Source organism: Shewanella sp. BJSY2023SW005 (assembly GCF_047314585.1).
Classification (GTDB): Bacteria; Pseudomonadota; Gammaproteobacteria; order Enterobacterales; family Shewanellaceae; genus Shewanella; species Shewanella algae.
Genome location: NZ_JBKORJ010000066.1, coordinates 1 through 51,839 on the forward strand (window position 1 = coordinate 1; position 51,839 = coordinate 51,839).

Sequence of the window (51,839 nt, forward strand, 5' to 3'; positions counted from 1 at the left end):
GGGTAGCTGTGGGGGCTCAGGCTCAGTTTGTCCAGTGCATCGCACAGCACCAGGGTGTGTTTGTCGCTGCTGTGCTCGAAGTAGTAGAACAGTCCCGCTTCGCGGGTCAGGCGCTCGAAGAAGTCAAAGTCGCTCTCGCCATACTGCACGCAGTATTCCCGTTTGCGGCTTTCATGGCGCGGGTCACAGCGAAAGGCGTAGTCGGTAATGCCCATTTCGCCGAACAGCACCGCGATGATGTCGGTCAGGCTCTTTTCCTGGAAAATGCGGCTGTTGCGCCGCAGCTGCAGGCGGCTCAGGGCCGGCTCCAGTCTCAGCCGGTAGCGGGTCTGTCTATGGCCGCTGTCGCCGCGGCCAAAGCGGCTTACTATGCCGTGCAATTCTCGTTGGCATTCGCCGTCCTGCCACCAACTCAGTACCCCGCTCTGGTCCACCAAGTCGCTCGCCTTGATATCGTCCCGGCGACTCAGCAACTCAAGCTCTACCACATAAGGACTCGACAGCGATTCTTTCAGCTTGAACGACAGCACCGACAGGCTATCCTCTGCCAAACTGCCCGCCTTGAATCCAAAACGCATGCCGCTCCCTTGATGACTCATCTTCGCTGTCCTTATTGTCCCTGTCCTTTCGCGGTACTCTTGCTGTCTGAGCTCTTGCTGTCTGAGCTCTTGCTGTCTGAGCCCCGGCTTCTATCCCTGCTTTAGGGGAAGGCGTTGAGCTCCGCTCGCCGAGTGCCGTTTTGCTCTTGGTTTAAATGCGATTGACTCGAATGTCTGTTGAATGTCCGTTTAGCCGAATTGCACCAAAAGCCATTGGCCTGCTCTCTGGCTCTCAATCAACCGGTTACACTGTCAGTTGACGTCCTCGCCAGAAAACACCCCAATGGCAAACAGCCACCGCAAGGCGGTGGCTGACACACACTATCAGGCTTCGATGGGCTTGCGCCAGTCATCCGCACCTGAAGTACCGGCACTCACGTGGTCCCAGTCTATCTTGCGATAGGCCATTGACACCTCAACCAATTGAGTGAAATCCGCCTTGTTCGGGTCCTGGCAGTGTGGCATGTGGCAGTTGATGTCCACTATCGTCGCACCTTCAAGCTTGGTGGTGAAGAAGTGCTCCTGCTTGCCCTCGATAGAGGTGCGGTACCACTTCAGCTCAACCTTGTTCAGCTTCTCACCGGATGACAGCGAGTTGTACATCAAAGGCACCGCCTTGTTCAGCGCCACGGTGAACTTGAACGGCTTGTGCACCCGTTGACCCGAAGGCATACCTGACTGTGGGTCGGTCGGCACTGTCACCACATGGTTGAATTCCTGAACCAGCATCTCGTCTTCATGACCTTCCACAAAGATGTCGCCCACTGACTCGGCCGTAAACGCGCCTGCGGTGATGTTGCCCTGGGTTTGACCTTCGATGGAGATATAGCATGGTGTTGGCATGGTTAATTCCTTTTACTGTTGAATGAGTGATAAAACCTCATCACCCAATGCCAGAAGCATGCCAAATCGTAACCCACTGTTTTACAACAACATCCAAACCCACTCCCACTCACCGGGCAATTTCTTGCCCGAACCCGGGCAATTTTTTGCTCGCCGGGCAACTTCTTGCCCGAAGAGAGTTGCCTGAAAGAGTTGCCCGAAAGGGATGCTCGAAAAGAGTGGCCCAAGGAATAAGCGGAAGTCGATTGGATTTTGTGTACCAATAACGCGTAATTCGATAAGAAAATGAATGGATAAAAAAACAGCAAGCCTTAGCTTGCTGTCTCAATTATCTATCTCTATGAATCGCTTGAATGAGAGTCGCTTAAACGGAATTTCAAGCGGCGCAGGCGATACCGGGATCGGAAAGCAACATAACGGCGCTGCGTCCCAGGAGATCGTTGATCATCTGCTCGCCCTTTTCCCCCAGCTCTATCTGGGCATTTTCCCTGGCCATGGCCACGGCGCGAAACAGGGTAATCTCAGGATTGTTGTGTCCGCAGAGACTAAAGAAGAGTCTCAATACTGCCCTGTGCTCTGCTTGTTGCAGCGCTTGCATCCAGGATTTTTCGAGTGCTTCAACACTGGAAAAATCCAAAGCGGCCAAAAACAGCCGACCAATGCGCACATCCAACCTGGCAAGAAAATCGATTTTGCGCGGAAAATGGTGACTGATCCCCGTGCGGCTAATCCCCGTTGCTTCTGAAAGAGTTGTGTAAGACATAGCCTCAAAACCAATAGTTAAGATTTGTTTGAGAGCTTCGTCCATAATCTGATTGATAGTCAGCTCAGTCTGAGCCTTTGAACGCTTGGCCATTCTTGTCTGCCTCTTATCCCCGTTGTTTTTATTGCCAACGAGCTTATCAAAGGCATAGAGAGAATACTGCCAAAAAGAGGGGTGTTAACAGCGTTTTTCACTTTTGTTCAGCAAGGGTTCAGCTAGGACAGCTGAAAAAAAGCCTTATTCGTCACATTATTGCAACATTTTTTCTTTAACCAACCAACGATTGGCCATTTCAGTTCCCACCAACTGTTTCAGAGTGGGTTGTAGCACTTTGCCCAGTTGCTCACGACGCCAAAACATATAGCCAGGAAGGGTTTGCCGACCAGCCCGGTTAAAGAGATACTGCAGCAAGCTGGAAAACTCTGCCACTTCACCTGGAGAATAATGGCGGACCTCTGGATAAAAACTGAGCACAAATGTAGCAAAATCAGCAAATTCCGCGATTTGCTTCAGATCATACTTATTTAACACTTGTATCAGATAAAGTGGGCTCCAATGTGACAAATTGCCGATATCAGAAAATACTGCCAGGTTACGACGGTGGTATTGTTGCCACACAAGTTCCAGACTGTTCCATTCTTTAGCACAACGCCAAGCGAGATAAGTATCAGCCAACCACTCGTGGTCCAATTCAGACAACTCAGTAGGCAGAATGTTTCCCTGCAAGCGCTTTACTTCCAGATGCCCCAATTCATGCCACAGGGTTAGTTGCGGCTGATGCTGTAACAAGAGTTCATGGTTTTGGCCATTCCAGATAGCAGTTTGACTTTGTGGGAGATAGTGCGGCGCCCAGAGAACGATACCGGCAACGCTTTCATCTTCGACGGGCAGAGACATGGCGCCTCTCATTCCCAGTGCATCGAAGAAAGCCTTTTGAGACAGGGGCAGTTGTTGTTTGACTCTATCGGGGAGTTGTTGCAGACACAGTGACAGTTCCGATGGCGGGCATATCAAGGCTTGTTTTGGACCTACATCAGCCCAAAACAAGCTTCCCGATAGCAACACCGCCATCAACATCAGGGCTTGGCCATAATATTCTGAATAATGGCGGTAGTGGAGATACCATCTTCGAACCCCAGCACCTTGACACTGCCACCGGCGGCGATCACCTCTTCACCTCCGGCTATCTCCTCCACCCGGTAGTCGCCCCCCTTGACCAGGAGATCGGGCAGCAATCTAGAGATCACTCGCTGCGGTGTATCTTCACTGAAAGGCACCACCCAATCGACAGCGGCCAGCCCCGCCAGTACTGCCATTCGCCGCTCAAGACTATTGACCGGACGCCCCTCGCCCTTGAGCCGTTTAACCGAAGCGTCATCATTGACCGCCACAATCAATCTATCGCCCAAGGCACGGGCTTCTTTGAGGTAACTGACGTGCCCGGCATGGAGTATGTCAAAGCAACCATTGGTCATCACCACCCGCTCACCTCTGAGCTTGGCTTGCTGCATGGCGTACAGCAGTTGATCTTCGCTGACCACACCAAAGCCTGATTCTCCCTGATGTTGAGCCAGGGCCTCGATGAGTTCAATGCGGCTGACTGTGGAAGTGCCCAGTTTGCCAACCACCACACCGGCGGCGGTATTGGCAATGGCACAGGCTTGCGGCAGGTCGCTGCCGGCCGCCAAAGCTGTGGCGAGTGCCGAGATCACAGTATCTCCGGCGCCGGTCACATCATAGACTTCCCGTGCCACTGTAGGGATATGCAGCTCATCCCCTTCGCTGGTGATCAGTGTCATACCCTTTTCAGAGCGGGTAACCAGAATCGCTCCCAGTTGATGCTTGCTAATCAAAGCCTGGGCCTTGGCCACTAGATCGGCCTCAGAGCTGACAGTACCCACCACAGCCTCAAACTCACTCATGTTGGGAGTAATTAAACTGGCACCGGCATAACGGCCGAAATCGCTGCCCTTGGGGTCCACCAAGACACTGATCCCCTTGGCTCTAGCCTTGGCGATAAAGGCCTGAGGCTCAAAGATGGCACCCTTGGCATAGTCAGACAGCACCAGCACCTTGCAATCGTCCAGTAGAGCTTCGCTCTGCGCCAATAGCGCCTGGCTCTGCTCCTGGGCAAAGGTCTCTTCGAAATCCAAGCGAATAAGCTGTTGGTTACGACTCAGTACCCGCAGTTTGGTGATTGTGGGTTTATCTTCAACCGTCAGCCACTTAGGCTCCACTCCTAGAGTACTGACACCTGTATTCAGGGCCGATGCGGCTTCATCGGCTCCGACAATACCGGCCAGTTGCACCGAGCCGCCCAGCGCCGCGATATTCAGCGCCACGTTGGCTGCTCCGCCGGGCCTATCCTCTATCTGATTGATACGCACCACAGGTACAGGCGCCTCGGGTGAAATACGGCCGGTTGGGCCAACCCAGTAACGGTCGAGCATCACATCACCAACCACCAGAACCTTGGCTTTTTCAAATGGGGGCAGAGTTACCTTCATAACGGACTTGTCTTATTAGGCAAAATAAACCCCGATTGTACCTAATTTTCACACTGAATTGGGTTAGAATATGCGGTAATTTTTCCTGTAAACGGGTTTATCGTTTTGGTAGAGAAAGCACAATTTTCCGCTCACTTGTATCACCCTAAATTCTGGTTGCTGTGGCTGGCTGTCGGTCTGGCCAGGCTGACCCTCCTGCTGCCTCTCAAGTGGCAGATGAAGCTTGGCAGTGGCATAGGTCTGCTGGCAATGAAGCTGGCCGGAAGCCGGGTTAACACCGCCAAACGCAACCTGGAGTTGTGTTTTCCACAAATGAGTGAGGCCGAGCGAGAGACGCTGCTCAGACGTAATTTCCAGGAAACCGGCAAAGCAATTTTCGATACCATCAATGCCTGGTGGTGGAGCAACGACAAAGTGCAGAAGCACATGCAGATAAAGGGCCAGGAGCATGTGGAGCAGACACTGGCCGCCGGTCAGGGGGTTATTCTGTTTGCGGTTCACTGCTTGCCGCTGGAAATGGGTGCAAGAATATTTGGCCAATTTCAGCCCGGGGTTGGTGTGTACCGCCCCCACAACAACCCTGTAATGGAATATCTGCAGGTGAAGGGCCGTTTGCGTTCAAACAAGGCGCTGGTTCCCAAGCGGGATCTCAGGCAGATGGTGCGTTGCCTGCGTAACCCTGATGTCATTTGGTACACAGCAGATCAGGACTTTGGCCGCTCCAGCGCCATCTTTATCCCCTTCTTCGCCGTTCCCGATGCTGCCACCATTACCGGCGGCACCACCTTGGCCAAGCTGGGTAAAGCCAAAGTGCTGCCCTTCTTTGTTGAGCGCAACGCCGACGATACGGGTTACAACATAGAGATCCAGGCGCCGCTGGATAACTTCCCCGGCGAAAATGAGGTGGAAGACGCCAAACGCGGTAACGGCATTGTCGAGCAGTTGATCAGCCGTAACCCGGCGCAGTACATGTGGCTGCACCGCAGATTCAAGACCCGCCCCAATGAGAGCGATCCCTCGCTCTATTGAGAAAGTAGCCGTAAAAATGCCGACTCAAGGTCGGCAGTTCTTCGTTCTTCGCTTTTTTCAGTCTTCAGAGGGCAATCTCAAACCAACCCGGCTGACTGTCCCTTCCTGCACCTCGGCGACTATCCAGTCCAGCCCTTGCCAGAGGAATTGATCCCCCACTACAGGGTGACTACCGAGTTGCTGTAGCAGTAAGTCGGCAACCCGCATCTGCTCATATTCGGGTTCCAGCTGCATGCCGTAAATCGGTGCCATATCGGCCAGCATCACATCCACTGAAATAAAGAAGTCACCAAAGAAGCGGGGCGCCTCGCGTTTTTCTGGCGCCTCACTGAACAGCTGACTCAGAGGCTCTAAATCGTCCTCTTGCCCCAGCACACAAAGAATGTCATCGGCCATCAGCCTGGTACTCCCCGAAGGGTGCAACAGTTCGTTATTGCGAAATACGGCGGCAATCCGGGTTCCCGCCGGCATGGCAAGACGCCTCAGAGGCTCACCGATACACCATTTGTTTTCACTGAGGCGATAGACAAATATCTCCCATTCACTGGTGGGATAAATTTCCACCCCGGCGCGGGAAATAGGTGCCGGTTTGGGTGGCAACTCCACCTTGGCCAGCTGCGCCGCCTTGGACAAGGTACTGCCCTGCAGCAGCAAGGAAACCATCACCACGAAGAAGGCCAGGTTGAAGTAAAGCTGCGCTTGTGGCAGCCCCGCCATCATGGGAAATACCGCCAGAATAATGGGCACAGCGCCGCGCAGCCCGACCCAGGAGATAAACCATCTGTCTCTGTCATGGAAACTGCGAAACGGTAGCAAACTGAGCCAAACCGCAATCGGCCGCGCCAGAAAGATCATCCCGAACGCCAGTGCCAAACCCGGTAAGGCGATATCTTTCAGATCCGATGGCGTCAGCAAGAGTCCCAGTACCAGGAACATGCCTATTTGACTGAGCCAGGTCATACCATCGAGCACATTGAGAATCGAGTGTTTGCCACGGGTCGCCTTGTTACCGAGAAATAGACCCACCAGATAAATAGACAGAATACCACTGCCTCCCAGGGCATTGGAGATGGCGAAGATCATCAGTCCGCCACTCAGCACCAAAATGGAGTAGAGGCCTTCCGGCAATTGATTGCGATTGATGACCTGCCACAACAGCCAACCGCCGCCGACACCGAGGATCCCGCCCAGGCCAAACTGTTTGATAAAGCTCAGTGCCAGATAGCTGCCCGAGAGTTCATCGCCACTGCTGCCGAGAATGGCAATCAGAGTCACGGTCAAAAACACAGCCATGGGGTCGTTACAACCGGATTCGATTTCCAGTGTCGAACCGACACGCTCATTCACGTTTTTGCCTTTAAGCAGGCTAAATACCGCCGCGGCATCGGTCGAACCGACAATGGCTCCCACCAACATGCCCTGGAGTAAGTTGAGATCGAATAACCAGGCAGCCAACAAACCTGTCAGTGTGGTGGTTAACGCCACCCCAAAAGTGGCCAATGACAAGGCCGGCCACAATGCCACCCTGAAACTGGCAACCCGGGTACGCATGCCACCATCGAGCAGAATAACCGCCAGAGCCAGGTTACTGACCAGATAAGCAACTGAATAGTCATTGAATACTATGCCGCCTGGGCCATCTTCACCGGCAAAGATACCCACAGCCAGAAATACCACCAAAATAGGAATACCGAGTCGCGAAGACAATGGGCTGAGCAGCACGCTGACTGCAATAAGCAAGGCCCCGACAAGGAAAAAGCTGTTGATGATATCTGCGTTCAAATGACCCTCCAGTTGAAAATGCGGGGAAGCTAATAAAAGAGAAACCTGGCTCTAACGAGACTCCGGAAAACACGTGGGTTACAGACGGGATTATATCATTAATTCGGGTTATTTTTCAGTAGAAACAGTTGACTTATTTTTACTTCCAGCGAAAAAGACTAGTAAAAGAAGCCAGGTAAACCCTTAAAAAATGGAAAATTTACCTAGAAAACATCAAATCTTGACCCAAAGAAACATAAACTCAAATTAATGAAAAAAACTTTATTTTTTCAAATAACTAAAGAATTTGAAATCCAAGAATTCTCGTCAAGATATCAGCTATAGCTTTCTGGCAAACAGTCAGTGTCACAATGACAACCAACAATGTTAAAAAGACACTCTAAATGCAATCAAAATGACACCATCAAAAACACACAAACAAATAATGCACTGATTAAACACAAGAATAAAAGTTGGCACGTTCGCTGCTCTATGTAGGAAAACCTATCAAATAGACTTTGTCAGAGGGATGCCAATGAGCAGACAAAAATTCACCCTGATCGCACTGTTACTTGTGTTGGTCGCTTCTTTCACTGTACTTATCAGTATCGGCAGTGAAATCTATCGGGAAAAACCACCGATTGCCGATGTCTATAGCGACAGCCAGGGCCAAGTGGTTTTCAGCGGCAAGGACATAGAACAAGGGCAGCTGGTTTGGCGCTCCATGGGCGGACATCAACTTGGCTCAGTCTGGGGCCATGGCGCCTATGTGGCTCCGGATTGGACCGCAGACTGGCTACACCGTGAGGCCGAAGCCTGGCTGGATATTCGAGCCAAGGAGACATACAACAAGCCTTTCAATAGCCTGGACAAGAGTGCTCAGGCCGCATTGGAGCAAGCTTTAAGGGACGATTTGCGCCATAACACTGTCATTACAGACGAGAGAGGTCACACCCGGGTGGTGCTTTCCGACACCCGTATCGCCGCCATGGCGCAAGTGAGTCAGCACTATCAATCCTTGTTTGGTGACGATCCCGCGCTGAATGAGCTGCGGGAAGCCTATGCGATGAAAACCAATACCATAGGATCTGCCGAGCGCCGTCAGCAGCTCAATGCCTTCCTGTTTTGGGGCGCTTGGGCCGCAGTGACCGAGCGCCCAGATGCCAATTACAGCTACACCAATAATTGGCCCTACGATCCACAACTGGGTAACACACCGACATCAGACAATATCGTCTGGTCGATTCTGAGCATAGTGACTCTGCTGGCCGGTATCGGAGCCCTGGTTTGGTATCATGCCGCCGGCAAACATGAAGCCCTGCCGGCTCCCGCCACTGAAGATCCCCTGTTCAGACACAAACCCACCCCTTCACAAAAGGCCACGGGTAAATACTTCATTACCGCTATCGGCCTATTTCTGCTGCAAATACTGCTCGGTGGCGTCACGGCGCACTATGCGGTTGAAGGCCAGGAGTTTTACGGTATTCCCTTGAGTGAGGTCCTGCCTTATTCAGTGACCCGCACCTGGCATACTCAACTGGCAGTATTCTGGATAGCGACGGCCTGGCTCGGTACCGGGCTCTATATCGCACCGGCGCTTTCCGGCCACGAGCCCAAATATCAACGCTTCGGTGTCAACCTATTGTGGGTCGCTCTGCTGGTCGTGGTGCTGGGCTCCATGGCCGGTGAATGGCTGGGGGTACAACAATACTTCTCACTGGACAACAACTTCCTCTTCGGTCACCAGGGTTATGAATACATAGATCTCGGCCGGGTGTGGCAACTGCTGCTGTTGGCCGGATTGATGATCTGGCTGGCGCTGGTGAGCCGCGCCATGTTGCCCGCCCTGAAACAGGAGTCTGAGCTAAAGCCTGTGCTCTGGGTACTCTACGCCTCCTGTGTTGCTATCGGCCTCTTCTATGGTGCCGGGCTATTTATGGGTAAACACACTAACCTTGCCATCGCCGAATACTGGCGTTGGTGGGTAGTACATCTGTGGGTTGAAGGCTTCTTTGAAACCTTTGCTACCTCGGTTATCGCCCTGATGTTTGTGCGTCTTGGCCTTATCCGTGCCCGCAGTGCCAATGGTGCGGTACTCTTCTCTACCCTGATCTTCCTGACCGGAGGCCTGATAGGCACACTGCATCACCTCTATTTCACCGGCACACCCACTTCCGTCATCGCCTGGGGCGCTATCTTCTCGGCGCTGGAAGTGGTGCCTCTGGCCCTTATCGGTTTTGAAGCGGTGGAAAGCTATCGCCTGCGCCGGGCCGCTCCCTGGATGCAACGCTATCACTGGGCCATCATGTTCTTTGTTGCCACCGCTTTCTGGAATCTGGTGGGCGCCGGTGTACTGGGCTTCCTGATCAATCCACCGATTGCCCTCTATTACATTCAAGGGCTGAATACCACGGCCACCCACGCCCACGGCGCCTTTATGGGAGTCTACGGCATGTTGGGGATAGGCCTGATGTTGTTCTGCCTGTCAGGACTTGCCGGTAAACTGCGCTGGGAAGACAAGTGGCTCAAGGGGGCATTCTGGAGCCTGAATCTGGGGCTGGCCGCCATGCTATTCCTGTCATTGCTGCCGGTGGGCATAGTGCAGTTCTTTGCCGTGCTGGATCATGGCTACTGGTTTGCCCGCTCGGCAGAGGTGATCCACAGCCCGCTGGTAGAACGCCTGGTATGGATGCGGATGTTCGGTGACATCATCTTCTCCGTCGGTGGTTTATTGCTGGGCGCCTTCCTGCTGGGATTGTTGCGACAGGCGGTCAAGGCCAAACGCTTGGCCATTGCTACCAGTCACTAGCCACTCACACTGAAAAATAATGTCAAAATGACATTCCACTGTCCCTGGGGTAGACTCACCCCAGGGATTTTATTCAGGTCAGCTTATGCCACTCAGCCATTCCGATCTCACCCGTATCGCGCTGGATATCACCTCAGGTTTGCCAAACAGCGACAGATTCAGCCGTCTGCTGGCAACGGTACGGGACAATCTCCATTGTGATGCCGCCGCTCTGCTGCGATTTCAGGGCAATCGCTTTATCCCACTGGCAATCGACGGCCTCAGGGCCGATGTACTCGGTCGCAGCTTCAACATCACAGAGCACCCGAGACTGGAGGCCATCGCCCGCGCCGGCGATCTGGTGCGCTTTCCGGCAGACAGCCAATTGCCGGATCCCTACGATGGCCTGATAGCCGCCCACACAGATAAGCTCAAGGTGCATGCCTGTATCGGCCTGCCGCTGCTGGACAAGGAACAACTGATAGGCGCCTTGACCATAGATGGTCTGGACCCTTGCCAGTTCGATGATTTCAGCGATGAAGAGTTGCGAAGCCTGAGCGCCATCGCCGCCGCCTCCCTCGGCAATGCCCTGCTGCTGGATAAGTTGGAAAGCCTGTCGCTACAGAGCCAGAGTCAACCATTGCCGGAAACCGGCCACAGTGAACTTCTGGGGGAAAGCCCGCAGATGTTGGCGCTGAAGCGGGAAATTGCCGTGGTCGCTCCCAGCGACCTGAACGTGTTGATCCTCGGTGAAACCGGCACGGGTAAGGAGCTAGTTGCCAAGGCAGTACACGCCGCCTCGCCCAGAGGCAACAAGGCTCTGGTGTACCTCAACTGCGCCGCCCTGCCCGAGTCGGTCGCCGAGAGTGAACTCTTCGGTCATGTCAAAGGCGCCTTTACCGGCGCCATCAGCAATCGCGCCGGTAAGTTTGAATTGGCCGACAAGGGGACTTTGTTTCTCGACGAGATAGGCGAACTCAGCCTGCCGCTGCAGGCCAAGTTACTCAGGGTGCTGCAATACGGCGATCTGCAACGGGTTGGCGAAGATAGAAGCCTGACAGTAGATGTGCGGGTTATCGCCGCCACCAATAAGGATCTCAAAACCGAGGTGGTTGAAGGCCGCTTTCGCGCCGATCTCTACCACAGGCTGAGTGTTTTCCCGCTACTTGTACCGCCACTGAGAGAAAGGGGCCGCGACATACTGCTGCTTGCCGGGCATTTTCTTGAACGTTGCCGCAGCAAGCTGGGGCTGGAACGCCTGAGTCTGTCCGCCGAATCGGAAGCCTGGCTGCTGGCCAACGACTGGCCCGGCAACGTCAGGGAACTGGAACACCTGTTGCACCGCGCCAGCGTGTTGGCGCGCGCCGCCAGTGACCATAACCAATGCCAGTTGCAACTGGGTGAGTTGCAGTCAAAGAGCCCCTCTCCAAGTGCGCTGCCGCGCCAGTTGGACACAACAGTGCCTGCAGAAGTCATCACGCTCAAGCAAGCCACAGCGGAGTTCCAAAGACAGCTGCTGCGCAGTGTGCTGGAGCGGCATCAATACAACTGGGCCGCCAGTGCCCGCGAGTTGGGCGTCGACCCTGGCAACCTGCATCGACTGGCGAAACGCCTGCAACTGAAATAGTTTTTTTGCCGCAATCTGTTGAAATCTGCGCCGGAAAAGGTAAGGATGCCTGCTCGACTCTGATGCCTGAAACCATGGCGACTGACAGCGTTTAATGAAGAATAATATCCTATGACAAGAATTCCCCGCCTCGCCCTGTTACTGGGCCTGTTGCTTCCCGCCTGCCTGTCGCAGGCCGTTGAATATCCTCTGCCGCCAGAGGGCAGCAGTATCGTCGGTGACAACCAGTATTATGTGGTGCCCGATGACAAGCGCACACTTGAGAGTGTTGCCGACGAATATCAACTTGGGCTGACCAACATGACCGAGGCCAACCCAGGGGTCGACCCTTTTCTTCCCAAGCCCCGCAGCACATTGCTGATCCCTCACAAGCTGATCCTGCCGGATGCCCCCCGTAAGGGGATAGTGATCAACGTGGCCGAAATGCGCCTCTACTACTATCCCAAAGACAGCAATACGGTACAGGTCTTACCCATAGGCATAGGCCAGATAGGTCGGGATACCCCGGAAAACTGGGTGACCAAGGTTTATCGCAAACGCGCCAACCCCACCTGGACCCCAACGGCCAGGATCCGCAAGGAATATGCCGCCAACGGTATCACCCTGCCCAAGGTCTGGCCCGCAGGCCCGGATAACCCCATGGGCTTGTATGCACTTTATATCGGTAACCTGTATGCCATTCACGGCACCAATGCCAGCTTCGGTATAGGCCTGCGTGTCAGCCAGGGGTGTGTCCGCCTGCGTAATCAGGATATCGAGCATCTGTTCAATACTGTGCCCAACGGCACCCGGGTACAGTTTGTCAATCAGCCGATAAAGGCCAGCCTGGAGCCGGATGGCGGTCGCTATCTGGAAGTGCATCAGCCGCTGTCGCGCACCGAGGCCGAGTTTGAATCCACCGCACCTGTGGTATTGAAGATGACCCCGGCCATCAGCCGCTTTATCGCCCATGCCGACACCGACTCCACCGTGCTCAAACGCCTGTTGGATGACAGAAGCGGTATTCCTACCCGCCTCAATCCCTGAAAGCCTTTCAAAAGCAAGACCCCAGCCTAGGCTGGGGTCTTAGTTTTGAGCGGTATCGCTTTTGGCTGTTACCCCTTGATGGGAGCCAACTGCTGCTGCACAAAGGCGTGCATCACGGCGCTGTTGGCCAGAATTCGCTGATCCAGATTCTGGGTTGCCGGCGTTTCACTGCAAACACCCACCTTGGCACCGGTGCGAACCAGCCAGGCCTCGAACGAAGTATCAAAGTGGTTGAAGATGACCCCGTCTTGCACCGGACAGCCATCGATATCGCCATCGGCGGCAATATCAAAGAAACGCCCCAGAGTATCACGCAGCTGCAAACTGAACTGGCCGGGTGATTGTCTGGGCTCAAAAGAATAGATATAGGTGTGCTGCTGCAACACATCTTCATGACAGGTCAATATGCCTTCGCGGCTGGCGCCCTGCAGCAGTTGGCCATATTCCAGCAGCAGCTTGCCTTCAACCGAAGGTGAACTGGCTTCGCCCTCTTTGGGCTGTAAAAACCCCCGGTTGGGGTTTTCACCGAACTTATTGAATCTGTGCCCCTTGGCAAAGCCAGTGGGGTTGACCAAAGGTAACAAGCTTAGATTAATTCGCTCGAAAATATCCTGTTGCAGTTCACTGAGGAAATGCAGCATACCCCAAGGGCCTGCAGCCTCTTCACCGTGGAATCCGGCACTGATCAACACAGAAGGCAGCTCCGCCGTCGCTGAGGGCGACTGATACAGTTCCAGTGGATAATCACCTATTTCGCCCAACTTCTTGCGCCCCAGCTGCAGACGCTCAACTTCCTGTTGCAGTTGGGCATAGAAATGTTCGATATCCGTACTGTCGCAGGCAAAAATGTCTGAATGCCATTGAAAAGATGCGAAGGGGGAACGGCTCATAGTGCTTTTATGACTCAGATGAATGAAGGGCAAAGCTATAATATCAGCTTTATATAAAAACAAAATCCATCTGAGCCAATAGCGCTCAAAAGCCCTGGACTCAATCGTCGCGGGTCAGGACTTCCAGCAGTTCAATTTCAAATTCAAGATCCGAATTCGGCTTGATCAGCGCCCCAACCTGGCGTTCGCCATAAGCCAGATGTGCCGGAACCTTGAGTCGGCGTTTGCCACCGACCTTCATTCCCATCAAGCCCAGATCCCAGCCCTTGATCACCCGCCCTGTGCCAATGACACACTGAAAGGGACGCCCCTTATCCCAGGAAGAATCAAATTGAGTACCGTCACTCAACCAACCTCGGTAGTGAGCCGTGATAAGCGCTCCTTTCACCGCGGCTTTGCCCTGACCTTCCTCAATATCTATGATTGCCAATTCTGCCGTCATGGCTTGTTCCTCAACCTATGGCTCAAAAGGCGCATCTTATCCGTAAAAGGAACTGAACACTATTCCATGAATAGATGAAGCGGCATGGCAGGCACTTTTCCTTCAGGCTCAAGCCCTTGCTATACTGGCCGCCCGCGGCACTTATATGGCACTTAAATAACAGTCACAGGATGAGACGTCCAGAATGAAGCACACAATTTCACCCTCTGAACGCTATGCCCAAGGCCCTTGGCAGCAAGACCCCGCCCAGTTGCCTGCGCTGGCAGCGCTTGATAAGCGTTTTCAGGCGCTCGGTCAGGGAAACAAAGTCCCCGGGCTCTACCTGTGGGGGGATGTCGGCCGCGGCAAGACCATGTTGATGGATCTCTTTTTCAATGCCGTCGAGGGGCAGCCCAAGCTCAGACTGCATTTTCATCACTTTATGGCCAGGGTTCACAGAGATCTGAACCGCATCAGCGGCACCCGTGAGCCTTTGGATCAGATTGCCGCCACACTGGCCAAAGAATGCCGCCTGCTGTGCTTCGATGAGTTTTTCGTCTCGGATATCGGCGATGCCATTATTCTCGGACGTTTACTCGAAGGCCTGTTTAACCGTGGCGTTATGCTGGTCAGCACTTCCAATACGCCAATCGAGCGCCTCTATGAAAACGGCCTGCAGCGAGAGCGCTTTTTGCCGACTATCGACTTGTTGCAACAGAAGATGGAATCGCTGCACCTCAATGGCGAACAGGACCATCGCCTCACCAAAGGCGCGCCCCATGCCCAGGCGGCACTTCCCCTGCTGCAGCTTGGCAATGAACCTGACTTCAGCCAGTGGTTTTCAAAAAACGCCTCGGGTCCAGGGCAACTCTGCATCATGGGCAGACCGCTTTTTTTCCAAGCTATGGAAGCTACACAATCCCTGGCCTGGTTTCGCTTCGATCAGCTCTGCGAAGGGCCGAGATCCACTCTGGATTATATGGAGCTGGCCGAAACACTGGATACTCTGCTGCTGAGCCATGTACCCAGGCTTGGCGGTGAGCGCCGCGGCTGGATCCGCGCCCGCGGCACCGAAGATGCTGCCGAAGCCGTCAGCACAGGCGATAGAAAACTCAGTTATGCGCCGGAGGATGATGCCGCCCGGCGCTTTATCGCCCTGATAGATGAGTTTTATGACAGGGGTAAACAACTGGTGCTGCATGCCCAAGTACCACTGGAGCAGCTTTATCAGGGCGGCGCCCTCAGCTTCGAGTTTCGCCGCACCTATAGCCGCTTAACCGAGATGCTGGGCAGCTCAGAGCTGGCGCCTGGCGTTATCCAATAGCCGCACTGACTCGGCCGCCTCGGTACGCATAGCGTCCAGCGCTTTGCTATCAAACAAGGTACCGCGATAGAAGAGCCCTCTTATCGATTGAGTGGCACCTATGTCCTGCAGCGGATTGTCCTGCAGCCATAGCAGTTCTGCCTTTTTGCCGACTTCAATGCTGCCATAGTCCTTGCTCTGGCCCATGAAGCGGGCGCCATTAATGGTAGCCGAGCGCAGAATATCGGCATTGTTCACCCCGGCCTGTTGCCAGAGTTGCAGCTCAGTGTGCAGCCCTTCGGCGGGGTAAACATAAGTGTTGAGCGCAGCAGAATCGCTGCCCGCCAGCAGGGTAACCCCGGCCTGCAACAGTTTTGGCAACTCGGCAGCCAGCGCCTGATAATGCTGCTTACGTGTCTGCCACTGCTGAGGTGTTTGCGCTCCCATACGCTCAATTCGCCAACGATATTTATCGGTAAAAGCTTGGGTCAGAAACGCCATGAAAGGATCTTGGTTGTGATCTTGAGTATCGAGCCAGGCCAACTGGTGGCCGCCAATCAAGGTTGGCGTCACGGCAACGCCTTTGGCTGCCAACATGCGGTAACCCAGCTGCGCCTGCTCCGGGTCGAACCCATCACGATACGCTTGGCTCGCCTGCTTAGTGCTCATGCGTCCGGCCGCAACCGCAGCAGCAATTTGAGGCTCTTGGGCATTTCCCAGCCTAAGTACATATGAAGCATGTTCTATGCTGGACAGCCCGCTCTTGGCGGCTTCGAAAATGCTGACCCCATAGGGAATATGGCTGGATACCAGATGTCCACGGGCACGGGCCTCTTTGAGTGTTTCCAGATAGAGAGCCGCCGGCATGGTATTTTCAGTGATCTTGATAAAGTCGACCGCCATACTCTCAAGCTTGTCCATGCCTTGACGTATTTCGGCGCCATCAGCCACTTCCAGATCGCCATTCCAGACAGAGTCCGGACCTTCAAACTTCTGCCCGGCACTGAAAATTCTCGGCCCCAAACGGTTACCGGACTCAATCTGTTTACGCCATAACAGCACTTCCGGCGCCAGATCGCTGGCCGCTTCACGCACCGCGGTAATGCCGTAACTTAAGTAAAGCGGCAGTAACAGGGCATTGTCCTCCACCAGTTCCCGGCCTTCGAAGTGCACATGCATGTCCCACAAAGATGGCATCAAAATGCCGCCCTGAAGATCCACAGTGCGCTCAGCCGTTAACTTGGCAGAGCTGTCTTCAATGGCGCTGATCCGCCCCTCATCGATCGCCAGTTGTTTACCTGATAGCAAACGCCCCTGCTCCACATCCAGCAAACTGAAATTGGTCAGCAGCCACTCATGGGGTTTGGCCTGCAGCGGCGAGGGAAATGATGTGGCCAAGAGACATAACAGCGACAGTTTTTTCAATGACATTCCGGCTTCCTTAATTATTATTTTAGGTCTAATAAACAAATTGTTATCAACAGTTCCAGGTCTCTGGAGAGTCACAATACCAACCTCTCCCGCCGAGGAATGATTTCGGCCTTATTGAGCATGAACCTTGGAGACTCCTTGCTGCTCATCTGTCACCCGGTGCGCAGGCAAACCTGATGGACCAAAACCAAAACAAAGCACGGTCACCACCAAGACAAACAACCAATGCAACAACCACAGTGGAGCAAAATCGGTACTGCTCTGCATCACAGGCGCTGCGCCATCAAGCAACAAGGGCGGTAAGATCAAGGGAGGCAGCGCCGCCAGCAGGAAGCCGCCGCCCTGCACCATGGCACTGAGGCCGACCGTCTGCTCGGCGCCGCGGTATTCTTCATGCACCAGGACCAAGGTAAGTGAAAAGCTGCCGCCAAGCCCCACGCCAAGCAGAAGACTCCAAAGCACAGGGGCGCCCTGAGGCCACAAAGCCAAGGCCATAAAGCCTACTAATTGCGCGATAAGAGCCAACCATAACCAGGGACGGCGGTCGGCTTTTGCTTGCTTGCCGGCGAAACGACCTGCCAGCAGCGGCAACGTCAGGGCTGAAAACATCTGTGCCAGCGCCATCAGGGCCACCAGCCGCCCACTTGCAAGCTGAGACATGCCCAGTTTCTGATAGCTAAGCGGTAACCAAGCCACCAGGCTGGCATAGCCTCCATTGATAAGCCCGAAACTCAGCAACAAATACCAGGCCTTTGCCCGGCGCCATGGCAAGCTTGGTTTAGCGGGCGCGGGATTATCCTCCTCTGATGTACTCACAATAGAGCCTTCAGTCAGAGGTGCGACTCTGGAAACAGCCGGTTGAGAGTCACGCCTGGCCAACCAAAGTGCGAGTAACAACACAGGTATGCAAGGCAGCGCCCATAATGCCAACACCGAAGCCCCCTCTGAAAACAGCGTTATCAACCAAGGAGTGACTCCAGCGCCCAGAGCGCCGCCGCCCATCAACAGCGCCGAGTATCCCCCCATTAATACCGGCAAGTGTCCGGCGAAATGCTGTTTGATAAGCCCTGGTAACTGCAGTTGCATCCAAGCTACGGCAAGCCCGGCCAGCAAGGTGGAGAGCCAAAGCAGTGGCATAGTAACTCTTGCTCTGAGTACTAGCGCCAAAGTCAGCAAGCCGAGGCTAAGAGCCACACCGGGCAAGCTGGAGAGCCTTTTAGGTAACCAAGGGGCAGTCAGTGCTCCAACCCCCATCAGCAACATTGGCATTGAGGTCAGCCATCCCAGAGCCTGCACCTCAATACCAAGCTCGCTACTGAGCTGTGCCAGCAAAGGCCCGGGCGATGTCAGAAAAGGCCTCAACGCCAGTGCACCACCAAACAATAACAGCAGCAGAGCCACTCTGGTCAAATACGGCTGTTGAAGTGTCATTGCTCTTCGCTATCCCCAGTTGGATTTGCCTGAGCATCATGTGCCAAAGCGCCATAGAGCCAGGCAGGTTCAAAGGAGCTTTGACAACGACGAATGGTAAACCCCGGGCTTTGTGCAAGCTTTTGGCTCTCCAAACCCAACAAACCATAGCTGGCTTCACTGGAGAATCCCCAGAATTCGGCATCGTGATTATCGAATACATAGCGTATCTCACGTATACCTGCCATCAAGGCGGCAGCCAAACACATGGGGCAAGGGTGACCACTGGCGTAGAGCACGGCACCATCGAGTTGTGTCGTCTCTAATGACTTGGCCGCCGCACGTATGGCCTGCATTTCGGCGTGAGCCGAAGGGTCGCAGTCGGCTGCGACTCGGTTGACACCTTGTGCAATAATCTCCCCGTCTTTCAGCAACAGGGCGGCAAAGGGTCTGGCGCCGGACAGCAGATTATCTTTGGCCTTGATCACCAAGTGTTCTATTAGATCGGCTTCTGTCAGCGACATGCTTGTGAGTGTTGCTTTCATTCTGTGGCTTCCAGGCAAATTTTCCATCCAGTCTAAAAACTGCCCATTTGATTTGGAAATTAAATAATGAAATATTCATCAGTGGAATTCTCACTAATCCGGTACTGATGAAAACACCTCATTCTCCCGCCAACCTGGCACTGCTCGATCCTGTATTACTGCGGGCCTTTGTCGCCGTCGCCGACAGTGGCAGTTTCACCCGCGCCGCGGCCGCCACTCACCTGACCCAGTCAACAGTTAGCCAGCAGCTTCGCCGTCTGGAGCAACAATTGGGTTATCCTTTACTGGATCGCAGTGGCCGTTATGCCCAAACCACACCTGAAGGTGAGCGACTGCTTACTTATGCCAGACAGATACTGGCGCTGATGCGGGAAGCCGGAGGTCGAACACAAGAGGCGTTTACCCCACTTCGATTGGGAGTGCCGGAAGATTTTGCCGGTGAGGTACTGACCCAGGTGTTGGCCGAGCTGCAACGCCAGGAGCCGACATTACAACTGGAACTGACATCTGGGCTGAGCCAAGGCCTTTATGAAGCCTTTCGTGATGGCAAACTGGATATAGTGCTGGTGAAACAACGCCTCGGCGCCAGTCGCGGCGTCGCCTGCTGGCCAGAACCTGTTTGCTGGTTCGACAGTCGCAGCCACTCACTGGCAGAAAAGCGCCCGCTACCTTTGGTGGCCTTTCCCAATGGTGGTTTATATCGAAGTGAGATGATCCAGCTGCTTGATGAAACCGGGATAGAGTGGCAAATGGTGCAAGTCAGTAATTCACTGTCACAGGTGAAAGCCGCTGTAGCCGCAGGCATAGGAGTGAGCCTGTTGCCCAAACGCCTGCTCACAGACGCCCATATTCAGCAAGAGACTCTACCACCGCCATTACCGATGGAACTGGTACTGCATGCTGCGCCCAGCCTGAACCATATGGGCAAGCGGCTAATTCAGGACTTGGTCGCCCGTTGTAATGACTTGATGGTTACTTAAGAAAACAAAACGCCAACCCAGCTAATCGCGCCCCGGCTTTCTGCGGTACATCAAGCCGTCGGCCTGAGCCATCAACTCGGCCAAGCTCCTGGGTTGGGCCGGATCGTATATGGCTTCTCCGAGGCTGGCACGGATCTGATAGGGTTTTGCCAAGCGGAAGTTGAGTTCGGCCAAGGCTTTACGGAACCTCAACTTGATGGCCCTGACATCCAATGGTCGCAAATGGGTCAGCAGTACGGCAAACTCATCACCTCCAAGCCTGGCTACCACATCCGACTCGCGGAAACAGCTCACCAGCATGGCGGCAAAGGCCTGCAACACGGCATCACCTTCACTGTGACCATAGGTATCATTAATGGGCTTGAATTCGTTGAGATCCAGATACAGCAAGGCACCGTAGAAACTTTCACGACAACAGGAAGACAGTGCCATCTCCCCCAGTAACTCAAAGCCCCGGCGGTTGGCCACGCCGGTGAGTTCATCCTGACAGACCTCTTCCATATGCTGCAGTTCGTTTTCCACCATATGGCCGAGATCTTCCAGACACAGCTTATCTTCCTGGGACAGTTCTCTTGGGCGTACATCTATGATGCAGAAGGTGCCAACCCGACAACCATTGCGCATAGTCAAAGGATAACCGGCATAAAAGCGGATATGGGGAGCGCCGGTAACCAGAGGGTTGTCGGCAAAACGAGGGTCCTTGAGAGTATCCGGGATCAGCATGGATTCAGGCGACAGGATGGCATGACCACAAAACGACTGATCTCTGGGTGTCTCCCTGAGGGAGATACCTAAGCTGGACTTGAACCATTGTCGTTTGGCATCAACCAAACTAACCAAACAGATGGGTACTTCAAACAGTCGCTGCGCCATGCGGCTGATGCGATCAAAGCGCTCCTCTGCTTCGGTATCCAACACCCCGAGTCCTTGCAGGGTAGCCAGCCTTAGTGGCTCATCCAAGGGCTTTGGGGGTCTTGGCATAGGCATTCCTCAACAGTGGCTTCAGGCAAAGCAATCGACAAAACTTCTCCGTTAACTATAGATAGCCTGAGCGCACCGGTAAACTATTGCCCCAGGATAAGCTCATAGATGTTACTGACCCGTTCGGCCTGCTCCGCCACTTTTTCCTGTGCCACCAGCCCAGGCAAACCGGCCAGAGTCAACCTGTGGTTTTCATCCCTCAGCATGCAATAGGCCTGGGTCAGATGCTGCGCCGACATCAAGGGCAGCAGTTCAAGCTCGGCCAACACCTCAAAAATCCGCACATTATCAGACCAGATACACAGCTCGGGGTGCTTATGGGCATGGGCCAGCACCAAATACTGAGCGATAAACTCAATATCGGCGATACCGCCAACGCTTTGTTTAAGATCGAACATTCCCTGCGGCGCTTTGAGCAGATGGTCGCGCATCTTGAGGCGCATCTCACGCACTTCGCTGGCCAGCTGTTTCCTGTCTCTTGCTTGGCGCAGCACGCTGTCACGCACCGCCTGAAATTCCTGCGCCAAGGCGTTATCACCGAAGACAAAGCGGGCACGAACCAAAGCCTGATGTTCCCAAGTCCAGGCCTCCTGCTGCTGATACTCGCCGAAATGCCCAATTTCACTGACCAAGAGCCCGGAGGCGCCCGATGGTCGTAGGCGCATGTCTACCTCGTAAAGCTCGCCCGACATGGTGCGGGTGGAAAACAGGTGTAATATCCGCTGCGCCAGTTTGAGATAGAAGTGCCCTACATCCAACGGCTTGTCACCGTCAGTCGAGCCGCCCTTGGCATTGTGCAGAAACACCAGGTCGAGATCCGAGCCGTAGCCCAGCTCAATGCCCCCCAGCTTGCCATAGCCGACGACGGCAAAACCTATCTCCCCGTCAGCCAGGCCAGGCGGCACGCCGTGGCGCTCTGTCATTTGCTGCCAGGCCTGTTGCACCACTTGCTCTATGATGGCCTCGGCAAGAAAAGTCAGGTGATCGCTGACCTGCATGATAGGTAAGACCCCGGTGACATCCGCGGCGGCAATTTTCAACTGTTGCGACAGTTTAAACTGCCTGAGCGCCTCCATCTGCTGCTCCATATCCTCTTCCGGAACCCGCAGCAGGTATTGGCGCAGTTCACTGCCGTAGTCATCCAGAGAGGTGGTGTCATAAAGCTGCGCCGGATCGATCAGTTCATCCAGCAACATGGGGAATTTCGCCAGCTGCTGGGCAATCCAGGGACTGGCACAACACAGGCTCACCAATTGTTGGCGGGCGCCGGGATTTTCACACAGAAGTTCAAGATAAGTGGTACGGGTCAGGATCTGCTCCAGTACGCCGGTTACCGGCTTGAATGCCTTGCCGGGATTGGGCTGCAGCGTCAGCTCCTCAAGCATTTTCGGCATCAGCTTATCCAGGGTATCCCGCCCTCTTGGCCCTATGGCCCGACGTGATACCGTCTCGCGCCAATGAGCCAGACTGCTCCAGAGTTCATTGTCTTCTATGCCTCGCTCGGCCAGCAGCGATTGTATGTCTTCCTCGCTGTCACAGACCCAAAGCTGACAGGCCCAGCTGTCGCTTTGCTCCTCATTGTCTTCATCACCGCCGACGGTATCGCGAAAATGGCGATGAATCTTTAACATGGCGGCCTCAACCTCACTGCGCAGTTCTGCTTCATTGGCCATCTCCAACGCAAAGCAGAGACGATGCCAATCCAGACCGTTATCCGGCAGGGTCTGGGTCTGTTTATCCCCTATGGCTTGCAACAAGTTTTCTACCCGGCGCAGCAGCAGATAACTCTGCTTGAGTTCATCTACCGCCAGATACTCAAGTTGCCCCAAACTAAAGAGGGTATCTATGGCATCGAACAAGCTTTGACTGCGCAGCGCCGGCTCCCGGCCGCCGCGGATAAGCTGAAAACTCTGCACCACGAACTCCACTTCGCGGATACCGCCGGCACCGAGTTTGATGTTGTCCTTGAGCTGGCGCCGCCGCACTTCCTGGGCGATCAGGCGCTTCATCCGTCTTAAGGAATCTATGGCGGAAAAGTCGATATAACGCCGGTAAACAAAGGGGCGTAGCAGGTCGTGAAGCTCATCCGAGTATTGAGTCCAGGGACCAAGCGCGCGGGCTTTGACCATGGCGTAACGCTCCCAGTCACGCCCCTGCTCCTGATAATAATCCTCAAGGGCGCTGTAGCTGACCACCAGCGGGCCACTCTCTCCATAGGGGCGCAAACGCATGTCGACCCGGAACACGAAACCGTCGACTGTGACCTGCCCCAGCAGATTGACCAGGCGTTGCCCCATGCGGATAAAGAACTGCTGGTTATCCAGGCTGCGCCGACCGCCCTGGGTCTCACCGTGTTCCGGAAAGGTAAAGATCAAGTCGATATCAGATGAGAAGTTCAGCTCACGGCCGCCCAGCTTACCCATCCCCAGGATCATCAAAGGTTGTGGCTTGCCGTTGCAGTCACAGGGGGTTCCCAGACTCTGGCACATTTCGCGATAGAGCCAGTCTCTGGCGCCAATTATCAGTGCCTCTGCCAATACAGAGAGATCGAGCAGTGACTCCTGCAGCGGGCTATACCCCATGAAGTCGCGCCAGGCGAGGCGCACCATTTGCCGGTTGCGATAGTTTCGCAGCACTGACTTAGCGGTTTCTTCCTGGGTGACAGGGTCGAGCAGGGATTGGATTTCGTCGGCAAAGTCTTGTCTATCCAGGCGAGTGAGCTGGCCGCTAAAGAAGGGGGCAATCCATTCAGGGTGGCGGCACAGCTGAGTGGCAACATAATCACTCAGGCCCATAACCCGCTGCAGCTCCTGCTGCTCTATGAGGCTGAGCTCGGTGACCACCTCAGGCCAGCGCTCCACCAGCAGATGCCAATGCTTACCGGCCTGTTTGCACAGCAACTCGGAAAACGGCTTTTGACTGTCACACCCCAATTCCATAGTTATCCCTGTTCGATTGTATTCAAGACCATTTAGACATATTATGTCATCTTTGCCGCACAAACGTCCGCTCGACATGGATTTTAACCGGCCGATGCAGATGATTCTGACTTCACCCCAATTCTTGTGGGTGATACTCTGTGCACAGATTACACCAACTTGCACTGACGGCCTACGGGGACCAGAGGTTTTAGCACCGTTTGCCGGGCTCAAGTGCTTATCATAATGGAGAAAACATGGCAGGAATGCTGATCCGTATTCTCAGTCTGCTGATGCTGTTATCACTGACAGCCTGCGGTGACGACAGACCCGAGCAGATTGCCCAGTTGCAACAGCTGAATGACCAACGTCTGGAAAAACTCGGCCAGATGCTGGACAAAGACCAGCTGCGCAATGGCATCTTACTCAAACAGTATGGTCAAATTCTGGCGCAGCAGCGGCCGGAGCTACAGCCGCTGGTGGAGCAACTAACACTGGATGCCACCAGTAAGGGACCACTGTACAAGTCACTGGAAAGCAGGGTGAAAGACGCCAAGGTGGCGAGCAACTTTGTCAATCTTGACCAACAGTTGGAAGAGGGAAACAACCTCTATCAAGCGCTGGACTCTAGCCTGTTCAACGACATGCTGTCAGATCCCGTCAATGTGATTGCCGATATGTCAGAGGGCAAACTCGCCAGGGTCAACGCCATCAGCCGCGAGGCTTCAACCCTGGCCAATGGCTCGGAAGACTTTGGTGCCGGTAGCCAGTTAGTGGGTAACCCCGCCTATGGCCAGTGGCAAACCGATTCCAACGGCATGTCCTTTTGGGCCTGGTATGGCATGTACTCCATGTTTTCCAACCTGTTCCACAGGCCGGTTTATTATGACAACTGGTCCAGAGGCAGGGATTACAGCTACTACAATGATGTGGGGCGCTATCGCTATACCTCCCCCAAGCAGGCCAAGGCCCAAACCCAGGTCTATGAGCGCACCAAAAAACGTTTCGACTCTCAAGGCAAACGCTTTGACAGCCCTTATGCCAAGTCCCGCTCGGGCTCCAGCGCCCTCTCTCGTCAGAGCAGCGCCGCACCCAAGCCATCCAGCAGTGGACAATCGGCCAGCAAGTTTCGCTCAAATTACTCTAAAGACAGCAGTTTCCGTAATTCTGGCAGTCGCACCAGCCGTGGTGTCAGCCGGGGCAAATAACTCAGCCAGGATCACAACTTAAGGAATGAACATGACTCTATTTCAGGAATTCGGCATCACTCAGGAACTGGCCGTCATACTCGCCATCGACCTTTCTATCGCCGTGGTACTGCTCACTCTGACCCGCTACCTGCAGGGCTGGAGTGTTCGGGTAAACAGCAGTGAAGAGCTGGCAGTCAGAGACAACTTCGCCTTCGGCATCAGCACCGCCGGCGCTGTGGCGGCACTGGGTATAGTACTGACCGGCGCCATTACCGGCGCCGCCGCCCACAGTTATCTGCAGGAAGCCATCGGCATGAGCGCCTACGGCCTGTTTGGTCTAGTGCTGATCAAACTGGGGCGCTTTTTGCACGATAAAATCGCCTTGAATAATATCGACAAGAACGCCCTGGTGCTCAAAGGCAATGTGTCGGTTGCGATAGTCGATGCCTCGGCCGCTATCGCCACAGCGATTATTATCCGCGCCGTACTGCTGTGGGCCGAAGATCTGACCCTGGATACCTTTATTGCCATCCTCAGCGCCTTCGCCATTTCTCAATTGATGCTGGTGTTACTGACCCGCCTCAGAGAGAATCGCTACGCCGCCCGCAACCAGGACAGCTCAATGCAGCAGGCGCTGGCGCAGGGAAATACCGCCCTGGCGATACGTCATGCCGGGGCGATGATCGCCATGGCACTGAGCTTCAATGCCGCCAGTCACTTTATCGTCTTCAGCCCTGAAGCCTATGTCACCAACGCCCTTGGCTGGCTGGTGTTCTCCTTCATTATGTTGGTGGTACTGAGCCTGTTGCTGCCCTTGGTCAAACTCCTGGTGCTGGCAAAAATTGACCTCGCCGATGAGGTGGAGAAGCAGCACAACATAGGCTTGGCCGCAGTTGAAATGGCGATCAGCATAGCGGTTGCGCTGATCCTCACCGCTTTGATGGCCTGATCCCGTGGCATTAAGTAGTAACGCCAACACCCAAGAGCCCAACAGACGCCACTTAGGTGCCCTCGATGATGCCCTGCTTTTGGGGATCATGGGGGTACTGGCGGCCTGTGGTCTGATATACGAATACCTGCTTTCCCATTATGCCGGGCGCATTTTGGGCGCCCTCGAGGCGGCCATCTACACCATGATAGGCTTGATGATAGTCTCCATGGGCTTGGGGGCCTTTGCCGCCCGCAAGATAAAGTGCGCCTTCAGTGGCTTTGCAGTATTGGAATTGACTGTCGCCTTGCTGGGCTCACTGGCGATTCTGATCACCGCGGCCGTCATCGGCTTTGGCCACGAGCTACCGGAACTGATAGGACGAACTCTGGGGCTACCGCCGGATCATCTGCCTCAGGGTGGCTTTATCGGCCGTTTTCAGGAGTTGTCCCGCTACCTGCCCTATTTCTGGGGTGTGTTGCTCGGTTTGATGATAGGCATGGAGATCCCGCTCATTGCCAGGGTGCGTCAGGCACTGTCCGATGAACACCTGCTGCACAATGCCGGCACCATTTATGGCGCCGACTATATAGGTGCCGGTGTGGGTGCGGCGCTCTGGGTCGGCTTTATGCTGGCGCTGGATATCCAGCTGGCTGCAGCCATGACCGCCGCCTTTAACCTCTTGGCCGGGTTTATCTTTATCATCCGCTTCAGGGACAGGATCCGCGCCGCCAACTGGTTACTGGCGGCACACGTACTGGCCACAGGAGTGCTGCTGATGCTGGCCATCAAGGGACCAACCTGGGAGCAAGGATTCAACAACCTCCTGTATCAGGACAAGGTGGTCTATGCCAAGGCTACCCGGTTTCAGCAACTGACACTGACCAAGCGCCTGATGGGTAACCATCTGCCGCCTGTTTACTCCCTCTATATCAATGGCCGGCTGCAGTTCTCCTCCAGCGATGAGCATATCTATCACGCCTTTCTGGTACATCCGACTCTGGCTGCCAGTGCCCGTCACGACAAGGTGTTGATCATAGGCGGCGGTGATGGATTGGGCTTGAAACAGGTACTGAAATGGCAACCCAAGCAGGTCACTCTGGTGGATCTCGATGCCGAGATGGTCAAACTGTTCAAAGAACCTGGGGCTGAAGTACCGGAAGATCTCAGGACAGCATTGCTCGGCCTCAACGGCAACGCCTTTGCCGATCCCAGGGTGGAAACGGTTTTCGACGATGCCTTTAACGGTGTCGACCGCTTGCTGGCCCGCGGCGATAAATACGATGCCATCATAGTGGATCTGCCTGATCCCTCACATCCGGATCTCAATAAGCTCTATTCAGACCTGTTTTATAAAAAACTCAGGGAACTTCTGAGCGCAGATGGAGCCATCAGTATACAGTCCACCTCGCCTTACCATGCGACCAAGGCCTTTATCTCTGTAGGCAAGACCCTGGCGCTGGCGGGATTCAAGGTGAATCAGTATCACCACAATGTGCCCAGCTTTGGCGAATGGGGCTGGACCATAGGGACACTCAATGGCCAGGATGCCAAGAGTCGGCTGCAGCAGATGCAGCAACTGCCGGTGGAGGATGACTGGTTGACGCCTGGGCTTATCCGCGGAGCCTTCGAGTTTCCGAAACAGTTTTACACTAAGATGGACCAGGTTCAGCCCAACACCATAGGCTCACTGCAGCTGTATTACTACCACCTGCAGGCATGGACAGATGAACAAGGTGTAGCAACCTTTTAAACAGGCAAAGATAACGCTTGACATATTATGTCTCGGTGTTATCTTTAAACGCAGACATAATATGTCAAAGAGGACAAATATGAATATTCACACTATTGCCAATCATTTAAATGGACTTGGCGACAACAGCTCTACTGGGTTCCAGTTTGACTGTTACCCCATTGAAGGGGATGTAGAAGTGTTGCAGGTCAATGTGGTTGGCCGTGAAGAGATCCCCGTATTTGTTTCGGTAACGGAAAACCAAATCCTCTGCATCAGTTATCTCTGGGGAGAGGATGAACTCAAGCAGGAACGCCGTGCCGAGATGTTTGAAACCATGTTGGAACTCAACATCCCTATGCCACTGTCTTCATTCGCCAAGATTGACGATAAATATGTGGTTTACGGTGCACTCTCCCTGCAATCGAGCATGCTGGAAATAGAGCAGGAACTCTCTGTCCTGTCTGACAACTGTCTCGAAGTCATTGACGAACTGGTCGACTTTTTGAAATAAGGAGCCAAATCATGGGCATACTGAACAAAATTCTTACAGCATTCCGCGGTGGGGCCAACGAAGTCGGCCAAAGCATAGTGGATGCCAATTCAACCCGCATCTTCGAACAGGAGATCCGTGACGCCGAGAAACACCTCACCAAGGCCAAGCGTGAACTGACAGATGTGATGGCCAAAGAGATGCAAGCCAGCCGTGAAATCGATCGCATTAAGCGTGCTGTCGCCGAGCATGAAGGCTATGCCACTCAGGCACTGGAAAAAGGCAATGAAACTCTGGCACTGGAAGTGGCCGAGAAAATTGCCCAGCTGGAAATGGAACTGGCCGAGCAACAAACTGCCAATGACAGCTTCAGCGCCCATGCTGCCCGCCTGAAAGATCTGGTGAAGAAGACCGAACGTCAGCTGGCCGACTATCAGCGTCAGTTGAGCATGGTCAAGACCACTGAAAGCGTGCAAAAGGCCACGGCTTCTATTACCGACTCTTTCGCGTCAAGCAACTCCAAGCTGCTCAACGCCAAAGACTCACTGGAGCGTATCAAGGCACGTCAGCAACAGTTTGACGACCGCTTGAAGGCTGCCGAAAACCTGGAAGCCGAGAACAGCGACCAATCGCTGAAAGCCAAGCTGGCTGAAGCCGGTATCGGCGAGCAAAAGAGCAACGCCAGCGATGTGCTCGAGCGTTTGAAAGCCAAGAAAGGCTGATAACCTATGGGATTCTTTGGCAGCCTGTTTGGCAAAAAAGAAACTCCAGTGCGTCAGCTTAAGCACCCATCAGAGCTGCAAAAGGGCGATATGATCTCCCTTGATGACAGCTTTGCCCTGCCCGCGCATCTGCGCGGGCAGCAGCTTAGGGTCGAAGCCGTCAATACCTATGAGTATCAGCGCAGTCAGTCGACTGAGTGGGTACTCAAGGGGCACAGCGGCGAAGCCATCTATCTGGGGCTGGATGAAGACGACGAAACCTGGCTGGCTTTCTCGCTGAAGATAAGCCGCGCTCAGGTCGATGCCTTATTCGATCTGGATGATTTCTCCGCGATCTTCGATGAGCCGGGGAAAGCAGAGCTGAGTACCAAGGCACTCACTGCCGAGACTGAGATGCTTGAGCAATGGCTCGGGAAACACTACCATCAGGTCAGTTTTGCTGAGTTTGGCTATTTCCACCGGGAAGATTACCGTGGACTCAGGCCGCCTCAGGATGCTGACGGTGCAACAGGTGATGCCTTCGAAAGCTATCAGTTGCTGGATGACGATGAGTCTCGCGCTCTGGATATCGAAGTCTATGAAGGCGGCGAAACCGACGTTGCGCTGACCCTTTACCGCCCCCTCAGCGATATTCGTGACTACTGGCCAGGAGAATAATGCGGCATGAGCAAGAACCACCCTTATCCGGAAAAATGGTTACAAAACCAAAAGGCTGCCAAGGCGACTCAGGTAGCTTTTGATCTGGATGAAAGGTTTCAATACTCCATCCGCAAGGCGGCCCTGGATACAGGTGTCAGCCCTTCAGATCAGATACGCATGATATTGGGTTTATCCGTGGCCAAGCGTCCCAAGCGGCCACGGTTAACCGTTTCGCTCAGCCCCACCGATTATGTCCAGCTCGCCGAAAAATACGGCCTTGCTCCGGATGCGCAATTGGAAATCAAAAAACGGGTATTGGAAGACCTGGTACAATTCGTAGACGAGCAATAAACAAGCGCGTTTACAGCTAACGGCAAGTCTTTTACCCTGAAAGGATACAAAGTTTCTCAATGGAAGAACCAATGCCGGATAAATCTCGCTGGTTCCTGAAACCGCCTGTTCAGGTCTCCCCTTTCGAATTGGCGATGATGATGTTGTCGCTGATCTCTGTGGTTGTGATCCTTATCATGACCTTTGTCCCTGTCGATCCTGAAACCCACAAGTTGTTGTTTTATATCGATACGGGTATCTGCTTTATCTTTATGAGTTATTTCCTGGTGGGTCTGTTCCGGGCAGAGAATAAACTCACCTATATCAAGTCTCACTGGGTCGACTTTGTCGCCAGTATTCCGGCGATTGAAGCACTGCGCTTTGCCCGTTTATTTCAGATCCTCAGGGTATTGAGGCTCATTCGCATGAGTCGTTCCCTGATAGGGCCACTGCTGAAGCAAAGGCGTCAGGCCACCATCGCCAGCTTGCTGGTATCCATGGTCACCATCATCACCATAGCCTCGGTATTGATGTTGCTGGTGGAAAGCGGCGTCGAAGGTGCCAATATTCAAACCGCCGAAAACGCCATCTGGTGGGCAATAGTGACCATTTCCACCGTAGGTTACGGTGACTTTTACCCTGTGACTACAGTAGGCCATGTAATAGGTGGCGTGGTCATCGTCTGCGGGGTCAGTTTCTTCGGGGTTATTTCCGGTTATATGGCATCACTGTTTGTCGCTCCCGATGAGCAGGAGAGCCTGGAAAACCAAAGCAAGGTCATCAAGAGCGAGTTGGATCTGGTACTCGAACGCATGGAAGCCAACCAACAACAGATGCTGACGGAAATCGCCGACTTGAAACAGAAGCTGGCGCAGCAGCAACGGGACTAATCAATCGACTAAAAAGGACGCCGAGGCGTCCTTCTTTGTGCTTACTTCCGGGCTATTCGTCCGGAACTCTTACCAGGCATCAGCGCCAGTAGGGTTGCTGCTGCAGTGCCATCTTGCGGGATTGTTCCATGGCAAAAATCAGACTCTGCTGTTTGTCTGCCAAAGCCTCGGCAAGCTCTGGCGCCAACTGCTCGGCCATAGCATAAGCGCCAAGACTGATGATCCCCTGACTCAAGTCCTGCCAGGGCGCGCGGAAACTATCGCGAGCCTTGGATGAGTAGAGACTGCCATAGGCCAGCCCCACCAGAATGCCTTCATCCAAGGGAGCTGCCAGCTTGAGATAATCATCACGGCTGAGTTCGTCTCCCGGCATGGCCGCCAGCAGTTTTTGCCAGGAAGCCTCCTGCAGACCGTCACAGGTTCCCTTCAAGCCCCCTGCCACGGCTATCTGCATCTCGCCACTGGCCAGCTCAAGCAACATATTCACCAGTTGCAACTGCAGCTGACCATAACGGCAATCCTGCCATAGCGCTTGCAAGCGGCTGCGGAAATCCATCTTTTGCAACTGTTGCACGGCTCGCTCGCGCACGCTCTCGGCATTGGCCAACTTACCAAGCAACAATTTATCCTGGGCCAGACGCGTGAGAGAGTTGGCTTCTGTTACAAAGGCGAGTTGCTGCTCCAGCCAGGAAAATCCCGCATCTGTCTGGCTGTTGCCCAGAGTAAACTGGCCCAGGGTCAAGCGCAGCAGGCGCACACAGGAGCGCAGACGCTGCCACAATAACGCTTGCCCTGCCGGGTCATCCAAACTCTCGGCAATCATGCCCTCCAACAGCTGCCAACGCTCCAGCGCCGTTTCCAGCACCACCAGGAGGGTAGCTTTGATATCACTGTCGCAGGGCAGGCTGATATATTGCAGCGCCTCCAACGCCAGCGGACTGGCCTGCTGCGCCAGACGATAACCTCGCTGCGCCTTGCTGGCCTTCCCAAGACGCATGGGCAGATTGGCAGCAACCTGCTGTGCCAACGGCAAGAGATCGGCCGCCCGGCCACGCTTGAGTTCAAACTCCAACTCACAAAGCGATTCGCTCTGGCCCCCGGCGGCGATAGTGCCGGTATCCAGAGCCAGTTCTATCAGGCTCTCCCCCTGAACCACCAACCAGCGGCAACGCTGAAAATCGGTATGAAACAGGCAGGTAAGCCGGGCCTGCAACGCATCGATGTCGGAATTCTCAGGCCAAATTTCGGCGGGAAATAGCGACAAAACCGGGCTATTGGCGTCTATATCGACATTGTATTCCGGCCGACTGTGGATCCCACCGCTGACACGACCGGCCGTTTTTATGGTTTGCTCCCGCTTGCCATCACATCCGCGGACTCTAAGGCCCATATCCAGCTGACGCAGTGCCAGCTCGGGCGTATCATAATAGCCATTACTTAGCTGCTGGCACCCTTGGGATGTGGCAGCGGGTAAGGAGTTCAGAAATGTGGTCAGGCGACTGACTTCCGTGGCGGGGAAAAAGAGCTTAAGTTCTATCTCATTTTGTTGATTGTCGGCATCCATGGTGCACTACTGCTCATTTTGTCATCAAAAATTCATCATCTCGTCATTTCGAGGTCACAATGTCATATTGTTGTCACAAAAATGACCTAGGATTATCCTGTCGGGTGATATATAACCCGATAGAATAAGAACTGACGTGTTTTCTGTAAAAACACAGTTTCAATAAGCGGACGCTTGGGTTAACATTCGCCCGCTTTTCCAATAGTGGAATAACCTAAATAGGTAAACGGCTATGCCAGTAAACTCTATTTTAGGCGTGTTTGCAAAATCGCCGATAAAACCTCTGCAAGAGCATATAGACAAAGTATACGATTGCGCTTCGTTACTTGTGCCCTTCTTCGAAGCAACCATAGCTGAAGATTGGGACAATGCGGTCACTATTCGCAAGAAGATCAGCCAAGAGGAAAAAGAAGCTGACTCACTGAAACGCGAAATCCGCCTGACACTGCCAGGTGGTTTGTTTATGCCAGTAGAAAGGACTGACTTGCTGGAGCTCCTGACTCAACAGGACAAAATCGCCAATAAAGCCAAAGATATTTCAGGTCGAATCATCGGCCGCCAACTGCTTGTCCCTCAAACCATCCAAACCCCTTTCATCGCTTATTTGCAGCGCTGCCTGGATGCAGTCGCCCTGGCCAAAGAAGCGATCAACGAGCTCGATGATCTGCTGGAAGCAGGCTTCCGTGGCCGTGAAGTGGATTTGGTAGCCAAAATGATCAGTGAACTCGATGCCATCGAAGAAGACACTGATGATCTGCAAATTCAGGTGCGTCGACAGCTGTTCGCTATGGAAGCTGAACTGAATCCTATCGATGTCATGTTTCTCTATAAGATAATTGAGTGGGTTGGTGACCTGGCAGATCTTGCCGAACGTGTCGGTTCCCGCCTTGAGCTGATGCTGGCTCGCGTCTAACAAACAAAAGGTTATCAAGGTAACAACATGGTTGATGTATTAGTCACCTATGGCCCCTGGCTCATAGGTATCGCGGCTGTTTTCGGGTTTCTTATGGCCTGGGGCATTGGAGCCAACGACGTGGCGAATGCAATGGGTACGTCTGTTGGTTCAAACGCAATTACCATTAAGCAAGCGATCATTATCGCAATGATCTTTGAATTCGCCGGTGCCTATCTGGCCGGTGGCGAAGTCACCAGCACCATTCGCAATGGGATCATAGATTCCAGCTACTTTACCGAAGTGCCGGAACTCCTGGTCTACGGCATGATAGCTTCGCTGCTGGCCGCAGGCATTTGGCTGGTAGCCGCATCAGCTCTGGGCTGGCCGGTTTCCACCACTCACTCTATCGTGGGTGCCATCATAGGTTTTGCCGCCGTGGGCGTGGGCACTGAAGCCGTTGCCTGGGGCAAAGTCGTTGGTATCGTTGGCTCTTGGGTCATCACCCCTGCGATTTCCGGCTTTATCGCCTTTATGATTTTCCAGAGCGTACAAAAACTGATTTTCAACACCGAAGATCCTCTGGGTAACGCCAAACGTTATGTGCCTTTCTACATGGCCTTTGCCGGCTTTGTAATGTCTTTGGTCACCATAACCAAAGGATTGAAACACGTTGGTCTCAAGTTCAGCACAGTGGAAGCCTATCTGCTGGCGCTGGCGATTGCCATTCTGGTGGGTATCGCAGGTAAGATTGCCATCAGCCGCCTGAAAATGAGCAGCAAAAATGATCGCCAAACTCAATTTGGTAACGTGGAAAGAGTCTTCGCTATCCTGATGGTAGTGACCGCCTGTTGTATGGCTTTTGCCCACGGCTCCAATGATGTAGCCAACGCCATCGGCCCATTGGCCGCGGTAGTCTCTGTAGTCAGCAGCGGCGGAGAAATCGGCTCTAAGTCAGCTTTGGTTTGGTGGATTCTGCCTCTGGGCGCCGTCGGTATCGTTATGGGGCTGGCCATATTCGGTAAGCGCGTAATGACCACCATAGGCAAAAATATTACTCACCTGACCCCAAGTCGCGGCTTTGCCGCCGAGCTGGCTGCTGCGTCAACCGTGGTTATCGCCTCGGGCACAGGTTTGCCTATCTCCACCACTCAAACTCTGGTGGGTGCGGTACTGGGTGTGGGCATGGCCAGGGGTATTGCCGCCATCAATATCGGTGTGGTTCGCAACATTGTGGTCTCTTGGGTCGTCACCCTGCCAGCCGGTGCCGGCTTGTCTATTCTGTTCTTCTTCACCATTAAAGGTGTGTTCGGCTAACAGAAATAGCTGTAGAAATCACGGTAAATATCATGATTATAAGAGGGAAGTCGAATGACTTCCCTCTTGCATTGGCGCCCTCAAATCCCTAGCATGTGGGCAGTATTTTGCGACAGAGAATGACTAAGTGTTAAGACTCCTGACTCTCATAGGGATGATGCTCCTGTCTCCCACCCTATTGGCCCAAGGCCAGACGCGCTATATTTCGGACGATGTCTTCATCTACATTCATGGTGGACCCGGTACTCAATACCGGATCCTGGGTAGTATCGAAGCCGGTCAGCAGATAAGCGTGTTGCCTGAACGCCAAGGCGATTACACCAAGATTATCGACCATAAGGATCGTGAAGGCTGGGTATTGACCAGCATGATCTCCAAGGACAAGTCGCTGCGTTTTCGCGTCTCAGAACTGGAAAGCCAGTTGGCCGAAGCCAAAGGCCAGCTCACAGGACTTCAGAGCGAAAATGGTGACTTCAAGGGCGAGCTTGGCAGCCTCAAGTCTCAGCTGAGCAAGGCCCAGGCGGAACTGGCTGAAGCCAGCACAGAACGCGATGAAGCCATCGCCAAGCTCAAGTCGATGAAAGACAATGAGCGTTTCCGTATGTGGCAGGAAGGCGGACTCATCGCCGCTCTGGGTTTGATCCTCGGGGTCATTCTGGTTTACATGCCAAGACCACAGCGACGCAAGAAAGATCGTTGGATGTAATAGCATTTTTCCCTTCTCAAAGGCCAGTGTTTAAAACCACTGGCCTTTTGTTTATGTGACTTTACAGCTGGGGGACGTAAAGCCAATTAAACAATTTTCACATTCCCGCCAAGATTAGTGTCACAGATCACATTTTGATTGTATAATCGGCGCGCGCAAGCGCCAATATTGTATACAAAAATAATAAAGCGTCTTTTGCGTCAGACATATTCCAGGTAATTCGAGCAGTCCTTAACTGCCCCCCAACCGGCTTAGATGGAAGCGATAACTATGTTCAAAGCGAGTGAAGTTCTGGCAGGCCACTATGATAGCGCCAATCTCGACGAACTCTTTAAAGCCATCAGTGACAACTATATTGTCGACGAAGAGCAATATCTGTCCGATCTGATCAAGCTAGTCCCGTCGAGTGACGAAACCATAGAGCGTGTGACCCGTCGCGCCCACGACTTGGTCAGCAAGGTTCGTCAATATGACAAAAAAGGTCTGATGGTAGGTATAGACGCTTTTTTACAGCAATACAGCCTTGAGACTCAGGAAGGCATCATACTCATGTGCCTGGCCGAAGCCCTGCTGCGGATCCCGGATCCGGAAACGGCCGATGCCCTGATTGAAGACAAGCTATCAGGTGCCAAATGGGACGAGCATCTGTCAAAGAGTGATTCTGTATTGGTCAACGCCTCGACATGGGGCCTGATGCTGACGGGCAAAATCGTCAAACTTGATCGCAACCTGGATGGCAGTCCAAGCAACTTATTGAAGCGCTTGGTTAATCGCCTGGGTGAGCCGGTGATCCGTCAAGCCATGTATGCCGCCATGAAGATCATGGGCAAGCAGTTCGTACTCGGCCGCACAGTAAAAGAAGCGCTGAAAAACAGTGAAGACAGGCGCAAGCAGGGCTATACCCACTCTTACGACATGCTGGGTGAAGCCGCACTGACCCAGAGAGACGCCCAGAAATACTTCCAGGATTACTCCCACGCCATCAGCGAATTGGGAGCCCAGCAGTACGATGAATCCCAGGCGCCCAGACCGACGATTTCCATCAAACTGTCGGCGCTGCATCCCCGCTATGAAGTGGCCAATGAAGACAGAGTCATGTCCGAGTTGTATGCCACAGTGATCAAACTGATTGAGCAGGCTCGCAGCCTGAATGTCGGTATCTCTATCGATGCCGAAGAGGTAGACCGTCTCGAGTTGTCGCTCAAGCTGTTCCGCAAGCTATACAACTCTGAAGCCGCCAAGGGCTGGGGCCTTTTGGGCATAGTGGTGCAGGCTTACTCCAAACGGGCACTGCCTGTACTCCTGTGGCTGACCAAGCTTGCCAAAGAGCAAGGCGATGAAATCCCGCTGCGACTGGTGAAAGGCGCTTATTGGGACAGCGAACTCAAGTGGGCTCAGCAGGCAGGTGAAGCCGGTTACCCCCTCTACACCCGCAAGGTGGGGACGGATCTCTCCTATTTGGCCTGTGCCCGTTTCCTGCTGTCGGACAAGACCCGCGGTGCCATCTATCCACAATTTGCCAGCCATAACGCCCAGACGGTCGCTGCCATCAGCGATATGGCCGGCGATCGTGAGTTTGAATTCCAGCGTCTTCATGGCATGGGACAGGAACTATACGACACTATTTTGGCGGAAAGCCGAGCTCGCACAGTCAGAATTTATGCCCCGATAGGTGCCCATAAAGATCTGCTGCCCTATCTGGTGCGCCGTCTACTGGAAAACGGTGCCAACACTTCATTTGTGCATAAGTTGGTGGATCCCAAAACGCCGATCGATTCACTGATCACCCACCCTCTGGTGACAGTCAAACAATACAAAACCCTGGCCAATAACAAGATAGTGAAGCCTGCCGACATCTTTGGCAGTGAACGCAAAAACTCCAAGGGACTCAATATGAACATTCTCTCTGAAGCCGAACCCTTCTTCGCAGCACTGGATCAGTTCAAGACTCATCAATGGCATGGCGGCCCGCTGATCAATGGTGAAACCCTGAGCGGCGAGTCAAAGGCGGTTGTCAGCCCCTATGACACTACACAAACCGTCGGTCAGGTGGTTTTTGCCGACAACCAAGCCGTCGAGCAGGCCATCAGTTCAGCCGTCGCCGCCTTCCCAGCCTGGTGTCGCACACCGGTGGAAAAGCGCGCCAACGCGCTGCAAAAACTGGCCGACCTGCTGGAAGAAAATCGCGAAGAGCTGATCGTGCTCTGTACCCGCGAAGCAGGCAAGAGCCTGCAGGACGGCATAGATGAAGTCCGTGAAGCCATCGACTTCTGCCGCTACTATGCGGTACAGGCCAAGAAGATGATGAGCAAGCCCGAGCTGCTCCCTGGGCCGACCGGCGAATTGAACGAGCTGTTTGTTCAAGGCCGCGGTGTCTTTGTCTGTATCAGCCCCTGGAACTTCCCGTTGGCGATTTTCCTCGGTCAGGTGACTGCGGCCCTGGCTGCCGGCAATACGGTTATCGCCAAACCTGCCGAGCAAACCTGCCTGGTGGGTTACCGCGCCGTACAACTGGCCCATGAAGCCGGGATCCCCAAAGAAGCGCTGCAATTCCTGCCGGGCACAGGCGCCAGTGTCGGCGCCGCACTGACCAGCGACGAACGTATCGGCGGCGTATGCTTCACAGGTTCTACCGGCACGGCCAAGGTGATCAACCGCGCTCTGGCTGCCCGCGAAGGCGCCATCATTCCGCTTATCGCCGAAACCGGTGGTCAAAATGCCATGGTGGTGGACTCCACCTCCCAGCCGGAGCAAGTGGTCAACGATGTGGTTGCCTCTTCCTTTACCAGCGCTGGCCAGCGCTGCTCGGCGCTACGGGTACTCTATCTGCAGGAAGATATCGCCGATCGGGTACTGGAAATCCTCAAGGGTGCCATGGATGAACTCAGCATTGGCTATCCAGGTTCAGTGAAGACAGATGTCGGCCCTGTGATCGATGCCACAGCCAAGGCCAATCTCAATGCCCATATCGAGCATATCAAACAGGTAGGCAAGCTTATCAAACAGGTAGAGCTGCCCGCTGACTGCAAGGATGGCCATTTCGTTGCTCCAACCGCAGTGGAAATCGATTCCATCAAGGTGCTGGAGAAAGAACATTTCGGCCCGATACTGCACGTTATCCGTTTCAAAGCCTCAGAGCTGGACAAGGTGATTGCCGATATCAACAGCACAGGCTTTGGTCTGACTCTGGGGATCCACAGCCGCAATGAAGGCCACGCCCTGAGCGTTGCCGACCGAGTCAATGTAGGTAACGTCTATATCAACCGTAACCAGATTGGCGCCGTGGTGGGTGTGCAGCCCTTCGGTGGTCAGGGGCTTTCCGGCACAGGCCCCAAGGCTGGCGGGCCACACTACCTGACCCGCTTTATGACGGAAAAGACCCGCACCAACAACATCACAGCCATAGGTGGCAATGCCACTCTGCTGTCACTGGGGGATGCGGAATAATCTTCCCCCCATGAACAAAGCCAGGAATAGTTTCCTGGCTTTTTATTACCTGCTCACGGCAAACAAACTCACGCTATCAGCTCTTGGCTTCCTCGGGACAAAAGTTGTCCATCACCAGAGCGCAGGCTGCATCGCCGGTAATATTCAGCGATGTACGTATCATGTCAAATACCCGGTCGAGGGCAAACAGCAGTGGCAGCCCATCAATAGGGATCTTGGCCGCCAGTAATACGGCCACCACCAGGAAAGAAGGTCCCGGCACCCCGGCCTGGCCAATAGCGCCCAAGGTGGAGGTGAAGATGATAGCCGCATAGGCGGCAAGGCTCAGATCAATGTTATACATTTGGGCAAAGAACATGGCGACCAAACCATAATAGATGGCGTTGCCGCTCATATTGATGGTGGCACCCAACGGCAATACGAAAGAAGCCGTGGCTTTTGAGACTTTCAACTCCTGCTCACAAGTTTCCATATTCACCGGCAAGGTTGCCATGGAGGAAGCTGTGGACAGCGCCATGACCTGTGGCTTTTTCATTGCACTGATAAAGCGTGCCGCCGACACCTTGGAAAACAGTTGCACCACCAAGGGGAAGAAGATGAAACCATAAATCAAAATTGCCCCAACGAAGACGATGAACAGTTTAAATACCACCTCCAGGGCTTCAAAACCAAAGGTGCCGACTGAGTCAGCCATCAGACCGAATACGCCTATGGGGGCCACCAGCATCACACAGTTGATCATCCATACCATGGCCTCTGTGATGGCGTTGAGCGCGCCGAGGATCGGCTTGGCACCATCGCCCTTGACCTTGGTCAGTGCTATGCCGAAGAAGATACTGAACACCAGGATCTGCAGAATATTGCCGCCTGTCAGCGACTCAAACACATTGGTTGGTATCATGCCGATGAAGGTATCCATCACCCCGGGGAGATCGCCCTGCTCCTTGGTGACTTCCATCAGATCCGTCATACTGTGAGCGGTAAAATCAACACCCTTGCCCGGTTCAAACAGGTTTCCCAGCGCCAATGCCATCGCCACGGCAATGCCCGAAGTCACAATAAAGAAGCCGAATGTTCCGAGACCGATTTTCCCAGCCGATGGCGTATCCCCCAGGCTGGCGGCACCGGAGATGATGGCCACCAATACCAGAGGAATGACCAACATCTTGATTAGGTGGATAAAAATAGTCCCCAATGGGGCAAACATGCTGGCATCTTTGCCCAACCACCAGCCGACAGCCGCCCCCAAAAACATGGCAATCACGACTTGCACGCCGATGTTGCCAATCCAGTGTTTGTTATTCATTGTTATGTCCCCGCCGCACAAGGGCGTCATCTTGTCAAAATCAAAGCGGGCAAAGGTACCACATTCAAGCCAATCGCTTCCGTGAGTTTTCTCGACTCAGGCTCAACAATTAGTCAAAAATGGCAAAAGATGCAAAGAGAATTGGAAAAATTCAATTCTCTTTACCTAGAAATGAGGAAAATTTAAAAAACTTGGATTTTAGCAGCCAGAAGTAGAGATATTTCAAAACCTACAACTGAGTAGAAACTGCCAAGGCTGCAGCTGCGGCCAATGCCACCAGCACTATCCAGACCATTGCATTGCCGCTCCCCGGCTCTTGGTCGGCCAATTCCAGTTCCGGATGCCCCTGCAAATAGTCTTCCACCTTCCTCTTTGCCTCTTTTAGGCTCAAGTTCTCACGTTCACGCAGGTGTTTAATTGCAAGAATCTTTTGCTTGTCTTCCAGTAAACTGATCACTTCCAAATCCAAGGAGCTTTCTTTGGTAGGGTTCATAGTATCTTCCTGATTGAGGGTGGACATCATTGTCACGACTTTCCTAATACAGATAACTTTAGCCATAAAAAGGTGTTGAGCCAAGTAGTAACTTGTTCTCTTTTTTAGCTATTAATGTTTTCCTACGGGATAAAAGCCTGGCTCCTACAAGGCAAAAAACATCAAAGCGCATTGATTGCGCTGCAACCGCATGTTTGTGCCTCAATTGCGGCCAATATGGGAGATTTATTCCCATAACCGCTTCAGAAAAAAACCACTACAGCACGGGGATTTTCACAGTAACCCGCTATTTATTAACGGCAATACCCGATTATTAACAAAGTTTAATTCCCTCCTCATCTTGGCCTCATCTGCAGTTGTTTATTCTGCCGCCGTTTTTGAAATCCATGACCCTAAGGAGAACAGAATGCAAAGAAGCATATGGCTGGTTCCTCTCGTTGCCGGACTGAGCGCCTGTGGCGGTTCAGACTCCAATGAGCCGAACAATCCCGATCCCCAACCGCCGGTTTCCACTTTGGCCAAGACTATCCAAGGTACCCTGCAAAAGGTCGATACGGATAAGCTCTGGGTCAATGGTGTAGCAATCCCGGCGGCCCGGGCCAGTGTTGAAATCAATGAAACCAAGGCCAGTGTCGCCGAGCTGAAACCCGGTATGCAGCTCAACATCAAGACAGATGGCAGCAGTGCCACCAGCGTGGATTATGACCCTGTGCTGGTTTCCCCGGTGAGCGCTATTGATGGCGAGCAAGCTGTTGTGGCCGGCTACCGGGTGACTGGGCTGGACATAAGTAAAATCAAGGCCGGTGACATAGTTGAGATCAGTGGTTATAACCTGAGTGATAACCAGTTCAAGGCCACCTACTTTGCTATCGACAATGACAGGCAAGAGATGGAAGTTGAAGGCCGGGTAAGCAAGCTGGACACCCATCTGAAGCAGTTCTATATCGGTAGCATGCAGGTGGACTATGGTGCCAATGCCGTGCAGGTAGAAGGCACGCTGGCCAATGGTTCCTGGGTAGAAGTTGAAGGTCAATATCAGGGTGAAGTATTACTGGCTTCTGAAGTGGAAGTCGAACGCGCCCCGGATTTGGACAACGGCACTGAGGTGGAACTTGAAGGTCAGGTTACCTGGGTCAACGAGTTGCAAACCCGCTTTACCCTGAACCAAAAATGGCAAGTGACACTGGATGGCAAGACTCTCTTTGAAGATGGCACTGTTGCCGATCTCAAACCCGGTGCCTTGGTCGATGTGGAAGGCCTGTGGCAAGACGATACTCAAGAGCTGAAGGCCACCGAAATTGAATTTGAGAAACAGAGTCAGCCTCCTGTAATTGCAGGCCACGGCTTCGAGGTTGAAGGCAAGGCAGTGTATGAGGCCGGTGTATTCAGCATCAACGGCATAGTGCTGACACTGACGCCTCAGACCCGCTTTGAAGATGGTTTGAACCAAGCCAGCCTCAACGGCACCTGGGTACAGGTTGAAGGATCAGAGCAAAATGGCCAATTCCTGGTAATGGAAATCGAACCTGAGGTGCAGGAAGCGGACATAGAGCTCAAGGGCTTGATCAATGATGACGGTCAAGGCGCCAGCCTCTGGGGTTATAAGGCCAGCGACGACAGCCTCAAGCCTCATATCGGCAAGAGGGTCGACCTGGAATGCCGCTTCAGTGGCGAACTGCTGAGCCAGTGCCGCCTGGATGATTGATAGCGCAAGACTTTGCTAACCCAAGGTTTTGGGCAAAAGAGTGCCGGCTTTCTGCCGGCACTCTTGTATCTATTTCTGTAGACGGCTTTATCGCAAAGGCCTGAAGCCTGCGTAACTCAACTTGCCTTGCTGGTTTAACGGGTCACCAAGAGGTTTTAGTTTGGCCTCGGTGCGGCTCTTACAGCCACAGCCGCCACAACCGCCTTTCGCATCCGCTTCATGGCCATGATCATCACCATGACAAGCTGCGCCGGTTTCATTATGACCATGGCAACCACAGCCGCCACCACAACCTCCTTTGGCTTGATGTTTGAGTGATGGACGTCCAGCCGCGGCATTGGTCAGCCGCAACTGAATATCGCTGGCCGCAACCAGCAAAGCGGCGATATCGCAGCTCTCTTTGCCTGGCCGACAAACGCTGATGCCGCCATCGAGCAGCTTACCCAACATTCGCTCGCCGATTTGATCCACCAACACAATGCGGCCACCTTTGTCCTTGATAAGTTGCAGCATCGCCTTTTTGGCGGCGCAGTTACCGCCTGCGACTGCCGGGTTATCCAGGGTAAAACAGTGGTTATGGTGGTTATCATAAAAGGCCAGTTCTTTGGCCTTGGTAAAATGCCCGGCCAAGCGGCCCCGGCTCAAGGGTATCACTATCATCTCTGTTCCTCAGTGTGGGGCAACTCCAGCATCTGTCCCTCTATCAGGGCCTTGGCCAGCTTATGGCGTGCCTGCTTAATCAAGTTGCCAAAGGTCTGTCTGGATATCCCCATCTGCTCGGCGGCCTCTTGTTGCGCCAGACCGCGAAAGTCGGCTAGCGCCAGGGCCTCAAACTCATCGGCCGCCAAGGCGACCGCCTCCAGGGCTGAGGCCGGAATGCCGTTGGGTTTGTAGAAGCGGCAGGGCGTGCCATGCTGCAGGCGGCGGCATTTTCTGGGTCTGGGCATGGGAGTATCCTTATTGGTTATTAGCATATGCCAATAACTTTATTCTGACTTTGAACCCGTATGGGATCTGTGATCCAGGCGAGAATTTAGCGCTTTTAAAGCAAAAAGGGATGCCGATGCATCCCTTTGAATAAGCTAACTTGAGTCTCTTTTTGAACCTCTGCGGCTCAGTGTAACCTCTGATACAGGGCGCTGTAGGCAGTTGACTCCTGCAGCAACTGCTCATGGCTGCCACTGGCCACTATCTTGCCTTCATCCAACAGGTGAATGGCATCCATCTGCGCCATACCGGTTAAGCGATGGCTTATCATCACCAGCGTCTTATCTTTGGCAAACTGCAGCAGCAACTTGAGGATCTCCTGCTCGGTGCGCCGATCAAGCCCCTCTGTGGGTTCATCAAGCAGCAGCAATGGCGCATCCCGCAGCAATGCACGAGCCACGCCGATCCGGCGCTGCTCGCCACCGGATAGCTGACGCCCGCCCTCACCTATCCAGGCGTTGAGCCCCTCGCCGTCAAGCAGCCCCTCCAGCCCAACCTGGCGCAGCACCTCGGCTAGCGTGTCATCGGTAACTTTTTCCGGCAAGGCCAGCTGCAGGTTATCTCTGAGACTGGCGCTGAGCAGTTGCACCCGTTGACTGACCACTGTCATGGAAGCCCGCAAGGTCTTTTCATCCAAGGAGGCCACAGGCACGCCGCCCAGCAATATGTCACCCTGCTGCGGCTGCCACTGACGGGTTATCAAGGTCAGCAGGCTGGACTTACCCGAGCCGGTTTTCCCAAGGAGCGCCACCTTGCTGCCCGCCGAGACCTGCAACGACAAGCCCTGCAGCACTGGCTGGGTATCTGTGTAACCGAAATGCACATCTTTGATGCTAAGGGCGCCGCTCTCGGGCATGGCTGCCGAGACGGTAGGGAATTCAATGTCGGAGCGCTGCTCTGTCAGCTCAGATACCCGCTTGGCGGCCAAGAGCACAGAAGACAGATGTTGAAAGGCGCCGGCCAGCGGCATCATCATCTCGATACAGGCCAGAGTGGCAAACAAAACCATGGCCAGCAAAGGCCCGGGAGGCACGGCCGGCCCAACTCCTGCGGCGGCAAACCAGAGCAGCAACAACACCAACAAGCCGTGACAGAGGATCAACATGGCCTGGCTCAGGCCGGTGATCGCCGCCATTGCCTTCTGACTGGCAAACCAGCTCTGCTCGGCGCGGTCGAGTTCCGCCCGAAAGCTTTCAGCAGCGCCGCCTTTGGCATCGGAGAACAAACTCAGCTCCGCCTGGCCGGACAACCACTCCAGCAGCCGTACCCGGTAGCTGCGCCGCGCTTCAATCAACTCGCGCCCGGGCTGCCTGCCAAGCAGATAGAACACACTCGGCAACAACAACCAACTGAGCAAGAGGCCAGTACAAAGCAGGAGAGCCAAGTTGAGATCAAACCAACCGATAAAGGTGGTCAATGCCAGCAACATCAGCAAGAAGGCCGTCAGCGGCGTCAACAACCTCAGATACAGGTGATCCAGCGTGTCGATATCGGCCACCAAACGGTTGAGCAGATCGCCGCGGCGCATCCCGGATAGATTGCGTTCACTCAAAGGCAGCAAAGAGCGCCAGGCCCATAACCTGAGATCGGTCAGGATCCTGAAAGTGGCCTCATGGGTAGCCAGCCTTTCACCGTAGCGGCTTGCCGTGCGGGCAATGGAGAGGAAACGCACCCCGCCCGCCGGAGTAAAGTAGTTGAAGGTTTCCGCCGTCGCCAGAGCCAGACCGGCCACTGCCGTAGCAGATAAGAACCAGCCGGAGAGCGACAACAGGCCAATACCGGCCATTAGGGTCGTTACTGTCAGCAGCAGGCCGACAAACATCATCAAAGACTGGCGGCGGAACAGACGGATAAAGGGCAGTAACAGCTTCATCTCAGCGCTCCTCCCCTGACTCTGGATTTGACTCTGACTTTGACTCAGACGCGGGTTTTGAGTCTGACCCGGCTTCCGGCTCAGCGGCCGCAGCAATCGGCGGCGGCGATGCCTTTGACGTATCATCGAGGGAGACCGCCAGCGGCAGCTCATCCAACATCTGCGCCAGCAAGCCCGGCTGCGCTTTGAGCTCGGCAAAGATGCCCTGCTGCACCAGTTTTCCCTGATCCAGCACCAGGACTCTGTCCATCCGATCCAGTTGATCCAATCTGTGGGTCACCATCAGGCAGCTCTTACCGGCCATCGCCTGCCACAGCGCACTAAGCACCAGTTGTTCACTCTGGCTATCGAGGCTGGCGCTGGGCTCATCGAGCATAAACAGCTGCGCCTGACGCCCAAGGGCACGGGCCAAAGCCAACCGCTGCGCTTGCCCCACAGACAGGCCTCCGCTGTATTCATCCAATTGATGCGCCAGCCCATCCGGCAAGGCGCGAACATAGTCGGCCACCTTGGCCTGTTGCAGATAATCCCACAATTGCGCCTCGGTCAGCTCGGGCTGGCCGAGGCGCAGATTATCGGCGATGGTGCCGTGGAACAGCTGAGGATTCTGGCCAAGCCAAGCGATACGGCTACGCCAGGCGGCAGGATCCAGCTCGGCCAGTTCAATACCATTGAGCTTTAAGCTGCCCTCATAGGGCAGAAACCCCAGCAGAGCGTTGAGCAGGCTGGTTTTACCAGCGCCACTCGGGCCCACCAAGGCCAACTTCTCGCCCGCCGCTAAGCTAAAACTCAGCGGCCCGAGTAAAGGCACGCCGTCTATGCTCAACACCTTGAGATCCCTGGCCTGCAGTTCAATACTCTCACCGAAGAGGGGCTGTTCGCCACGCTTGAGTGGCTCAGGCAATTCCAGCAGTGCCATCAAGGATTCGGCGGCGCCCACCGCCTGGGCCTTGGCATGGTAGTGAGTGCCCATGTCGCGCAGCGGCTGATAAAACTCTGGTGCCAAAATCAGTACAAACATCCCGGTAAACAGGCTGATACCCATGCCGTAATGGCCAAAGTCCAGGTGCCCCAGATAACTGAAGCCGAAATACACCGCCAAAATGGCGATGGATACCGCGGCGAAAAACTCCAGCACGGCGGAGCTGAGAAACGCCATTCTGAGCACCGCCATGGTACGCTCACGAAAGTCTTCCGAAGCCTTGCCTATGGCGCGCTGCTCCGCTTCGGCGCGATAGAAAAGCTTGAGTGTCGGCAAAGCCTTGAGGCGATCCATAAAGTGGCCGCTCAATTGCTGCAGCGCACTGAAATGCTTGCGGTTGGCATCGGCGGCGCCCATGCCGACCAAGACCATAAACAGTGGAATAAGGGGAGCTGTGCCGAGCAATATCAGGCCACCGGCCCAGTTGATGGGGAAAACACATACCAAGATGATCAGCGGAATAAAAGCCGCCAGGCTCATCTGCGGCAGGTAACGGCCGTAGAAATCCTGCAAGTCTTCTATCTGTTCCAGCACTATACTGGCCCAGCTGCCGACAGGCTTGCCATTGACAAAGGCCGGCCCCAGGCGCTCAAGCTTATTGAGCACGGCGGCGCGCATCTGCTCTCTAAGGCGTCTGCCGGCCTCGAAGCTGACTCGCTCTCTGAGCCAAGCGATCACCGCTCGCAGCAACACCAGAGTGGCAAAGGCCAACATATGCGGAATAAACGCCTGCCTCTCTAGCTCGTCGATGATCAGCCCCTGCAACACAGTGGCCAGCACCCAGGCCTGGCCCACCAGCGCCAGGCCGTTGAGCACGCCCAACAACACAGAGAGTTTAAGGAAGGGGCCACAGGCAGATTGCTGCGCTTTGAGCCAGCGACCGAGTTGTTTCTCTAAGGATTTGTCCATGGGATCCTACTGCAAAATCAGCTAATGACTCTATTGCTGCCAAAGCCGCAAGGCAATAGCTTGACCTAAGGCGAATCGTTCGGTAGGCAAGCAGTATCGCAGGCATTGCCAAGGGAAGAAACCCGCCGCCAAGGAACTGTTACCGGACTCACAAAATTTGCGCCAGATCAAATAATCGTATCTTAAGCCGAACGGATTAAGCCCAGGTTAACGCCATCCCCACAATCTACTTAACGCTAGTTCTACTTAACGCTAGTGGTTCGCTTCGATGGCACAGCTACCGCCGTGAGCACACGGTGCATACTCACGGGGTAATACCAGCTCAATCGAGACAACCGACCAGAGATGGAGTGCCCTCAACGGCTGTGACCAAAACGCACCAGCACATGCCACAGCAACTTGAGCTGCTGCTTGAGCTCGGTTTCATTGCCATGCATGCGCCACTGCTGCGGATCTTTATGCAGTGCCAGTGCCGCCTCCCCTATCAGACGGGCATCGAGCAGGCCATCCGGTGCCACCAAGGCGGCGAGCTTGGGCATGGCGGCACCGCGAAAATCTGGCGGCACCTCATCAACCGGCATTTGATAGCCCTGATGCCAACACAACTGCAGTCGGTACTTGTCACACAAGCGCTGCATCAGAATCTCCATCTCTGTGCCTTTGAATGCCGGATCGGCCACCAAGTGAGTCAAGTCTTCACCTATCACCAGCTCACCATGGCATTGAGCCTCAACATAATGATCCAAGTCACCGCTCATGGGGCGCTCAAACCTGGCTGCCACCCCCAAAGGCAAGGCATCAACTAGATAATCGACCAAGGCCGCCGGGCGCAACTGACCTACACCCAATGCCGAACTACGTTCAAAGCACTCGTTGAACAGTGCGGCAAAAATATCTTCAAAGCAGGCCGCAGTGCCTTTTTCCCTGGGCTCTCGGCAGGAGTCCAGATAGCTGAACGTGCAGCGGTGCAGCAACGCAGGTGATGACAACAGATAACAACTGCCGAAACGGGCCGAGGGGCCGTTTTGGTGCATGCCCAGATCCAGGGCGCCGTATTTGGGGCGCCCTCTGGCACCACGATAACAGTCGCCAAATAGCTGGTTTTCCCAATGATCTCGCGGACCACCAACCTGAGGTGAGAGTTTGCCGTTGGATACCCGGGTTTCAAACTGGGTCTTGTAAATACCGTCGGCCAGCATACCGGCCAACACGGGCCAACCGCGGGAGTCGATTCTGTCCGGGTGGAAATGAAAGGCGATACGGCCATGTTGAGCCAGCATATTCAACCCGAGCGCAAGCTGTGCCGTGTCGATGGCGGACATCAACTGCACATTCTTGATCACGCTCAGGGCATACTCCCTGCGATGCAGGGCCTGTGCCTGTATATGCTCTATTGCCCCCATACACCTCACCGAGTCGAGGCCTGAATTTGGCTCTTGCTTTTCCAAGATAGGTTAAGCGGCTGCTTTGCAACAGTAAAAGTTAAGACAAGCGTAAAATAAAAGGGTTCAAGTTGGCTGCAATTAGCACTTTAGCCGCAAATGCTGTAAGCTTGCCGCCTTCGCCGCAACGCTGTGCACTGCGGCTCCCATATCTCAGCTCCGCGCTGTCAATTGAGAAGATTGCATGAGTTTTGCCTCCCTGGGCCTGTCGGCCCCGATTTTGAACGCTGTCGCCGAACAAGGTTACTCCACTCCATCCCCCATTCAAGCCCAGGCCATTCCCGCAGTATTGCAGGGCCGGGATGTGATGGCTGCCGCCCAGACAGGGACAGGCAAAACCGCCGGCTTCACCTTGCCTTTGCTGGAGCGTCTCAATGGTGGCATTCGTCCGCGGGGCAACCATATCCGCGCTTTGGTGCTGACCCCCACCCGTGAGCTGGCCGCTCAGGTGGCCGAAAGCGTCAGTCTCTATGGCAAGCATCTGGATCTGCGTAGCTCAGTGGTCTTTGGCGGTGTTTCCATTAACCCACAGATGCAGACCTTGAGAAAAGGGGTCGATATCCTGGTGGCCACACCTGGACGCCTGTTGGATCTGTACCAACAAAATGCCGTCAAGTTCGGCCAGCTGGAAGTGCTGGTGCTGGACGAAGCCGACCGCATGCTGGATATGGGCTTTATTCACGACATCAAAAAAATTCTGGCTTTGCTGCCGGCCAAGCGACAAAACCTGATGTTCAGTGCCACCTTCTCTGACGACATTCGCCGCCTGGCAAAGGGCTTGGTGCACGATCCCGCCGAGATCTCAGTGGCTCCGGCCAATAGCACCGCCGAGCGGGTGAGCCAGAAGTTGCACCCGGTAGACAAGTCAAAGAAATCGGCGCTGCTGACCTCGCTTATCAAAGAGTACAAGTGGCAACAGGTACTGGTGTTTACCCGCACCAAACACGGTGCCAACCGTCTGGCCAAGCACCTGGATGGCAAAGGAATTGGCGCGGCCGCCATCCACGGCAACAAGAGCCAGGGTGCCAGAACCAAGGCTCTGGCCGATTTCAAGAGTGGCAAGGTTAAGGTGTTGGTTGCCACAGATATTGCCGCCCGCGGCCTGGATATAGATCAATTGCCACAAGTGGTTAACTTCGATCTGCCCAATGTGGCCGAAGACTATGTGCACCGCATCGGCCGTACCGGCCGCGCCGGTGCCAGTGGTCAGGCAGTGTCTCTGGTAAGTGCGGAAGAATTCAAGCAACTGAAAGACATAGAGCAGCTTATCGGCAAGACTATCGAGCGTGAAATCGTCAATGGCTTCGAACCTCAGGAAGCCTTGCCGGAATCGCGACTCAACCCGAATAAGATAGGCCCGAAAAAGCCCAAGAAGCCGAAAAAGCCCAAAGAGGGACATCAGGATGGCCAGCGTAGCGGCAACCTGGATAAAGGTAATGGCAACAAACCGGCCAATGCTGAAAACCGCCATCGTCGTCCGGCCCAGGGCGCCAAGACCGAGGGTTCAAGTGCCAGACGTAAGCCCACGAACGCCAAGCCTCAGGGCGGTCGGTCCCAGGAGAGTAAGCCGCAAGGCGCCGGCAAGGGCAATAGCGGCTCAGGCCAGCAGCGCAATAACCAGGGCCGGGCATCACAGCAACGCGACTCACAAGCGCGCGGCTCCCGGCAAAGAAATGAGCGCTAAGCTCAATCAAGCCTGAGATTGAAAGCCCACTCGAGTGGGCTTTTTCAATGCCGCAAGATTAGTCTGCCTAAAAACCATCCCCGCCTGTTACAATACCCCTTTGCCATTTTTGCTCCATTTGCGAGCCCATAGGACACAGCTTGAGTGATTTACCCTTTTCCAGCCTACCGTTGAAACCCGCCCTGCTGGCCACCCTGAACGATCTTGGTTTCACTGCCATGACCCAGGTTCAAGCCGCCAGCCTGCCGGCCATTATTGAGGGCCGCGACGTGTTGGCTCAGGCGAAAACCGGCTCGGGCAAAACGGCGGCCTTCGGTCTTGGGCTGTTGAATCGACTCAATGTGAAACGTTTTCGGGTGCAGTCCCTGGTGCTCTGCCCTACCCGGGAGCTGGCCGATCAGGTGGCCAAGGAGCTGCGCCGTTTTGCCCGCGGCATTCACAACATCAAGATCCTGACCCTGTGTGGCGGTGTGCCTGTGGGGCCACAGATAGGCTCGCTGGAACATGGAGCGCACATTATAGTTGGCACCCCGGGGCGGGTACTGGACCACCTGCAGAAGGGGCGTCTGGATCTGGGCGAATTGCAGCAACTTGTGTTGGATGAAGCCGACCGCATGCTGGAGATGGGCTTTGCCGATGCGCTGGAGCAGATAAGCGCCTATATGCCGGACAAGCGCCAGAGTTTACTGTTCAGCGCTACCTTCCCGGAGCCGATTGCCGAACTGGCCCGCGCCATGATGGATAAGCCGCTCAGCATCAAGTTGGAGCAGCAACATGATCAACTCAGCATAGCGCAGCAGTTTATCGAAGTGACAGACACCGCCTCCAGGCTGCAAGCGGTGGAAGCATTGCTACTGGCCCACAGGCCTGAGAGTGCCGTGATATTTTGCAATACCAAAAAAGAAACCCAGGAGCTGGCCGATAGCCTGGAGCAGCAGGGCTTCAGCGTGCGGGCACTCCATGGCGATCTGGATCAGCGCGAGCGCGATCAGGCGCTGGTGCAGTTTGCCCTCAAGAGTGTGGTGGTGTTAGTGGCCACAGATGTTGCCGCCAGGGGCCTGGATATCGAAGCCCTGGATCTGGTGATCAACTATCAACTGGCGTTCGATCCCGAAGTGCATGTGCACAGGGTCGGTCGTACCGGCCGCGCCGGTGCCTCGGGCCAGGCCGTCAGCCTGGTAGGCCCCAAGGATGGCATGCGAATGGCGCTGCTGGAGGATATCTTCGGCCCGCAAACCATGAGCGAACTGCCACAGCCCGGCAGTTTTTCCTCTGCGCCGATAAGAGCGGCCATGCGCTGCATCCGCATTGAAGGCGGCAAGAAGCATAAGCTGCGCCCGGGGGATATTCTCGGCGCAATTACAGCCGACAACCGCCTGACCGGCGCCGATGTGGGCAAGATACAAATTCAGGATATCTGGTCTTATGTGGCGGTACGCAGTGAGTGCGTCAATACCGCAGTCAAATTACTGAGTGAGCGCAAGCTCAAAGGCAAGTCGTTCCGCGCCTGGGCGATGAAACCTTAAACCGAAACCATCAATACCGCCAGAGGCAGTGGTTTAAGGATGATAAAAAGCCTGCATCAATTGCCAACGTAGATCAGATAAGGATCGGTTGACCGATCCTCCTGATGAGAGACAATCGGAAACCTGTTTATAGGTTTCCGATTTTTTATGTCTATTCAAAACTATTTTGCCGACTTTCTTGAAGAGAGTCCTGTTGATGTCGCTCAGCTAACCACCTTCTCCGAGCATATTCCTGACGAGTGGATTGCTAAAGCGGCAAC

42 protein-coding genes are annotated in these 51,839 nt (G+C 54.3%); 21 read left to right on the forward strand and 21 right to left on the reverse strand.

Going from position 1 to position 51,839, the window contains the following annotated elements; translation table 11 throughout:
- The 5 genes from ACMHXI_RS21305 to hldE all read right to left on the reverse strand — a co-directional run.
- Nucleotides 1-599, reverse strand: a 599-nt coding sequence (locus ACMHXI_RS21305; protein ID WP_413734922.1) for a type VI secretion system Vgr family protein, incomplete at its 3' end; no start/stop codon positions are given.
- Nucleotides 600-923: 324 nt separating this feature from the next.
- Complete coding sequence (locus ACMHXI_RS21310) at nucleotides 924-1,442, reverse strand: Hcp family type VI secretion system effector (RefSeq protein ID WP_025890191.1); 519 nt, start codon at nucleotides 1,440-1,442, stop codon at nucleotides 924-926.
- A gap of 376 nt (nucleotides 1,443-1,818) precedes the next feature.
- On the reverse strand, nucleotides 1,819-2,298 hold the full coding sequence (locus ACMHXI_RS21315) for a TetR family transcriptional regulator (RefSeq protein WP_025010373.1): 480 nt from the start codon (nucleotides 2,296-2,298) through the stop codon (nucleotides 1,819-1,821).
- Between the two features lie 156 nt (nucleotides 2,299-2,454).
- Nucleotides 2,455-3,282, reverse strand: coding sequence for a hypothetical protein (locus tag ACMHXI_RS21320; RefSeq protein WP_234519451.1), 828 nt, complete (start codon nucleotides 3,280-3,282; stop codon nucleotides 2,455-2,457).
- On the reverse strand, nucleotides 3,282-4,712 hold the full coding sequence (gene hldE, locus ACMHXI_RS21325) for a bifunctional D-glycero-beta-D-manno-heptose-7-phosphate kinase/D-glycero-beta-D-manno-heptose 1-phosphate adenylyltransferase HldE (protein WP_071237743.1): 1,431 nt from the start codon (nucleotides 4,710-4,712) through the stop codon (nucleotides 3,282-3,284). Before hldE ends, ACMHXI_RS21320 begins: the two co-directional genes overlap by 1 nt.
- A 105-nt stretch (nucleotides 4,713-4,817) precedes the next feature.
- On the opposite strand from hldE, the gene ACMHXI_RS21330 reads away from it, so the two are divergent.
- Entirely contained in the window at nucleotides 4,818-5,741 is a 924-nt protein-coding gene (locus ACMHXI_RS21330; protein ID WP_025010371.1) for an LpxL/LpxP family Kdo(2)-lipid IV(A) lauroyl/palmitoleoyl acyltransferase, read from the forward strand.
- A gap of 57 nt (nucleotides 5,742-5,798) precedes the next feature.
- Here ACMHXI_RS21330 and ACMHXI_RS21335 read toward each other — a convergent pair whose 3' ends face one another.
- The gene (locus ACMHXI_RS21335; RefSeq protein WP_025010370.1) at nucleotides 5,799-7,523 is read right to left on the reverse strand and encodes a potassium/proton antiporter; all 1,725 of its coding nucleotides are present in this window, start codon (nucleotides 7,521-7,523) and stop codon (nucleotides 5,799-5,801) included.
- Nucleotides 7,524-8,037: 514 nt separating this feature from the next.
- On the opposite strand from ACMHXI_RS21335, the gene ACMHXI_RS21340 reads away from it, so the two are divergent.
- The 3 genes from ACMHXI_RS21340 to ACMHXI_RS21350 all read left to right on the forward strand — a co-directional run bounded on the left by ACMHXI_RS21340 (nucleotide 8,038) and on the right by ACMHXI_RS21350 (nucleotide 12,943).
- Nucleotides 8,038-10,311 (forward strand): nitric-oxide reductase large subunit, encoded by a 2,274-nt coding sequence (locus ACMHXI_RS21340; protein WP_208124216.1) that lies wholly within the window; start codon nucleotides 8,038-8,040, stop codon nucleotides 10,309-10,311.
- A gap of 85 nt (nucleotides 10,312-10,396) precedes the next feature.
- Nucleotides 10,397-11,917, forward strand: a complete 1,521-nt coding sequence (norR, locus tag ACMHXI_RS21345) for a nitric oxide reductase transcriptional regulator NorR (protein ID WP_129979137.1) — start codon at nucleotides 10,397-10,399, stop codon at nucleotides 11,915-11,917.
- A 111-nt stretch (nucleotides 11,918-12,028) separates the two neighbouring features.
- On the forward strand, nucleotides 12,029-12,943 hold the full coding sequence (locus tag ACMHXI_RS21350; RefSeq protein WP_025890079.1) for a L,D-transpeptidase family protein: 915 nt from the start codon (nucleotides 12,029-12,031) through the stop codon (nucleotides 12,941-12,943).
- 68 nt (nucleotides 12,944-13,011) lie between these two features.
- Here ACMHXI_RS21350 and ACMHXI_RS21355 read toward each other — a convergent pair whose 3' ends face one another.
- Entirely contained in the window at nucleotides 13,012-13,833 is an 822-nt protein-coding gene (locus ACMHXI_RS21355; protein WP_115389205.1) for a M14 family metallocarboxypeptidase, read from the reverse strand.
- A 100-nt stretch (nucleotides 13,834-13,933) separates the two neighbouring features.
- Nucleotides 13,934-14,275 (reverse strand): FKBP-type peptidyl-prolyl cis-trans isomerase, encoded by a 342-nt coding sequence (locus ACMHXI_RS21360; RefSeq protein ID WP_025890081.1) that lies wholly within the window; start codon nucleotides 14,273-14,275, stop codon nucleotides 13,934-13,936.
- A gap of 184 nt (nucleotides 14,276-14,459) precedes the next feature.
- Between ACMHXI_RS21360 and zapE the strand changes: the two genes are divergently transcribed.
- Nucleotides 14,460-15,578: a cell division protein ZapE gene (gene zapE, locus ACMHXI_RS21365; protein WP_208223226.1), complete on the forward strand. Its 1,119-nt coding sequence runs from the start codon at nucleotides 14,460-14,462 to the stop codon at nucleotides 15,576-15,578.
- On the opposite strand, the gene ACMHXI_RS21370 is transcribed toward zapE, so the two are convergent.
- The 3 genes from ACMHXI_RS21370 to ACMHXI_RS21380 form a co-directional block, all read right to left on the reverse strand.
- The gene (locus tag ACMHXI_RS21370) at nucleotides 15,549-16,988 is read right to left on the reverse strand and encodes an amidohydrolase family protein (protein WP_234519448.1); all 1,440 of its coding nucleotides are present in this window, start codon (nucleotides 16,986-16,988) and stop codon (nucleotides 15,549-15,551) included. The genes zapE and ACMHXI_RS21370 overlap by 30 nt on opposite strands.
- 111 nt (nucleotides 16,989-17,099) lie before the next feature.
- Nucleotides 17,100-18,419, reverse strand: coding sequence for an MFS transporter (locus ACMHXI_RS21375; protein WP_221060603.1), 1,320 nt, complete (start codon nucleotides 18,417-18,419; stop codon nucleotides 17,100-17,102).
- Nucleotides 18,416-18,943, reverse strand: a complete 528-nt coding sequence (locus ACMHXI_RS21380; RefSeq protein WP_208124213.1) for a nucleoside deaminase — start codon at nucleotides 18,941-18,943, stop codon at nucleotides 18,416-18,418. The genes ACMHXI_RS21375 and ACMHXI_RS21380 overlap by 4 nt, the downstream gene beginning before the upstream one ends.
- Before the next feature lie 107 nt (nucleotides 18,944-19,050).
- Here ACMHXI_RS21380 and ACMHXI_RS21385 point away from each other — a divergent pair, with 107 nt between their 5' ends.
- Complete coding sequence (locus ACMHXI_RS21385; RefSeq protein WP_107352438.1) at nucleotides 19,051-19,923, forward strand: LysR family transcriptional regulator; 873 nt, start codon at nucleotides 19,051-19,053, stop codon at nucleotides 19,921-19,923.
- 21 nt (nucleotides 19,924-19,944) lie between these two features.
- On the opposite strand, the gene ACMHXI_RS21390 is transcribed toward ACMHXI_RS21385, so the two are convergent.
- Nucleotides 19,945-20,904 carry a sensor domain-containing diguanylate cyclase gene (locus tag ACMHXI_RS21390; RefSeq protein ID WP_234519445.1) on the reverse strand — a complete coding sequence of 320 codons (960 nt, stop codon included), beginning with the start codon at nucleotides 20,902-20,904 and terminating at the stop codon, nucleotides 19,945-19,947.
- 83 nt (nucleotides 20,905-20,987) lie between these two features.
- Nucleotides 20,988-23,843 carry a bifunctional [glutamate--ammonia ligase]-adenylyl-L-tyrosine phosphorylase/[glutamate--ammonia-ligase] adenylyltransferase gene (gene glnE / locus ACMHXI_RS21395; RefSeq protein ID WP_146508968.1) on the reverse strand — a complete coding sequence of 952 codons (2,856 nt, stop codon included), beginning with the start codon at nucleotides 23,841-23,843 and terminating at the stop codon, nucleotides 20,988-20,990.
- Nucleotides 23,844-24,079: 236 nt separating this feature from the next.
- Here glnE and ACMHXI_RS21400 point away from each other — a divergent pair, with 236 nt between their 5' ends.
- From ACMHXI_RS21400 to ACMHXI_RS21435, 8 genes are all read left to right on the forward strand, one after another.
- A complete protein-coding gene (locus tag ACMHXI_RS21400) occupies nucleotides 24,080-25,030 on the forward strand; it encodes a hypothetical protein (protein ID WP_025888554.1) in 951 nt (316 codons plus the stop codon).
- 31 nt (nucleotides 25,031-25,061) lie between these two features.
- Nucleotides 25,062-25,961, forward strand: a complete 900-nt coding sequence (locus ACMHXI_RS21405) for a DUF350 domain-containing protein (protein WP_025010360.1) — start codon at nucleotides 25,062-25,064, stop codon at nucleotides 25,959-25,961.
- A 4-nt stretch (nucleotides 25,962-25,965) separates the two neighbouring features.
- The gene (locus ACMHXI_RS21410; RefSeq protein ID WP_028780529.1) at nucleotides 25,966-27,693 is read left to right on the forward strand and encodes a polyamine aminopropyltransferase; all 1,728 of its coding nucleotides are present in this window, start codon (nucleotides 25,966-25,968) and stop codon (nucleotides 27,691-27,693) included.
- A 79-nt stretch (nucleotides 27,694-27,772) separates the two neighbouring features.
- Nucleotides 27,773-28,186: a YjfI family protein gene (locus ACMHXI_RS21415; protein ID WP_025010359.1), complete on the forward strand. Its 414-nt coding sequence runs from the start codon at nucleotides 27,773-27,775 to the stop codon at nucleotides 28,184-28,186.
- Between the two features lie 11 nt (nucleotides 28,187-28,197).
- A complete protein-coding gene (locus ACMHXI_RS21420; protein WP_025010358.1) occupies nucleotides 28,198-28,887 on the forward strand; it encodes a PspA/IM30 family protein in 690 nt (229 codons plus the stop codon).
- A 6-nt stretch (nucleotides 28,888-28,893) separates the two neighbouring features.
- Nucleotides 28,894-29,544, forward strand: a complete 651-nt coding sequence (locus ACMHXI_RS21425; protein WP_025010357.1) for a hypothetical protein — start codon at nucleotides 28,894-28,896, stop codon at nucleotides 29,542-29,544.
- Nucleotides 29,545-29,550: 6 nt separating this feature from the next.
- A complete protein-coding gene (locus ACMHXI_RS21430; protein WP_025010356.1) occupies nucleotides 29,551-29,877 on the forward strand; it encodes a hypothetical protein in 327 nt (108 codons plus the stop codon).
- 71 nt (nucleotides 29,878-29,948) lie between these two features.
- On the forward strand, nucleotides 29,949-30,746 hold the full coding sequence (locus ACMHXI_RS21435; protein WP_144191759.1) for an ion transporter: 798 nt from the start codon (nucleotides 29,949-29,951) through the stop codon (nucleotides 30,744-30,746).
- A 79-nt stretch (nucleotides 30,747-30,825) separates the two neighbouring features.
- Here the strand turns inward: ACMHXI_RS21435 and ACMHXI_RS21440 are convergent, their stop codons facing one another.
- A complete protein-coding gene (locus tag ACMHXI_RS21440; protein WP_037436941.1) occupies nucleotides 30,826-32,310 on the reverse strand; it encodes an inorganic triphosphatase in 1,485 nt (494 codons plus the stop codon).
- Between the two features lie 232 nt (nucleotides 32,311-32,542).
- Between ACMHXI_RS21440 and ACMHXI_RS21445 the strand changes: the two genes are divergently transcribed.
- The 4 genes from ACMHXI_RS21445 to putA all read left to right on the forward strand — a co-directional run bounded on the left by ACMHXI_RS21445 (nucleotide 32,543) and on the right by putA (nucleotide 38,672).
- A complete protein-coding gene (locus tag ACMHXI_RS21445; protein ID WP_025010354.1) occupies nucleotides 32,543-33,223 on the forward strand; it encodes a TIGR00153 family protein in 681 nt (226 codons plus the stop codon).
- A 27-nt stretch (nucleotides 33,224-33,250) separates the two neighbouring features.
- Nucleotides 33,251-34,519, forward strand: a complete 1,269-nt coding sequence (locus ACMHXI_RS21450; RefSeq protein WP_025010353.1) for an inorganic phosphate transporter — start codon at nucleotides 33,251-33,253, stop codon at nucleotides 34,517-34,519.
- 127 nt (nucleotides 34,520-34,646) lie between these two features.
- Nucleotides 34,647-35,225, forward strand: a complete 579-nt coding sequence (locus tag ACMHXI_RS21455; RefSeq protein ID WP_145839726.1) for a TIGR04211 family SH3 domain-containing protein — start codon at nucleotides 34,647-34,649, stop codon at nucleotides 35,223-35,225.
- 255 nt (nucleotides 35,226-35,480) lie between these two features.
- Nucleotides 35,481-38,672 carry a bifunctional proline dehydrogenase/L-glutamate gamma-semialdehyde dehydrogenase PutA gene (gene putA, locus ACMHXI_RS21460; RefSeq protein WP_413736124.1) on the forward strand — a complete coding sequence of 1,064 codons (3,192 nt, stop codon included), beginning with the start codon at nucleotides 35,481-35,483 and terminating at the stop codon, nucleotides 38,670-38,672.
- Nucleotides 38,673-38,748: 76 nt separating this feature from the next.
- Here putA and ACMHXI_RS21465 read toward each other — a convergent pair whose 3' ends face one another.
- Both ACMHXI_RS21465 and ACMHXI_RS21470 read right to left on the reverse strand, forming a co-directional pair.
- Nucleotides 38,749-39,978, reverse strand: a complete 1,230-nt coding sequence (locus ACMHXI_RS21465; RefSeq protein WP_025010350.1) for a dicarboxylate/amino acid:cation symporter — start codon at nucleotides 39,976-39,978, stop codon at nucleotides 38,749-38,751.
- Nucleotides 39,979-40,207: 229 nt separating this feature from the next.
- The gene (locus ACMHXI_RS21470) at nucleotides 40,208-40,471 is read right to left on the reverse strand and encodes a hypothetical protein (RefSeq protein WP_037474925.1); all 264 of its coding nucleotides are present in this window, start codon (nucleotides 40,469-40,471) and stop codon (nucleotides 40,208-40,210) included.
- Nucleotides 40,472-40,877: 406 nt separating this feature from the next.
- Here ACMHXI_RS21470 and ACMHXI_RS21475 point away from each other — a divergent pair, with 406 nt between their 5' ends.
- Complete coding sequence (locus ACMHXI_RS21475; protein WP_115389212.1) at nucleotides 40,878-42,176, forward strand: DUF5666 domain-containing protein; 1,299 nt, start codon at nucleotides 40,878-40,880, stop codon at nucleotides 42,174-42,176.
- A gap of 87 nt (nucleotides 42,177-42,263) precedes the next feature.
- Here the strand turns inward: ACMHXI_RS21475 and ACMHXI_RS21480 are convergent, their stop codons facing one another.
- From ACMHXI_RS21480 to ACMHXI_RS21500, 5 genes are all read right to left on the reverse strand, one after another.
- A complete protein-coding gene (locus ACMHXI_RS21480) occupies nucleotides 42,264-42,836 on the reverse strand; it encodes a NifB/NifX family molybdenum-iron cluster-binding protein (protein WP_101059221.1) in 573 nt (190 codons plus the stop codon).
- Nucleotides 42,833-43,123 carry a DUF134 domain-containing protein gene (locus ACMHXI_RS21485; RefSeq protein ID WP_025888568.1) on the reverse strand — a complete coding sequence of 97 codons (291 nt, stop codon included), beginning with the start codon at nucleotides 43,121-43,123 and terminating at the stop codon, nucleotides 42,833-42,835. Before ACMHXI_RS21485 ends, ACMHXI_RS21480 begins: the two co-directional genes overlap by 4 nt.
- Nucleotides 43,124-43,290: 167 nt before the next feature.
- Entirely contained in the window at nucleotides 43,291-45,036 is a 1,746-nt protein-coding gene (gene cydC / locus ACMHXI_RS21490; protein WP_208139906.1) for a heme ABC transporter ATP-binding protein/permease CydC, read from the reverse strand.
- Nucleotide 45,037: 1 nt separating this feature from the next.
- Nucleotides 45,038-46,927: a heme ABC transporter permease/ATP-binding protein CydD gene (gene cydD / locus ACMHXI_RS21495; protein ID WP_413736128.1), complete on the reverse strand. Its 1,890-nt coding sequence runs from the start codon at nucleotides 46,925-46,927 to the stop codon at nucleotides 45,038-45,040.
- 356 nt (nucleotides 46,928-47,283) lie between these two features.
- Nucleotides 47,284-48,330: a DUF3626 domain-containing protein gene (locus ACMHXI_RS21500; RefSeq protein WP_115389215.1), complete on the reverse strand. Its 1,047-nt coding sequence runs from the start codon at nucleotides 48,328-48,330 to the stop codon at nucleotides 47,284-47,286.
- 223 nt (nucleotides 48,331-48,553) lie between these two features.
- On the opposite strand from ACMHXI_RS21500, the gene ACMHXI_RS21505 reads away from it, so the two are divergent.
- Together ACMHXI_RS21505 and dbpA are read left to right on the forward strand one after the other, a co-directional pair.
- Complete coding sequence (locus ACMHXI_RS21505; RefSeq protein ID WP_025888572.1) at nucleotides 48,554-50,053, forward strand: DEAD/DEAH box helicase; 1,500 nt, start codon at nucleotides 48,554-48,556, stop codon at nucleotides 50,051-50,053.
- Nucleotides 50,054-50,193: 140 nt separating this feature from the next.
- On the forward strand, nucleotides 50,194-51,579 hold the full coding sequence (dbpA, locus tag ACMHXI_RS21510) for an ATP-dependent RNA helicase DbpA (RefSeq protein ID WP_243891950.1): 1,386 nt from the start codon (nucleotides 50,194-50,196) through the stop codon (nucleotides 51,577-51,579).
- Nucleotides 51,580-51,839: the final 260 nt, after the last annotated feature.

Excerpts from the sequence above, each read along its gene's own strand:
- ACMHXI_RS21400 (WP_025888554.1), top strand. The coding sequence starts at position 24,080 with ATGGCAGGAATGCTGATCCGTATTCTCAGTCTGCTGATGCTGTTATCA.
- ACMHXI_RS21370 (WP_234519448.1), bottom strand. The coding sequence starts at position 16,988 with ATGTCATTGAAAAAACTGTCGCTGTTATGTCTCTTGGCCACATCATTT.
- ACMHXI_RS21435 (WP_144191759.1), top strand. The coding sequence starts at position 29,949 with ATGCCGGATAAATCTCGCTGGTTCCTGAAACCGCCTGTTCAGGTCTCC.
- ACMHXI_RS21440 (WP_037436941.1), bottom strand. The coding sequence starts at position 32,310 with ATGGATGCCGACAATCAACAAAATGAGATAGAACTTAAGCTCTTTTTC.
- ACMHXI_RS21470 (WP_037474925.1), bottom strand. The coding sequence starts at position 40,471 with ATGAACCCTACCAAAGAAAGCTCCTTGGATTTGGAAGTGATCAGTTTA.
- putA (WP_413736124.1), top strand. The coding sequence starts at position 35,481 with ATGGAAGCGATAACTATGTTCAAAGCGAGTGAAGTTCTGGCAGGCCAC.
- ACMHXI_RS21310 (WP_025890191.1), bottom strand. The coding sequence starts at position 1,442 with ATGCCAACACCATGCTATATCTCCATCGAAGGTCAAACCCAGGGCAAC.
- ACMHXI_RS21375 (WP_221060603.1), bottom strand. The coding sequence starts at position 18,419 with ATGACACTTCAACAGCCGTATTTGACCAGAGTGGCTCTGCTGCTGTTA.
- ACMHXI_RS21380 (WP_208124213.1), bottom strand. The coding sequence starts at position 18,943 with ATGAAAGCAACACTCACAAGCATGTCGCTGACAGAAGCCGATCTAATA.
- ACMHXI_RS21315 (WP_025010373.1), bottom strand. The coding sequence starts at position 2,298 with ATGGCCAAGCGTTCAAAGGCTCAGACTGAGCTGACTATCAATCAGATT.
- ACMHXI_RS21360 (WP_025890081.1), bottom strand. The coding sequence starts at position 14,275 with ATGACGGCAGAATTGGCAATCATAGATATTGAGGAAGGTCAGGGCAAA.
- glnE (WP_146508968.1), bottom strand. The coding sequence starts at position 23,843 with ATGGAATTGGGGTGTGACAGTCAAAAGCCGTTTTCCGAGTTGCTGTGC.
- ACMHXI_RS21465 (WP_025010350.1), bottom strand. The coding sequence starts at position 39,978 with ATGAATAACAAACACTGGATTGGCAACATCGGCGTGCAAGTCGTGATT.
- ACMHXI_RS21320 (WP_234519451.1), bottom strand. The coding sequence starts at position 3,282 with ATGTTGATGGCGGTGTTGCTATCGGGAAGCTTGTTTTGGGCTGATGTA.
- ACMHXI_RS21350 (WP_025890079.1), top strand. The coding sequence starts at position 12,029 with ATGACAAGAATTCCCCGCCTCGCCCTGTTACTGGGCCTGTTGCTTCCC.
- norR (WP_129979137.1), top strand. The coding sequence starts at position 10,397 with ATGCCACTCAGCCATTCCGATCTCACCCGTATCGCGCTGGATATCACC.
- ACMHXI_RS21505 (WP_025888572.1), top strand. The coding sequence starts at position 48,554 with ATGAGTTTTGCCTCCCTGGGCCTGTCGGCCCCGATTTTGAACGCTGTC.
- ACMHXI_RS21355 (WP_115389205.1), bottom strand. The coding sequence starts at position 13,833 with ATGAGCCGTTCCCCCTTCGCATCTTTTCAATGGCATTCAGACATTTTT.
- ACMHXI_RS21475 (WP_115389212.1), top strand. The coding sequence starts at position 40,878 with ATGCAAAGAAGCATATGGCTGGTTCCTCTCGTTGCCGGACTGAGCGCC.
- ACMHXI_RS21425 (WP_025010357.1), top strand. The coding sequence starts at position 28,894 with ATGGGATTCTTTGGCAGCCTGTTTGGCAAAAAAGAAACTCCAGTGCGT.
- ACMHXI_RS21500 (WP_115389215.1), bottom strand. The coding sequence starts at position 48,330 with ATGGGGGCAATAGAGCATATACAGGCACAGGCCCTGCATCGCAGGGAG.
- ACMHXI_RS21445 (WP_025010354.1), top strand. The coding sequence starts at position 32,543 with ATGCCAGTAAACTCTATTTTAGGCGTGTTTGCAAAATCGCCGATAAAA.
- hldE (WP_071237743.1), bottom strand. The coding sequence starts at position 4,712 with ATGAAGGTAACTCTGCCCCCATTTGAAAAAGCCAAGGTTCTGGTGGTT.
- zapE (WP_208223226.1), top strand. The coding sequence starts at position 14,460 with ATGAAGCACACAATTTCACCCTCTGAACGCTATGCCCAAGGCCCTTGG.
- ACMHXI_RS21430 (WP_025010356.1), top strand. The coding sequence starts at position 29,551 with ATGAGCAAGAACCACCCTTATCCGGAAAAATGGTTACAAAACCAAAAG.
- ACMHXI_RS21485 (WP_025888568.1), bottom strand. The coding sequence starts at position 43,123 with ATGCCCAGACCCAGAAAATGCCGCCGCCTGCAGCATGGCACGCCCTGC.
- ACMHXI_RS21450 (WP_025010353.1), top strand. The coding sequence starts at position 33,251 with ATGGTTGATGTATTAGTCACCTATGGCCCCTGGCTCATAGGTATCGCG.
- cydD (WP_413736128.1), bottom strand. The coding sequence starts at position 46,927 with ATGGACAAATCCTTAGAGAAACAACTCGGTCGCTGGCTCAAAGCGCAG.
- ACMHXI_RS21415 (WP_025010359.1), top strand. The coding sequence starts at position 27,773 with ATGAATATTCACACTATTGCCAATCATTTAAATGGACTTGGCGACAAC.
- ACMHXI_RS21420 (WP_025010358.1), top strand. The coding sequence starts at position 28,198 with ATGGGCATACTGAACAAAATTCTTACAGCATTCCGCGGTGGGGCCAAC.
- ACMHXI_RS21405 (WP_025010360.1), top strand. The coding sequence starts at position 25,062 with ATGACTCTATTTCAGGAATTCGGCATCACTCAGGAACTGGCCGTCATA.
- ACMHXI_RS21385 (WP_107352438.1), top strand. The coding sequence starts at position 19,051 with ATGAAAACACCTCATTCTCCCGCCAACCTGGCACTGCTCGATCCTGTA.
- ACMHXI_RS21340 (WP_208124216.1), top strand. The coding sequence starts at position 8,038 with ATGAGCAGACAAAAATTCACCCTGATCGCACTGTTACTTGTGTTGGTC.
- ACMHXI_RS21480 (WP_101059221.1), bottom strand. The coding sequence starts at position 42,836 with ATGATAGTGATACCCTTGAGCCGGGGCCGCTTGGCCGGGCATTTTACC.
- cydC (WP_208139906.1), bottom strand. The coding sequence starts at position 45,036 with ATGAAGCTGTTACTGCCCTTTATCCGTCTGTTCCGCCGCCAGTCTTTG.
- ACMHXI_RS21390 (WP_234519445.1), bottom strand. The coding sequence starts at position 20,904 with ATGCCAAGACCCCCAAAGCCCTTGGATGAGCCACTAAGGCTGGCTACC.